General features: G+C 61.1%; 58 protein-coding genes and 1 tRNA gene (2 of these 59 cut by a window edge). 25 read left to right on the top strand and 34 right to left on the bottom strand.

Going from position 1 to position 55,310, the window contains the following annotated elements:
- The 3 genes in view from ACO07C_RS04650 to atzF are tightly spaced (each overlapping or abutting the next) and all read left to right on the top strand, a layout consistent with a single transcriptional unit that may run on beyond the window.
- On the top strand, window positions 1-285 hold the 3' portion of the coding sequence (locus tag ACO07C_RS04650; protein ID WP_421913058.1) for a cysteine hydrolase family protein. Its footprint begins 384 nt before the window's first position; only the last 285 of its 669 coding nucleotides appear in the window; its start codon lies off the left edge, out of view; its stop codon occupies window positions 283-285.
- Window positions 278-628, top strand: a complete 351-nt coding sequence (locus ACO07C_RS04645; RefSeq protein WP_421913057.1) for a cupin domain-containing protein — start codon at window positions 278-280, stop codon at window positions 626-628. Before ACO07C_RS04650 ends, ACO07C_RS04645 begins: the two co-directional genes overlap by 8 nt.
- Window positions 625-2,442: an allophanate hydrolase gene (gene atzF / locus ACO07C_RS04640; protein WP_421913056.1), complete on the top strand. Its 1,818-nt coding sequence runs from the start codon at window positions 625-627 to the stop codon at window positions 2,440-2,442. The genes ACO07C_RS04645 and atzF overlap by 4 nt, the downstream gene beginning before the upstream one ends.
- Window positions 2,443-2,577: 135 nt before the next feature.
- On the opposite strand, the gene ACO07C_RS04635 is transcribed toward atzF, so the two are convergent.
- From ACO07C_RS04635 to ACO07C_RS04620, 4 genes are all read right to left on the bottom strand, one after another.
- Window positions 2,578-4,158 carry a DHA2 family efflux MFS transporter permease subunit gene (locus ACO07C_RS04635; RefSeq protein WP_421913055.1) on the bottom strand — a complete coding sequence of 527 codons (1,581 nt, stop codon included), beginning with the start codon at window positions 4,156-4,158 and terminating at the stop codon, window positions 2,578-2,580.
- Entirely contained in the window at window positions 4,145-5,284 is a 1,140-nt protein-coding gene (locus ACO07C_RS04630) for an HlyD family secretion protein (protein ID WP_421913054.1), read from the bottom strand. Before ACO07C_RS04630 ends, ACO07C_RS04635 begins: the two co-directional genes overlap by 14 nt.
- Before the next feature lie 287 nt (window positions 5,285-5,571).
- Window positions 5,572-6,435: a slipin family protein gene (locus tag ACO07C_RS04625; RefSeq protein WP_421913053.1), complete on the bottom strand. Its 864-nt coding sequence runs from the start codon at window positions 6,433-6,435 to the stop codon at window positions 5,572-5,574.
- A 1,118-nt stretch (window positions 6,436-7,553) separates the two neighbouring features.
- A complete protein-coding gene (locus ACO07C_RS04620) occupies window positions 7,554-8,234 on the bottom strand; it encodes a polysaccharide deacetylase family protein (protein ID WP_421913052.1) in 681 nt (226 codons plus the stop codon).
- 938 nt (window positions 8,235-9,172) lie between these two features.
- On the opposite strand from ACO07C_RS04620, the gene dusA reads away from it, so the two are divergent.
- Entirely contained in the window at window positions 9,173-10,171 is a 999-nt protein-coding gene (dusA, locus tag ACO07C_RS04615; protein WP_421913051.1) for a tRNA dihydrouridine(20/20a) synthase DusA, read from the top strand.
- A gap of 20 nt (window positions 10,172-10,191) precedes the next feature.
- Here the strand turns inward: dusA and ACO07C_RS04610 are convergent, their stop codons facing one another.
- Both ACO07C_RS04610 and ACO07C_RS04605 read right to left on the bottom strand, forming a co-directional pair.
- Window positions 10,192-10,896 (bottom strand): TIGR02281 family clan AA aspartic protease, encoded by a 705-nt coding sequence (locus ACO07C_RS04610; protein WP_421913049.1) that lies wholly within the window; start codon window positions 10,894-10,896, stop codon window positions 10,192-10,194.
- Between the two features lie 13 nt (window positions 10,897-10,909).
- Window positions 10,910-11,143 carry a DUF1289 domain-containing protein gene (locus ACO07C_RS04605; protein ID WP_421913048.1) on the bottom strand — a complete coding sequence of 78 codons (234 nt, stop codon included), beginning with the start codon at window positions 11,141-11,143 and terminating at the stop codon, window positions 10,910-10,912.
- 183 nt (window positions 11,144-11,326) lie between these two features.
- Here ACO07C_RS04605 and ACO07C_RS04600 point away from each other — a divergent pair, with 183 nt between their 5' ends.
- Entirely contained in the window at window positions 11,327-12,325 is a 999-nt protein-coding gene (locus ACO07C_RS04600; protein WP_421917438.1) for a nicotinate-nucleotide--dimethylbenzimidazole phosphoribosyltransferase, read from the top strand.
- A 4-nt stretch (window positions 12,326-12,329) separates the two neighbouring features.
- On the opposite strand, the gene ACO07C_RS04595 is transcribed toward ACO07C_RS04600, so the two are convergent.
- Window positions 12,330-13,853: a sensor histidine kinase gene (locus ACO07C_RS04595; protein WP_421913047.1), complete on the bottom strand. Its 1,524-nt coding sequence runs from the start codon at window positions 13,851-13,853 to the stop codon at window positions 12,330-12,332.
- Window positions 13,854-13,928: 75 nt separating this feature from the next.
- On the opposite strand from ACO07C_RS04595, the gene ACO07C_RS04590 reads away from it, so the two are divergent.
- The 4 genes from ACO07C_RS04590 to ACO07C_RS04575 all read left to right on the top strand — a co-directional run bounded on the left by ACO07C_RS04590 (window position 13,929) and on the right by ACO07C_RS04575 (window position 16,428).
- Window positions 13,929-14,552 (top strand): thermonuclease family protein, encoded by a 624-nt coding sequence (locus ACO07C_RS04590; RefSeq protein ID WP_421913046.1) that lies wholly within the window; start codon window positions 13,929-13,931, stop codon window positions 14,550-14,552.
- A gap of 43 nt (window positions 14,553-14,595) precedes the next feature.
- Window positions 14,596-15,207, top strand: a complete 612-nt coding sequence (locus ACO07C_RS04585; RefSeq protein ID WP_421913045.1) for a glutathione S-transferase — start codon at window positions 14,596-14,598, stop codon at window positions 15,205-15,207.
- A gap of 3 nt (window positions 15,208-15,210) precedes the next feature.
- Window positions 15,211-15,828 (top strand): uracil-DNA glycosylase family protein, encoded by a 618-nt coding sequence (locus ACO07C_RS04580; protein WP_421913044.1) that lies wholly within the window; start codon window positions 15,211-15,213, stop codon window positions 15,826-15,828.
- A gap of 108 nt (window positions 15,829-15,936) precedes the next feature.
- Window positions 15,937-16,428 (top strand): Lrp/AsnC family transcriptional regulator, encoded by a 492-nt coding sequence (locus ACO07C_RS04575; RefSeq protein WP_006333679.1) that lies wholly within the window; start codon window positions 15,937-15,939, stop codon window positions 16,426-16,428.
- Between the two features lie 22 nt (window positions 16,429-16,450).
- On the opposite strand, the gene ACO07C_RS04570 is transcribed toward ACO07C_RS04575, so the two are convergent.
- From ACO07C_RS04570 to moaA, 13 genes are all read right to left on the bottom strand, one after another.
- Window positions 16,451-17,026 carry a DUF3299 domain-containing protein gene (locus ACO07C_RS04570; protein ID WP_421913043.1) on the bottom strand — a complete coding sequence of 192 codons (576 nt, stop codon included), beginning with the start codon at window positions 17,024-17,026 and terminating at the stop codon, window positions 16,451-16,453.
- Between the two features lie 49 nt (window positions 17,027-17,075).
- Window positions 17,076-17,615 carry a GNAT family N-acetyltransferase gene (locus tag ACO07C_RS04565; RefSeq protein WP_421913042.1) on the bottom strand — a complete coding sequence of 180 codons (540 nt, stop codon included), beginning with the start codon at window positions 17,613-17,615 and terminating at the stop codon, window positions 17,076-17,078.
- Window positions 17,612-18,325, bottom strand: coding sequence for a DNA alkylation repair protein (locus ACO07C_RS04560; protein WP_421913041.1), 714 nt, complete (start codon window positions 18,323-18,325; stop codon window positions 17,612-17,614). The genes ACO07C_RS04565 and ACO07C_RS04560 overlap by 4 nt, the downstream gene beginning before the upstream one ends.
- A 9-nt stretch (window positions 18,326-18,334) precedes the next feature.
- A complete protein-coding gene (locus tag ACO07C_RS04555; RefSeq protein WP_421913040.1) occupies window positions 18,335-19,204 on the bottom strand; it encodes an NAD(P)-dependent oxidoreductase in 870 nt (289 codons plus the stop codon).
- 111 nt (window positions 19,205-19,315) lie between these two features.
- On the bottom strand, window positions 19,316-20,137 hold the full coding sequence (locus tag ACO07C_RS04550; protein ID WP_421913039.1) for an ABC transporter permease: 822 nt from the start codon (window positions 20,135-20,137) through the stop codon (window positions 19,316-19,318).
- The gene (locus ACO07C_RS04545; protein ID WP_421913038.1) at window positions 20,134-20,853 is read right to left on the bottom strand and encodes an ABC transporter permease; all 720 of its coding nucleotides are present in this window, start codon (window positions 20,851-20,853) and stop codon (window positions 20,134-20,136) included. Before ACO07C_RS04545 ends, ACO07C_RS04550 begins: the two co-directional genes overlap by 4 nt.
- 81 nt (window positions 20,854-20,934) lie before the next feature.
- Window positions 20,935-21,720: an ABC transporter substrate-binding protein gene (locus tag ACO07C_RS04540; RefSeq protein WP_421913037.1), complete on the bottom strand. Its 786-nt coding sequence runs from the start codon at window positions 21,718-21,720 to the stop codon at window positions 20,935-20,937.
- Between the two features lie 156 nt (window positions 21,721-21,876).
- Window positions 21,877-22,386 (bottom strand): molybdopterin-guanine dinucleotide biosynthesis protein B, encoded by a 510-nt coding sequence (gene mobB / locus ACO07C_RS04535; protein ID WP_421913036.1) that lies wholly within the window; start codon window positions 22,384-22,386, stop codon window positions 21,877-21,879.
- On the bottom strand, window positions 22,383-23,015 hold the full coding sequence (gene mobA / locus ACO07C_RS04530; RefSeq protein WP_421913035.1) for a molybdenum cofactor guanylyltransferase MobA: 633 nt from the start codon (window positions 23,013-23,015) through the stop codon (window positions 22,383-22,385). The genes mobB and mobA overlap by 4 nt, the downstream gene beginning before the upstream one ends.
- A 39-nt stretch (window positions 23,016-23,054) precedes the next feature.
- Window positions 23,055-23,975: a DMT family transporter gene (locus tag ACO07C_RS04525; protein ID WP_421913034.1), complete on the bottom strand. Its 921-nt coding sequence runs from the start codon at window positions 23,973-23,975 to the stop codon at window positions 23,055-23,057.
- Between the two features lie 148 nt (window positions 23,976-24,123).
- A complete protein-coding gene (locus tag ACO07C_RS04520; protein ID WP_421913033.1) occupies window positions 24,124-24,483 on the bottom strand; it encodes a hypothetical protein in 360 nt (119 codons plus the stop codon).
- A 119-nt stretch (window positions 24,484-24,602) separates the two neighbouring features.
- A complete protein-coding gene (locus tag ACO07C_RS04515) occupies window positions 24,603-25,037 on the bottom strand; it encodes a hypothetical protein (RefSeq protein ID WP_421913032.1) in 435 nt (144 codons plus the stop codon).
- 99 nt (window positions 25,038-25,136) lie between these two features.
- The gene (moaA, locus tag ACO07C_RS04510) at window positions 25,137-26,132 is read right to left on the bottom strand and encodes a GTP 3',8-cyclase MoaA (protein ID WP_421913031.1); all 996 of its coding nucleotides are present in this window, start codon (window positions 26,130-26,132) and stop codon (window positions 25,137-25,139) included.
- Window positions 26,133-26,330: 198 nt separating this feature from the next.
- On the opposite strand from moaA, the gene ACO07C_RS04505 reads away from it, so the two are divergent.
- On the top strand, window positions 26,331-26,684 hold the full coding sequence (locus ACO07C_RS04505) for a gamma-butyrobetaine hydroxylase-like domain-containing protein (RefSeq protein WP_421913030.1): 354 nt from the start codon (window positions 26,331-26,333) through the stop codon (window positions 26,682-26,684).
- 125 nt (window positions 26,685-26,809) lie between these two features.
- Window positions 26,810-27,421, top strand: coding sequence for a pyridoxamine 5'-phosphate oxidase family protein (locus tag ACO07C_RS04500; protein ID WP_421913029.1), 612 nt, complete (start codon window positions 26,810-26,812; stop codon window positions 27,419-27,421).
- 18 nt (window positions 27,422-27,439) lie between these two features.
- Here ACO07C_RS04500 and ACO07C_RS04495 read toward each other — a convergent pair whose 3' ends face one another.
- The gene (locus ACO07C_RS04495; RefSeq protein WP_421913028.1) at window positions 27,440-27,895 is read right to left on the bottom strand and encodes a MarR family winged helix-turn-helix transcriptional regulator; all 456 of its coding nucleotides are present in this window, start codon (window positions 27,893-27,895) and stop codon (window positions 27,440-27,442) included.
- Window positions 27,896-27,942: 47 nt separating this feature from the next.
- Between ACO07C_RS04495 and ACO07C_RS04490 the strand changes: the two genes are divergently transcribed.
- Complete coding sequence (locus ACO07C_RS04490; protein WP_421913027.1) at window positions 27,943-28,854, top strand: alpha/beta hydrolase; 912 nt, start codon at window positions 27,943-27,945, stop codon at window positions 28,852-28,854.
- Between the two features lie 15 nt (window positions 28,855-28,869).
- Here ACO07C_RS04490 and ACO07C_RS04485 read toward each other — a convergent pair whose 3' ends face one another.
- Window positions 28,870-29,265 carry a rhodanese-like domain-containing protein gene (locus ACO07C_RS04485; RefSeq protein WP_421913026.1) on the bottom strand — a complete coding sequence of 132 codons (396 nt, stop codon included), beginning with the start codon at window positions 29,263-29,265 and terminating at the stop codon, window positions 28,870-28,872.
- 422 nt (window positions 29,266-29,687) lie between these two features.
- Between ACO07C_RS04485 and ACO07C_RS04480 the strand changes: the two genes are divergently transcribed.
- The gene (locus ACO07C_RS04480; RefSeq protein ID WP_421913025.1) at window positions 29,688-31,574 is read left to right on the top strand and encodes a L,D-transpeptidase family protein; all 1,887 of its coding nucleotides are present in this window, start codon (window positions 29,688-29,690) and stop codon (window positions 31,572-31,574) included.
- A 97-nt stretch (window positions 31,575-31,671) separates the two neighbouring features.
- On the opposite strand, the gene ACO07C_RS04475 is transcribed toward ACO07C_RS04480, so the two are convergent.
- From ACO07C_RS04475 to ACO07C_RS04455, 5 genes are all read right to left on the bottom strand, one after another.
- A complete protein-coding gene (locus tag ACO07C_RS04475) occupies window positions 31,672-32,136 on the bottom strand; it encodes a hypothetical protein (RefSeq protein WP_421913024.1) in 465 nt (154 codons plus the stop codon).
- A gap of 133 nt (window positions 32,137-32,269) precedes the next feature.
- On the bottom strand, window positions 32,270-33,004 hold the full coding sequence (locus ACO07C_RS04470) for a lysozyme inhibitor LprI family protein (protein WP_421913023.1): 735 nt from the start codon (window positions 33,002-33,004) through the stop codon (window positions 32,270-32,272).
- A 91-nt stretch (window positions 33,005-33,095) separates the two neighbouring features.
- Window positions 33,096-33,353 (bottom strand): PepSY domain-containing protein, encoded by a 258-nt coding sequence (locus ACO07C_RS04465; protein ID WP_421913022.1) that lies wholly within the window; start codon window positions 33,351-33,353, stop codon window positions 33,096-33,098.
- 143 nt (window positions 33,354-33,496) lie between these two features.
- A tRNA-Val gene (locus ACO07C_RS04460) sits at window positions 33,497-33,571 on the bottom strand.
- Between the two features lie 126 nt (window positions 33,572-33,697).
- A complete protein-coding gene (locus tag ACO07C_RS04455) occupies window positions 33,698-34,384 on the bottom strand; it encodes a phosphoglycolate phosphatase (protein ID WP_421913021.1) in 687 nt (228 codons plus the stop codon).
- Between the two features lie 152 nt (window positions 34,385-34,536).
- Between ACO07C_RS04455 and rpiA the strand changes: the two genes are divergently transcribed.
- The 3 genes from rpiA (at window position 34,537) to gor (ending at window position 37,381) form a co-directional block, all read left to right on the top strand.
- Window positions 34,537-35,268, top strand: a complete 732-nt coding sequence (rpiA, locus tag ACO07C_RS04450; protein ID WP_421913020.1) for a ribose-5-phosphate isomerase RpiA — start codon at window positions 34,537-34,539, stop codon at window positions 35,266-35,268.
- On the top strand, window positions 35,255-35,866 hold the full coding sequence (locus ACO07C_RS04445) for a DUF2059 domain-containing protein (protein ID WP_421913019.1): 612 nt from the start codon (window positions 35,255-35,257) through the stop codon (window positions 35,864-35,866). The genes rpiA and ACO07C_RS04445 overlap by 14 nt, the downstream gene beginning before the upstream one ends.
- Before the next feature lie 123 nt (window positions 35,867-35,989).
- Window positions 35,990-37,381, top strand: a complete 1,392-nt coding sequence (gene gor, locus ACO07C_RS04440; RefSeq protein ID WP_421913018.1) for a glutathione-disulfide reductase — start codon at window positions 35,990-35,992, stop codon at window positions 37,379-37,381.
- 63 nt (window positions 37,382-37,444) lie between these two features.
- On the opposite strand, the gene mgtE is transcribed toward gor, so the two are convergent.
- The 4 genes from mgtE to ACO07C_RS04420 form a co-directional block, all read right to left on the bottom strand.
- Complete coding sequence (gene mgtE / locus ACO07C_RS04435) at window positions 37,445-38,809, bottom strand: magnesium transporter (protein ID WP_421913017.1); 1,365 nt, start codon at window positions 38,807-38,809, stop codon at window positions 37,445-37,447.
- Window positions 38,810-39,098: 289 nt separating this feature from the next.
- Window positions 39,099-40,991 (bottom strand): ABC transporter ATP-binding protein/permease, encoded by a 1,893-nt coding sequence (locus ACO07C_RS04430; protein WP_421913016.1) that lies wholly within the window; start codon window positions 40,989-40,991, stop codon window positions 39,099-39,101.
- A 565-nt stretch (window positions 40,992-41,556) separates the two neighbouring features.
- Complete coding sequence (locus ACO07C_RS04425; protein WP_421913015.1) at window positions 41,557-42,237, bottom strand: DsbA family oxidoreductase; 681 nt, start codon at window positions 42,235-42,237, stop codon at window positions 41,557-41,559.
- An 84-nt stretch (window positions 42,238-42,321) separates the two neighbouring features.
- The gene (locus ACO07C_RS04420) at window positions 42,322-44,142 is read right to left on the bottom strand and encodes an extracellular solute-binding protein (RefSeq protein WP_421913014.1); all 1,821 of its coding nucleotides are present in this window, start codon (window positions 44,140-44,142) and stop codon (window positions 42,322-42,324) included.
- Between the two features lie 232 nt (window positions 44,143-44,374).
- Between ACO07C_RS04420 and ACO07C_RS04415 the strand changes: the two genes are divergently transcribed.
- Window positions 44,375-45,004, top strand: coding sequence for an invasion associated locus B family protein (locus tag ACO07C_RS04415; protein WP_421913013.1), 630 nt, complete (start codon window positions 44,375-44,377; stop codon window positions 45,002-45,004).
- A 69-nt stretch (window positions 45,005-45,073) separates the two neighbouring features.
- Here ACO07C_RS04415 and hspQ read toward each other — a convergent pair whose 3' ends face one another.
- Entirely contained in the window at window positions 45,074-45,397 is a 324-nt protein-coding gene (gene hspQ, locus ACO07C_RS04410; protein WP_227347437.1) for a heat shock protein HspQ, read from the bottom strand.
- A gap of 153 nt (window positions 45,398-45,550) precedes the next feature.
- Complete coding sequence (locus ACO07C_RS04405; RefSeq protein ID WP_421913012.1) at window positions 45,551-46,762, bottom strand: UbiH/UbiF family hydroxylase; 1,212 nt, start codon at window positions 46,760-46,762, stop codon at window positions 45,551-45,553.
- Between the two features lie 112 nt (window positions 46,763-46,874).
- Between ACO07C_RS04405 and ACO07C_RS04400 the strand changes: the two genes are divergently transcribed.
- From ACO07C_RS04400 to ACO07C_RS04365, 8 genes are all read left to right on the top strand, one after another.
- Complete coding sequence (locus tag ACO07C_RS04400) at window positions 46,875-47,771, top strand: DUF2182 domain-containing protein (protein ID WP_421913011.1); 897 nt, start codon at window positions 46,875-46,877, stop codon at window positions 47,769-47,771.
- A gap of 14 nt (window positions 47,772-47,785) precedes the next feature.
- On the top strand, window positions 47,786-48,400 hold the full coding sequence (locus ACO07C_RS04395) for a DUF1326 domain-containing protein (protein ID WP_421913010.1): 615 nt from the start codon (window positions 47,786-47,788) through the stop codon (window positions 48,398-48,400).
- Entirely contained in the window at window positions 48,397-49,203 is an 807-nt protein-coding gene (pcsA, locus tag ACO07C_RS04390; RefSeq protein WP_421913009.1) for a phosphatidylcholine synthase, read from the top strand. Before ACO07C_RS04395 ends, pcsA begins: the two co-directional genes overlap by 4 nt.
- 16 nt (window positions 49,204-49,219) lie before the next feature.
- Entirely contained in the window at window positions 49,220-50,197 is a 978-nt protein-coding gene (locus ACO07C_RS04385; protein WP_421913008.1) for a quinone oxidoreductase family protein, read from the top strand.
- Window positions 50,198-50,413: 216 nt separating this feature from the next.
- Entirely contained in the window at window positions 50,414-51,991 is a 1,578-nt protein-coding gene (locus ACO07C_RS04380) for an ABC transporter ATP-binding protein (protein WP_421913007.1), read from the top strand.
- Window positions 51,988-53,118: an ABC transporter permease gene (locus ACO07C_RS04375; protein WP_421913006.1), complete on the top strand. Its 1,131-nt coding sequence runs from the start codon at window positions 51,988-51,990 to the stop codon at window positions 53,116-53,118. Before ACO07C_RS04380 ends, ACO07C_RS04375 begins: the two co-directional genes overlap by 4 nt.
- The gene (locus ACO07C_RS04370) at window positions 53,118-54,038 is read left to right on the top strand and encodes an ABC transporter permease (protein ID WP_421913005.1); all 921 of its coding nucleotides are present in this window, start codon (window positions 53,118-53,120) and stop codon (window positions 54,036-54,038) included. Before ACO07C_RS04375 ends, ACO07C_RS04370 begins: the two co-directional genes overlap by 1 nt.
- 50 nt (window positions 54,039-54,088) lie before the next feature.
- On the top strand, window positions 54,089-55,156 hold the full coding sequence (locus ACO07C_RS04365; RefSeq protein WP_421913004.1) for a BMP family ABC transporter substrate-binding protein: 1,068 nt from the start codon (window positions 54,089-54,091) through the stop codon (window positions 55,154-55,156).
- 80 nt (window positions 55,157-55,236) lie between these two features.
- On the opposite strand, the gene rimO is transcribed toward ACO07C_RS04365, so the two are convergent.
- Window positions 55,237-55,310: the 3' end of a 30S ribosomal protein S12 methylthiotransferase RimO gene (gene rimO / locus ACO07C_RS04360; RefSeq protein WP_421913003.1), read on the bottom strand. 1,240 nt of this gene lie beyond the right edge of the window; 74 of the gene's 1,314 nt are visible here — the last part of the coding sequence; its start codon lies beyond the right edge, outside the window; its stop codon occupies window positions 55,237-55,239.

Raw genomic sequence — 55,310 nt, 5'->3', positions numbered from 1 at the left:
AAGCCGGGCAAGGGCGCGTTCTACGCGACGAGCCTCGGTAACGACCTGAAGCGGCTCGGAATCCAGCAACTGGTGTTTGCCGGCGTCACCACGGAGGTCTGCGTGCAGACCACGATGCGCGAGGCCAATGATCGCGGCTATGAATGCCTGCTCGCCGAGGACGCCACGGAAAGCTATTTTCCCGAGTTCAAGGCGGCGGCCATAGCCATGATCCGGGCGCAGGGCGCAATCGTCGGCTGGACGGCGACGACGGACCAGGTGCTGCGGGGGATTGCCAATGGCTAATCTTGCCTTCGGCGGGCTGATCGACGGCGGCTGGCGCGACCTGGCCTTTGAGCCATTTCGCGAGGGCATCACGGTGCACTGGCTGCTGAAGGGCGGACCGGTCGAACCCTCGGTCGCGATCCTCAATTACCAGCCCGGCGCGGGCGTGCCGCGCCATCGCCATGTCGGGCTCGAAACCATCGTCGTGCTGAAGGGCACGCAGAGCGACGAGAATGGCGACTATGCGGCCGGCTGCCTCATCCTCAACCCGGTGGGGACCGAGCATTCGGTGTGGACGAAGGACGGCTGCGTCGTGCTGATCCAGTGGGACCTGCCGGTGATCATCCTGGGGGAGGCGACATGACCATTCGCTTCGATATCGACAGCCTGCATGCCGCCTATGCCGCCGGCGCCACGCTGGCCGACATGATCGAAACCGTCCACGCCCGCATCGAGGCGGCCGACGATCCGGGCATCTTTATCCACCTCGCCGGCAGGGCCGACATGCTGGCGCAGGCGCAACAACTCGGACCGTTCGATCCGGTGGCCAAGCCGTTGTGGGGCGTGCCTTTCGCGGTCAAGGACAATATTGATGTCGCGGGCATGCCGACCACGGCGGCCTGCGCCGAATATGCCTACATGCCCGAGAAGGACGCCACGGTGGTGGCCCGGCTGAAGGCGGCCGGCGCGCTGGTGGTGGGCAAGACCAATCTCGACCAGTTCGCCACCGGTCTCGTCGGCGTGCGCACGCCGTATCCGATCCCGAGAAACGCCATCGATGCCAGCCTGGTGCCCGGTGGCTCCTCGTCGGGGTCGGCGGTGGCAACGGCGCGCGGCATCGTCTCCTTCGCGCTGGGCACGGATACCGCCGGATCGGGCCGCATTCCCGCCGGCCTCAACAACATCGTCGGGCTGAAGCCGACGGTCGGCGCGCTTTCGGCCGCCGGCGTGGTGCCGGCCTGCCGCACGCTCGATTGCATTTCCGTGTTCGCGCTGACGGTCGACGATGCCTATGCGGTGTTCGCCGTCGCGGCGGCAAAGGACCCGGCAGACGCCTATTCGCGGACCGTGAAGGTGCCGGCGCTGGCCGTGCGCCCGCCGGTGCTGAGCGTCGGCGTGCCGGCGAGGGCCGACCTGAAGTTCTTTGACGACGCCGCGATGGAGGCCGGGTTCGAGGCCGCTCTGGCGACGCTGGAGGCGCTTGGCTGCCGGCTGGTGGAGATCCCGTTCGGCGATTTCTACGCCACTGCCAATCTGCTCTACGAAGGCGCCTGGGTGGCCGAACGTTACGCGGCGATCCGCGACTTCATGGACGCCAACGAGTCCGCCCTGCATCCGGTGACGCGTACTATCATCGGCGGCGCGCGCGGCCTGTCGGCGGCCGACGCCTTCAAGGGGCTCTACGCGCTACAGGCCTACAAGGCGAAGCTGGCTTCGGTCATCGGCTCGGTCGATCTGTTCTGCGTGCCCACCGCACCAACGCATTATGCGCTGGAGGCGGTGCTGGCCGACCCGATCACCACCAACAGCCGGCTCGGCACCTACACCAATTTCGTCAATCTGCTCGACATGTGCGGCATCGCCGTGCCGACCGGCACGCGCGGCGACGGCCTGCCGATGAGCGTGACCCTACTGGCCATGGCGGGCAAGGACTGGCTGACATCGGCGCTGGCCCGGGACATCCATGCCGCAAGCGGACTGACGCTTGGCGCGACCGGCTGGACGCAGTCGGGAAGTGTGTTGCCTGGCAACATCGCGCAGGACCAGACGATCGATCTGGTGGTGGTCGGCGCGCATCTCTCGGGGATGCCGCTCAACGGTCAGCTAAGGGATCTAGGCGCCCAATTCTCGAGAGTAACGAAAACCATACCTGCCTACCGGCTCTACGCTCTTGCCGGCCAGTCCGTGCCCAAGCCGGGCCTCGTCCGGGTCTCCAGGGATGGCATGCGAATAGACGTCGAGGTCTGGCGGCTTGCCCCCGACGCCTTCGGACGGTTCGTCGCGGCCATCCCCCCACCGCTGGGCGTAGGAACGATCGAACTCGAGGATGGCAGCGCGGCCAAGGGGTTTCTGGTGGAAACCGCCGGCCTGACTGACGCTTCCGATATCTCCGACTATGGCGGCTGGCGCAGCTTCGTCGGACGCGATCAGGAAAGGGCCAATCTTCTGCCGACCTAGCAGCCTCACCGAAGTCCCCGACGAGGTCTTCTGTGGATGGCTCCCGTCTTGCAAGAGGCGAGACGGGCCTCGAACGTCCAAATCGCCTTCCTGCGGGCAAATAGTCAAAGTTCACTTTCCTTTTTCCGCGTCGTCTCAATGCCCTGCGGTTGATGTGACGGCACGACCGCTGGCGATTCTCAGGAACAGGATCGTGGGGAGAATGGCGATGACGGCCCAGGTCATCACGTGAAACACTTCGATATAGGACAGCATCGCTGCCTGCTGTTGGACCTGACCATAGATGACCCCCAGCGCGGTCTGCTTCGAGCCGTTGAACGACGTCGTTAGTTTGGCGAGATCCTGCCGGAAGACGGGGTTCAGTCCGTTGAGACCCTCTGTAATACGGGACTGGTGGAACTGCTCGCGGCGTGCCAGCAGCGTTTGTGACAGCGAAATGCCAAAAGCACCGCCCAGATTGCGGAAGAAGTTGAGCATCGAGGAGGCCTTGTCGGACTCACCCGGCTTCAGTCCGACATAGGCCACTGTCGAGATTGGTATGAACAGGAAGGGCAGCGCGATCGAGGACAGGAATCGTCCCCATGCGGCCGCCGCGAACGTGCTTTGCAGGTCAAACCCACCGAACCACCAGAACGACACTCCCTGCATGGCGAAGGCAGGGAACAACAGGAAGCGCGTGTCGATCCTGCCGGTGACCATGCCGGCGATCGGCATCGTCGCAAGGGTGATCGCGCCGCCATAGGTGAGCGCCAGTCCCGCGCTGTAGGCGTCATAAGCGAACACCTGTTGTAGCATCTGCGGGATGATCTGGATCGTTCCGAAGACCAGGAGGCCGAGCACCGTCATAAGCATGGTACAGATCGCGAAGTTCCGGTTCGCCATAATTGAGATCGGCACGATCGGGTCGTCGTGATTGAGTTCCCAGGCGACCATGCCGCCCAGGCCCACCACCGCCAGGATCGCCATGGTTACGATGAGATTGCTTGAGAACCAGTCTTCCGTCTGGCCCCGGTCAAGCATGATCAGGAGGCCGCCAAGCCCGACGGCAAGCAGCAGGAAACCTTGCCAGTCGAAGCGGATGCCGCGCTCACGCAACTCTCGCGTTTCTTTCACCAGGGCGTCGGGTTCGCCCACGACCGTGATGACCGCCACCAGCGCCAGTATGCCGACCGGCACGTTGATGAAGAAGATCCAGTGCCATGAAATGACGTCGGTGATGTAGCCGCCGATCGTCGGTCCGATGATCGGCCCGAAGATCACGACCATGCCGAAGGCGGCGAAAGCCTGTCCCCGTTTCTCCTGCGGAAAGGAGTCGGCGATCATGGACTGCTCCACCGGCGCAAGCCCGCCGCCGCCTATGCCCTGGAACACGCGCGCGACGATAAGCATGGTCAGGCTTGTGGAGATCGCGCAGATGAAGGACGAGATGGTGAAAAGCGCGATGGAAATAACGAAATAGCGTTTGCGGCCGATTACTCGCGACAGAAATCCGGAGATCGGGATGATGATGGCGTTGGCGACGAGATAGCTGGTCACGATCCACGTGCCCTGGTCGATGGACACGCCAAGATTGCCGGAAATGTTGTCCAGGGCGACATTGGCGATGGACGTGTCGAGCACCTCCATGAAGGTGGCGATCGAGACGACCGCCGTCATCAGCCAGGGGCCACCCAGCCCCGCCGCCGAGCGTGCCTGAGTATTGTCAGAACCAGCCATCGTACCAATGCTTGCCGGTGTCCAGAATGATGCTCGGCACCACCGACATGCCTGGCCCGATCGGATATTTGTCGGCGAGCTGGCTGTCGATCGAGATGCGGACAGGCACTCTCTGCACGACTTTCACGAAGTTTCCGGTCGCGTTCTGCGCCGGCAGCAACTGGAACGCCTGACCGGCGCCGCGTTGAATGGACTGGACCGTCCCATTGAATTTCACGTCCGGATAGGCGTCGACTGTCAGATCGACCTTCGCCCCGATCCTCACCTGGTCGAGTTGCGTCTCCTTGTAGTTGGCGGTGACATACAGCTCGTCCGGCACGATGGCCATGATCTGCATTCCAGGCTGCACATAGCTGCCAAGGTTGACATTGAGCTGCACCACATGGCCATCGATGGGCGCGGCGATTGTCAGCCGGTCGACGGTCACCTGGGCGATCGCCACGTTGGCCGCCATCGCCTTGACCTGTGCTTGGGCCGATGTCAGCGCGGAGCGGGCGACCATCACGCCGCTCCGGGCGCTGTTGACCTCGGTTAGGGCGGAGTCCGCCGCGGCCTTGTTCTCCGCCGCTGCGGCAACCGCGTCGTCGAGCGTCTGCGTGGAGATGACACCGACATCCGTCCGCTTCGTCAGCGCCTGGTATCGGTCAGCCAGCTTGGCCGACTCGGCGGCCGTCACATCGGCTTGGGTTTTCTTGCTCTTAGCGCCTTCGAAGGCCGCCTGTGCCTGGCCCAGTTGCGCCTCGGCCTGCGCTGCGCCGGCAACCGCTTGCTGCAACTGCGCCTGCGCCAGCGCAAGGCTGGCCATGGGCCCCGCCGCATCGATCTTCACGAGAACCTCGCCCGCCTTGACCCGGGCGTTGTTCTGGACTGGAACCGCGACCAGCGTTCCGGCCTCCTGCGGCGCGACCAGCACGAGCTGGGCGTCGATAAAGGCGTCGTCGGTTGTCACGAACTGACTGGAATAGAGGTAATAGCCAAATCCGCCGACCACGGCCAAAATGACCAGAACCGCGACGACGGCGATCGTTATCCGCCTCCGGCCCTTTGGCTTAGGCGCCGGTCGGGGCTCTACCTTCTGGTCGGGAGCGCTGTCTTGTCCGCGCTCGCCCTTCTCCTCATAGTCCATACCGGCTCCTGCGCTGACGAAATCGCCTTGCGCTTGGTCCCTGTGGATTTCCCCCAGACCACAAGCTGCAACTCAGTAAAACACCTGTGGGCGTTTTGGGTTCCGGCACGATGTGAGTGATCCCGGACCGCGCGCGGTGGCATGGCTGTTGCAGGGGCAGAGCAAGACGGTCGGGGCGGCAAGCGTTCTCTGCCCGTGCCATGAATATCTCACATGCCGAAGATGCCACGCAGTATCGGCGCGACCGCTCCAACCATGGCATCGCGATAGATCCGGGTTGGCGGCGATCATGTGGCCAATGACGGATCCTTGCCAGGTTTGGCGCGGCCGGAACCGTTCGTAGCCACCGGCTTGGCAGCCTGATCCATAATTTCAAGAAACGGCTTGATGATGTCGATCGGCATCGGAAAGACGACAGTGGAGTTCTGCTCGGCCCCGATTTCGGTCAATGTCTGCAGGTAGCGCAGTTGCATGGCTGCAGGGACGCTTCCAAGGATCTGGGCGGCATTGACAAGGGTCTGCGAAGCTTGGAATTCAGCTTCCGCATGGATGATCTTGGCGCGCCTGTCGCGTTCGGCCTCCGCCTGCTTGGCAATCGCGCGGACCATGTTTTCGGTCAGTTCAACGGTCCTGATCTCGACGTTGCTCACCTTGATGCCCCACGTTTCGGTCTGGGCATCCAGGATGCTCTGAACGTCGACGCTGAGTTTCTTTCTCTCGGAGAGCATCTCGTCGAGTTTATGTTGACCCAGAACAGCGCGCAGCGTGGTCTGCGCCAGCATGTTGGTGGCGGGAAGGTAGTTCTGCACCTGGATGACGGCCCGCTCCGGATCGACAACCTTGAAGTACAGCACTGCGTCAACCTTCATCGAGACATTGTCGCGCGAGATCACATCCTGGCTTGGTATTTCGATGACCTGTATGCGCAGATCAACTCGCACGATCTGCTGAATATAGGGAATGAGAAGGACAAGCCCGGGTCCCTTGACCCTGTCGAAGCGCCCTAGCGTAAAGACGACTGCTCGCTCGTATTCACGCAATATCCTGACGCTCGCGCTCACCAGCGCCAGCGCGGCAAGCAAGATGAATGGAAAGATATACAGGGATATGGAAAACACGTCATGATCCTTCGCGGCGAGGGCAGAAGCCATGCTTTCGTGGCGGGCTGTAGGGTTCGCAATTCGGTCCAACGTCCGATCGCAATACCGGTTGAACCGAATTCAGGAACCAAGGTTGCGATCACGCTACAGCGCGTGCAGGCTGCGCTTACAGCCTCGGAAACTACCTATGGCGCGGCGGCGCTGTCGGGACTCGCGCCGAAAATAGTGATCTTTCTCACCGGTCCAAATTGAGTTCAGCGTCAGTCTGCGCCGAATGTGATCGCACCGGTCGAGGAACTGGCACTCTTCCAACCCCTTGCCTGCCAGTTGATCATGTCAATTCCCTGGCATCCGCTGCGGACGCCGTTGTCACCGCTGGCTGCCGTTACGGATCGCGGCTTGGGTAGATTCCGAGCCTGTTCCGCGCTTGGGTAACGGCTATCGTTGCTTTGTAGCGAAATCAGTTCCCCGTCATTGCCCCAATGGCCGTTAAACCTCTCCATCCTTTAGTTCTTTTGTGGAGGGAGGTTCTGATCTTTTGTGAGGGAGGTTCTGACCGCAGGCCGGGCGGTAAGCCGAGATCACGGCCTCTCTGCGATACTAGTGGCGATCTTTTCCAAGGGCCGACTACCGAATCCTCTATCGCATCGCCGGCTGCGGGATCGAAATGGAGGCCATCGGAAGTATGGCATTACGAAACCGGGCTCTGTCACGATGGAGAGCCGATCACACGAACCGCCTTTGCAAAGCAGGAAAACGTCCGATGGAGGCAGTGGAACCTCTCTGCGACTTGAAGATGATAAAGGCAGCCGTTGGCGGCGATCATGAAATCTCGGGTGATCAGGGCGAGGCTGATCGGTGAAGAGTCGAGCTGACCTCAACGGATTGGTCATGGGTTTTGGGACCATTGCAACGATTCCGTTTAAGCGTCAGACGTGTCGATCCGTATTTCTTGCGCCTCATACTTGCTTGCGGCCGATAGCGTTCAGCCAACTGCCACAACCAAGGCGTGCGGGTTCGTCGGAATGGCCCCGGATCCAGGTGTTTGCTTGCCTGACCTGCGACAGCCGGACCGAGGTCCAGTCTTAGCTGCAACGGCAATGGACAGCACGGAAGAAACACCGCGGCTTTCATACATTGGTGCTTTCGGCGCTCCTATCAGCGAGCGGTCATTCCCGGCGGGCCCGGCGCGCTACGCTGATGGCCGGTACAAGATGCACGATCGTGAAGCCCTTCCGCTTTAAATCCGCCAGCAAACCCGGGAGCATCGCGACCGTGCGCGCGTGAATGTCATGGAGCAGCACGATGCCTGACCCGCGGCGCACAATACGCCTTATCGCCTGATTATAAAGGCGTTGTGGCGACAACGTCGGATCGCTGTCGCCGACGGTGACGTCTGCAGTCAGCACTACAATTCGCCTTTTGCCAAGTTCGTTGCATAACTGTCTGGTCCCCAGAAGGAAGGGAAAGCGGAAGAAGGGAGCGATGCGGAACGGCGACGACTGCAGCGGAGCAGCGACGTTCTTTATGCCTGCCTCGATTTCAGCCCTTGCGCTTGCTGGGTCGAGCTCCTTCAAATTTAAATGATGGTTGGTGTGACTTCCAACCGTATGGCCGCGCTCGGCGACAAGCCGCACAAGTTGTGGATTGCGCTGGGCCTGCGCCCCGATCATCAAGAAAGTCGCCTTTACGCCCGCATCATCCAAGATACGCAGCACCGCTTCCGTATGTTCCGGTACCGGCCCATCGTCAAATGTTAGCACCAACTCACGGTGCTTCAACTTGATGTCGGCAGTTGAGATAATCGGAAGCGTGCGGCCCGCGAAGCTTGGCGCCGGGCGAGGAGCCATGAAAAGATCTAAAACATACCAAAAACATTTATTAGAACATAAAAACATAATAGGATACTGCCGGCCGGGAACAAATTACATTATTCGGAGCGATTATATTGGGTTTTGGATGACGGCAAGCATAGAGCAGCAGGCGGAGTGGTTTCGCCTAGACTGGACCTACAAATAGTAGAGGCATGGACTTATTCTAAGCGGCTTGGCAGGAGCTATGACCGTCAATCACCGTTACACGAAAGCCTCACCATCGGCCCGGCGCGTCAAACAGAACCAATGCGGGTCCTGCCTTGGTTGTGAGAACCCTAACCGCCGATATTGCCGCGGACAGCGTGCTCGCAGAAATGACCAAGGATAGCGATGCGGTCACGCCCAACGGGCGTCATGCCTTCGGCAATTCTGGCCGGCTCATCGCTTATAACGGGTTGAGCGGGCCAATCAGGCCAGCGTGGTGTTGGGCTGCTTGTTGATTTAGCACCCTGGGTGGCGCGATAGCGACCAAAGCTGATGAGCCGTTAGCGATGAAGGGCCGCGATGCTGCACTTTCCAAGATGTCTTTGCGGCATATCGAGGGCTGCGGCCTTGGACCTGAGAGGGGGCTTGCCTACATCGCGCATGTCGTCGATATGAAGGTCGATCAGTTGGCCGAAGTCTTCAGTCGCGCTGCGCGGGATTTGCTCGGCGTCTCGTCAAGATCGATTTGGCGCTCGGCACAGGTTGCCCAACGCCGTGCGTCGCCCCGGCGCAGGAAGGTCTCGCTGACGTAGCGGCCCTTGCTACGGACATGGAGACGCCAGGAAGCGGATGAGAGTTTTGTGTAGGTGGCCAATTGTCGTGTGCGCTCCAGTGTGCACTGAGAGATCGAAACTTGGCGAAAAGCGTCGTATTCTTGAGTGGATTTGTGTGGGCGTGGCAATGGCTAACGATTTGATGCTAAAGAAAAAATGCTGAAATATCAAGCCCATAGACTATCCGTGGCGCCTATGATGGACTGGACTGACCGGCATTGCCGGTTTTTCCATCGCCAGCTGACCAGTCGTGCGCGGCTCTACACCGAGATGGTGGTAGCCGACGCTGTGATCCACGGAGCGAGGGATAGGCTGCTGGGTTTCGATGATGCCGAGCATCCGGTTGCGCTGCAGCTCGGTGGCTCCGATCCGGGCAAGCTTGCCGAGGCGGCGCGCATCGGTGAGGCGTTCGGCTACGACGAGATCAACCTCAACGTCGGCTGCCCGTCCGACCGTGTCCAGTCAGGCACGTTCGGTGCCTGCCTGATGAGGGTGCCGGTTCTCGTCGCCGACTGCGTCGCGGCGATGAAGCTTGCCGTGAGTATTCCCGTTACGGTCAAATGCCGTATCGGTGTCGACGAGCAGGACCCGGAGCCCGCGCTCGATGCGTTGGCCGATGGCGTATTTGCCGCTGGCGCCGATGCGCTCTGGGTGCATGCGCGCAAGGCGTGGCTGGAGGGGCTAAGTCCCAAGGAAAATCGCGACATCCCGCCGCTCGATTACAAGCGCGTCTATCGCCTGAAATCCAGAAAGCCAAACGAATTCATCGGCATCAATGGCGGCATTCAATCCCTCGAGGAGGCTCGCCAGCACCTTGACGATGTCGATGGCGTCATGCTTGGCCGCGCCGCCTATCACACGCCTGGCATCCTGGCGGCGGCCGACGCGGCGATCTATGGCGAAGAAGCTGTGGCATTCGATTTTGCCGGTTTGATCGACACCATGGCAGGCTATGCAGCCCGCCATGTCGAGCAAGGCGGCCGGCTCGGTCATGTCACCCGCCATATGGTTGGACTGTTCCATGGTTTGCCGGGTGCCCGGCGCTACCGCCAGATCCTGTCGACCGACGCGACAAAGCCGGGCGCGGGACCCGCGGTCTTGAAAGAGGCGTTCGCGGCTGTCGGTTTCAGTGGCGCGGCGGCCGAAGCCGCCTGACCGTCAATCTCGTCCGACCGTTAATCCCTGAGGATCATCCGGTCCCCGCGCACGTCGAAGCCCGACAAAGAGCCAATGAAATTCATGCCGAGCAGGCTTTGGCCGAGAGCGCCGGGTGCGGCGACCATGATCGACATGTTCTTGCGCACGATGCCGCCAATCGCCAACTCGTCGGTTTTTACCGCCGCGGCGCGCGCCATGCCATTCGCGGTCGAAACCGGGATGGTGAAGTTGAGTTTGTCCGGGTCAAACCCGGCTGCGCGGGCGTCCCCGGCGGTCAGCACCGTGCTGGTCGCACCAGTGTCGACCAAGGCCCGGATAGGCGTGCCGTTGACCATGATGCGTGCTTCGAAATGGCCATTGTCGGCCTTGTCCAGGGACACGGTGGCACGGCCATCTTCCAGGCCCAGCGCCAGCGGGCTGCCTGGGACCAGAGCGGCGGTGACCCGGCTGGCGACATCCTGCAATTCGTATCGATATTGATAGCCCGCAATCAGCACCAGCACGATTGCCGCCCATGCGGCGAGGTTTCTCATCATGTCGCCAATCGGCCTGCCTGACCGGAGCAAACCCGAGCCGATAAGCGCGGCAAAGGCACCAAGCCAGATCAGCCGCCCGAAATCGTAATTCTCGACACCCATCGTGCTGCCGGCGGAATCATTGAACATGAGCAGGGCCGCGCCCACTCCGATCACGGCCATCAGGATCCAGAAAATGCGGTTCACGGGCGTGGCCTGTTCACGGGAGGCTGTCGCGTTCGCGCGCCATGCGCGTGCGCCGCGTTTCCCGGCGCGGACGACGCTCTACCGTCTCCAGGCGTGCGGGCAGCTCGGACATGACGCTTCGCCGTGTTTCCGCCGTCATGCCCATCCACGCGCCGATCTCCTCGCGTGTGCGACCGCAACCGAAGCAGAAGCCGGTTTTCATGTCGATCGAGCAGACCAGGATGCACGGGGATTCGATGGCCGTCATGACTTTCTCTTGAGGACCTCCATCCGGAAGCCCTTGTCCATCTCCACATGGTGCAACGAATGGGCCAATGCAAGCCCTTCGGAATCCGTCGCCGACAAGCGCTTTCGCGCCAATGCGTGGAGGTTGTGCAGACCGAATAACGCGGCTATGCCGCTGGCGATTCCAGGGATGATCAGGAACGACATGACCAACACGCTGCCTCTCGATGATTTTCGCAATCTGCTGGCGAACTTGCCAGCCGCCGACATGGCGGCGGTGGAACGGGTGCGCATGCTGTTTTCGAAGGCGGACAAGCCACGGGCTTCGCTTGGCCGAATCGAGGATATCGCCACGTGGCTTGCAGCTTGGAGCGGTCGTGCGCCGCCTGCCGTGAACCGGCCGCTGGTGGCGGTGTTTGCCGGCAATCACGGCGTGACCCGGCACGGCATTTCGCCGCGGCCGGTGGCCGCGACGGCGAATGCGGTCGAGCTGTGCGCGGCTGGCGGGGCGGCGATCAACCAGGTCTGTATCGCCAATGACCTCGGGCTGAAGGTGTTCGATCTCGCGCTGCACATTCCGACAGCTGACATCACGCAGGATGCGGCTCTCGACGAGCGGGGATCCGCCGCCACCATGGCTTTCGGCATGGAGGCCATCGCCGGGGGAACCGACCTGCTTTGCCTTGGCGATCTTGGCGTCGGCAATTCCACCGTCGCGGCCGCACTGTTTGCGGCGTTGTTCGGTGGCAAGGGCTCTGACTGGGCAGGTCCAGGGTCGGGCGCGGATGCGGCAATGCAGCGGCGCAAGGCGGAGGTGGTCGACGCCGCGCTTGCCTTCCATGGCGCCAATCTGCGTGACCCGCTGGAAGCACTGCGCCGTGTCGGCGGCCGCGAGTTCGCGGCGATCGCCGGCGCCATCCTTGCCGCGCGCATGCAGAAGATCCCGGTGCTGCTCGACGGGTTCGCGGCGACCGCTGCCGCTGCCGTGCTGTATGCGGCCAATCCGGGCGCCCTGGATCACTGCCTGCTTGCCAGCCTCTCGACCGAGCCCGCACATGTCCGGGCGGCCGAACGGCTTGGGCTTCGTCCGATTTTCGACCTTGGAATGAGCCATGGTGAAGGGGTAGGGGCCGGTCTTGCCGCGGGGCTCGTGAAGGCCGCGGCGCTGACCAGCTCAGGCATGGCCGCCGCGGTTCGCGGCTAGATATTCAGCGCCGGCGCGCCGCCGCGACCGCCTTGGTCGGCAGCGCCGGCAGTTCCTCCATGACCCGGCTCAGCGGGAAGATGGCGATCGCCTCGGTGCCTTCGCGCAGCTTTGAATGGAGTTCGAACTCGCCGCCATGCATGGCGAGCAGTCCCTGCACGATCGGCAGGCCAAGTCCTGTGCCTTGCTCGGCGCTCTTGATGGCGATCGATCCCTGTCCAAAGGCGGAAAGCACTATCGGAATCTCGTCTGCCGGTATGCCCGGTCCGTTGTCCTTGACCGAAATGTACTGTCCGCCGCCGGCTGTCCAGCCGACGCGCACGCGGATTTCGCCGCCCGTCGCGGTGAATTTGATGGCGTTGGAGAGAAGGTTGAGCGTGATCTGCCGCACGGCCCGTTCGTCGGCGAACAGACGCGGCAGGATACTCTCGAAATCCTGGACGATGCGGATGTCCTTGTTGCGTGCCTTCAGCTCCATCATGTGGCAGCAATCCTCGACGATGGTGAGCAGCATCACCGGCTCTTCGTTGAGCTGGTAGCGCCCCGCCTCGATGCGCGACAGGTCGAGGATCTCATTGATCAGGTCGAGCAGGTGCTGTCCCGATTCATGGACATCGTGGGCGTAGTCGCGATAGGTGGGATTGTTCATCGGCCCCAGCACCTCGTTCGACATCACCTCCGAGAAGCCGAGAATGGCGTTGAGCGGCGTGCGCAGTTCGTGGCTCATCGATGCCAGGAAGCGCGACTTGGCCAGATTGGCGTCTTCCGCACGCCGCCGCGCCTCGTCCGACATGGATTTCGCCGTTTCCAGTTCGGCGACAAGCGCATCCTTCTCGGACCGGAACGACAGCAGCATCAAGGACGACCGGTGAAGCTGGCGCGCCACATAGGCAAAGAAGGGCAGGGACATGACCAGCAGGCCGACCATGATTACCTCGATCGGCATCCACAGGCGCGCACCAGCATAGGCATACACCGCCACGGGAACGGCAAAGGTCGCCAGAAGCGCTCCGCGCAACGACGACGCCATGACGGCGCTGACGGCCATCGCGAGCAAAAGCACCACCACCTTGACCATCTGGAACTGGTCGGTCTGGCATGTGCTGCAGCCAATCCAGGCGAACCATGCCCAACCAAGGCCGCAAAGAAAATGGCCAATCAGGAAATCCCGGCGCGTTTGAGACGGGTTCAGTTCGGAACTTTCGGTACGTTCGACACGCCGCGCCATGAAGGCGACGATGGCGTAGCAGATGAATGTGAACAGTGCCCAGACGCCAATCTCCCGGTTCATGCCCGCAAGCAGTCCAGCCGCAGCTATGGCCAGAACGATCAGCGGAAGGGCTATGGCGCCGTTGACCATGGAACGGGCATGAAGTTTCAGCAACTCGCGGTCGAAGTCTGGGTTGCCGGCCTGCTGCGAAAGACGGTCGCGAGTCTTGCGCACCGCGCGCGCGACATCGCTGTTGCGATGGCGTTTCCTGCGGTCCACGATAAACTTGTCCGCTGTGTTCGAGCGTTGCAAGGGCATGGAAACTTCAATTCATGCGGGCAGCGGTTTCAGAGTGTTAAGCTACGGTCGAATGATTAACCAACGGTTTGCCATATGAGCCGTTCTTGGTACGGAAGGTCGCGTCGGCGAACTATTCCGTCAGCTCCGCGAAGCCTGCGGCGCAAGATGACCGACCATGGCCTCGCCGTCATCTTGCTCGGCCTGCTGATCCTGCTGGCGGCACGTATTGACCGGATGGAGACGAGAAATACGCAAGGCGCCGCTATCGTCGCGGACGGCGATTCCATCACCCTCGGCGGCGAGCGCATCAGGCTGCGTGGCATCGATGCGCCCGAGTATTCGCAGACCTGTCGCAAGGAAGGCGCCGACTACCCTTGCGGAAAGCTTGCCCGCCAGTCGCTGGTGCGGTTGATAGCCGGAGGCCCCGTTTCCTGCTCCGGCTGGCAACGCGATCGCTATGGCCGGCTGCTGGGCGACTGCAAGGCAGGCGGCGTGGACCTCAATCGTTCGCAGGTGACCACGGGATGGGCGGTCGCCTATGGCGATTTCGAGGCCGAGGAAGCGGCGGCGCGGGCCAACAAGGTTGGCATCTGGGCTGGTACCTTCGATCAGCCGCAAAACTGGCGCGCAAGCCACAACGGCCAGCTGGCTGAGAGAAAACACGGTACGCTGGCTTCGGTCGGCGATGCCTTGCGAGAAATCTTTCGCTTCTGGTGACCGGCACCCTATAATTTGCCGTGATAGTGACAGGGAGGTCTTGATGAAGCTTTTCGACGGCGGGCGCGCGCCCAACCCACGGCGAGTCCGCGTCTTCCTGGCCGAAAAGCACCTTGAGGTCCCACTGGTGCCCGTCGACATGGGAGAACTGGAGCACAGGCAGGAGCCTGTCAGCTCGCGCAATCCGCTGCGGCGGCTGCCCGTACTCGAACTTGACGACGGCACTGTCATTACCGAATCGGTGGCCATCTGCCGCTATTTCGAAGAGCTGCATCCGGAGCCGGCACTGTTTGGACACGGCGCGCTTGGCAAGGCGCAGGTGGAGATGTGGCAGAGGCGCATGGAGTTCAATCTTCTCTCCTGTGTCGCGCAAGCGTTTCGTCACATCCATCCGGCGATGAAGGAATGGGAAATTCCACAGATTCCCGAATGGGGAGAGGCCAACAAGCCGAAAGCCATCGAATTCCTGAAGCTTCTCGATATCGAACTGGCAGACCGCCAATTCGTGGCGGGCGACGCCTACTCGATTGCCGATATAACCGGTCTCATCGCCATCGACTTCATGAAGCCGGCACGCATCAAGGTGCCTGACGAATGCAGCAATGTGCTGCGCTGGTACCGCGCCGTTTCGAGCCGGCCGAGCGCCGCCGCCTGAGCCATGAGTGACGAGCTTGAAAGTTTGGCGGCGACAGTTCGCGCCTGCCGCATCTTCGTCGAAAATCCGATCGGCCGGCCGTTGCCGCATGAACCGCGCCCGGTGCTGCGCCCGTCTTCGACCGCCCGCATCCTGATCGCCAGCCAGGCGCCAGGCACGAAGGTGCACATTACAGGCATGCCGTTCACGGATGCCTCTGGTGACCGGCTTCGGAACTGGCTGGGTGTCAGCAGTGAAGAGTTCTATGACATTGAAAAATTCGCCATCGTGCCGATGGGCTTTTGCTTCCCCGGCCAGGATGCGAAGGGCGGTGATCTGCCGCCGCGGCGTGAATGCGCCCCGGCCTGGCGTGTTCCCTTGATGACCCTGATGCCGCAAATCGACCTTGTGCTGACGATCGGCATCTATGCGCAATCCTGGCATATGGGCGCAGCGCGGCGTCCCTCGTTGACCGAGACCGTGATGGACTGGCGTGCCATCTGGGATGCGCCCAGTAGCCCAAAAGTGCTGCCGCTGCCGCATCCATCCTGGCGCAACAGCGGCTGGCTGAAACAGAATCCATGGTTTGAAATGGATTTGCTGCCATTTTTGAGAATGGAAATCCGCTATCGCCTTGGCTGAGCTTTCAGGACGAAATCACTCGCTTTTTCAGCAATCGGCAGAATTTCTTTCTTGTGAAAGGACGAAGTAAGTCGGATCATAAGCAATCTATTCCCCCGGGAGCACCCAATGGACCGCCTTGATAGAAAAATTCTCCGCCTCTTGCAGGAGGACGCGACGCTCGCGGTCGCCGATGTGGCCAAGAAGGTGGGCCTTTCAACAACGCCGTGCTGGCGCCGCATCCAGAAGCTCGAGGAAGAGGGCGTCATCAAGCGGCGCGTCGCCATCCTCGATCACGAGAAGGTCAATGTGCGCGTTACGGTGTTCGTATCGATCCGCACCAATTCGCACAGCCATGAATGGTTGCGGCGCTTCTCGGAGGTCATCCAGGAATTTCCTGAAGTGGTCGAATTCTATCGCATGAGCGGCGACGTCGATTATCTGCTGCGCGTGGTGGTGCCAGACATTGCCGCCTATGACGCGTTCTACAAGCGGCTGATCGCCAAGATCGAAATCCGTGACGTCTCGTCCTCCTTCGCCATGGAGCAGATCAAGTACACAACCGAGATGCCGCTGGATTACATGGTTTTGGACAAGGAATCGGGTGCGAACGCGGCCTGACAAACATCGGGCGCTTGGAGGCTCAGTTCTTCTTGTTTTTGAGCAGGAGAGTCCAAGGCGAGTTCACAGGCAGGATGATGGTGTCCGGGACGCTGTCGACGCTGACCACATCGGCCTTGCGAACGGTGTAGCCCGACTGGATGATGCTGACGCCGTCGAGGATGAAGAGCTGGCTCTTCTCCATGCCGGGCTTCAGGGCGCCGGTAATGGAAACCGGCTCGTAGGCTTGTGACATTCTGTAGGGTTGGGCCGGAGTGACGAGAACTATCTGGTTGGGCGGAGGTGTCGGCATGTGGCTGCAGGCACCCGTCCACGGCACCAGCAGGAACTGATAGACGAGGTCGCCGTCGCGATCGACCGGCAGTGCATAGCCGGCTAATTGTATGGTCTTGTCCTGCAGGCCGAGTGACAGTGTCTCGCCATGGTCGGGCATCCTGGCCGCGATCATCGGCAATCCCGCACTTTCCGCGGCAGATTGCGTGGCCGGGCGCAAATCCCTCCAGAAGATGTGGGTGGCCTCTGCCGAGGCATTGGCTGAAGGTATGGCCATGAGTATCATTGCCGTAAGGCTCGCCATCGATTTGAGACGCATGCTCATCGATCGCACTCCTCTGCTTGGATGAGGTAACGCGAAGCGTCAGATGGCGTCAACCGTCGAGCCGCATCACATTTCGCCGGGAACCGGCCATGCCGGTCGCGCGAAAGCCGCGTGTGTCAAACATGGGCTTGAATCCCATGAATCGGAAACTGGGCGATCGCGGATCGACCGGGTAGGCCTCGATAGCGGACGCGCCACTCTTGAAAGCGTGATCGATGGCCGCGTCGAGCAATGCGGCGCCGATACCGCTATTGCGGCGAGAACGGACTACGAAGAAGCATACGATCGACCAGATGCCTTTCTCGATATCGTCCTGGTCAGCCGACAGCTTCCGAAATGACTCGCGCGGCGCCACCGAGCACCAGCCAACCACTTCGGAGCCTGAACGCGCGATGATCCCCACCGGCGTGCCGGCCGCGACGATCGCGGCCATCGCCTTCTTCTTGTCGGCGCTGCCGGCCGACTGTCGGTCGGGAAGGTCTCGCCAGCTCATGCACCAGCAGAAATTCGGACTGCCTGGCCGCTCGAACAGGGTTTCGAAATCCGGCCAGGTCTTGCTGGTAACGGGGACGAATTCCAGTCTGGTCATGTCAGGGGCTTTGTCTTTGCCGCCAGTCGCCCGAGTGTCTTTTCGGAGGCCAGTTCGCGTACGGCGTCCTTGCCGATCCAACGCTCGCTCTTGCCATTCGCGGCAGCAAGTTTTCGCGCCAGGCCAAGGGCAGGTGCGTGCAATGCCATGGAGCGCTTGCCGATCTGCCTGAGCGCCCAGTTGACCGCCTTCCTGACGAAATTTCGGTCGTCGACGGCATGCCGTTCGATCAGAGGCAGATAGGATGAGAACGTCGCGTCCGGCTCCTTCTTCAGGTGCACAGCTGCGTATGCCAGCGTGGCAAAGGCGGCACGCCGGACGAATTCGCGCTTATCTTCGGCGAATTCCTCCACGCGGTCGCGCCAGAATGGTGTCATGGCGAACAGGTGGGAAACCGTGTCCACAACCTCCCAGGAATCCAGGTCGTCAGCCCAGAGGCTGCATTGTACGATGGTGACTTTACGAGGCTCATCCGTGAAAGCGGCCAGCAGCCGCGCCTCGCGAATGTCGCTCTGCCATAGTTTCAGGGCGCGTTCGTGGTTCCGCTTGACCCTTCGGGCAATAGGATCCAGGACCGCATTGCTGATGCCGAGTGCCGTTCTGGTGTTGATGCCAAACCGCGCCATGCCGGCGAAATTTTGTTCCGAGCCGATCGCGCGCAGATGAGAGACAATCTCCTCCGCGCTGGATTGGGGTGAGAGCGAGGCCACCACAAAAGCCTATTTTTCCAGGCGCGCCAGCAGCGAAGAGGTGTCCCAGCGCTTGCCGCCCATCGCCTGTACATCCTTGTAGAACTGGTCGACAAGGGCAGTGACCGGCAGCTTGGCGCCGTTGCGATCGGCCTCCGCCAGACAGATGCCAAGATCCTTGCGCATCCAGTCGACGGCGAAGCCGAAATCATATTTCCCGGCATTCATCGTCTTGTGCCGGTTTTCCATCTGCCAGGAGCCCGCCGCGCCCTTGGAGATCACCTCGATGACCTTCTCGATGTCCAGTCCGGCCTTCTTGCCGAAATGGATGCCCTCGGACAAGCCTTGCACCAGTCCGGCAATGCAAATCTGGTTGATCATCTTCGTGAGTTGGCCGGCGCCCGCCGACCCCATCAGCCCGACCATGCGTGCGAAGGCGTCGATGACAGGTCTGGCCTTGTCGAATGCTTCCTGCTCGCCACCGACCATCACCGTCAGCACGCCGTTCTCAGCACCCGCCTGACCACCCGAGACAGGCGCATCAAGGAAGGAAAAACCGCGCGCGGTTGCCTCTGCCGCCAGTTCGCGGGCGACCTCCGCCGAGGCCGTGGTGTTGTCGATGAAGACCGAGCCTTTCTTCATGGACTGGAACGCGCCTCCGGATCCAATCGTCACGGAGCGCAGATCATCGTCATTGCCGACGCAGGAAAAGACAAAATCCTTGTCCTTGGCTGCTTCCGCCGGCGTCATGGCAAAGGTGCCGCCGTGCTGGCCGACCCATTGCTCCGCCCTGGCTTTGGTGCGGTTGTAGACGGTGACATCGTGGCCACCCTTGTTTTTCAGGTGTCCGGCCATCGGATAGCCCATGACGCCCAGACCCAGAAATGCCACAGATGCCATGCGCTTGCCCTTCAGAATGAAAATGGAATTTGCTGGGAAAGCTCTAGGCCCTGCGTTCAATTCGTCAAGACGCGCGCCAGCTGATCGACTGGCACAGCGGGGATGAGCAGGTCAGCGTTTCAGGTGAATGGTGATCCGGCGCTCGATCCATTCGACCCCATGGCGCAGCAACTCGACCATGACGAGATACACCAAGGCGACCCAGATATAGGCCTGGATGTCGAAGCTGTTGGCGAAGGCGAGTTTCGCGTTGCCCATGAGATCGTAGACGGTGATGATCGCGACGATGGCCGAGGCCTTGATCATCAGGATCAACTCGTTGCCATAGGGCCGCAATGCAACGATCAATGCCTGCGGCAGGATGATCTTGCGCAGCGTCTGCAGCTTGTGAAGGCCGAGCGAGGCCGCGCCTTCCCATTGCCCCCTCGGAACGCTTTCGATGGCGCCGCGTAGAATCTCGGCCTGGTAAGCGGCGGTGTTCAGCGCAAAAGCAAAGACGCCGCAATTGAAGGCGTCTTTGAAGAAGTCCCAAAGGCCGATCGTCTGCAGTTCCGGCCTGAACGAACCCAAGCCATAGTACACCAGGAAGGTCTGGACCAGCAGGGGCGTGCCGCGGAAGAAATAGACGTAACAATAGGCGACGCCAGACAGGATCCGGTTCCGGGACATACGCCCATAAGCGACCGGCAAGGAAAGGATGGCGCCGAGCACCATTGAGATGGAAACGAGTGCCAGCGTGACGCCCAGGCCCTGCAGGTAGGCCGGCGCGTATTTTGCGAAGAAGGCGGCGTTCCAGGCAAAGAAGAGGTAGCTGACGATGCCCAGGCCAAAGGCTATCCACACGCCGACCAGCGCATAGCCGATAATGCGCCTGCGTGGCCAGCCACGGGCCTCAGGCGGCGGCCGTTCGACCATTGTCGCCGTGGCGCTCATCGTTGCGCCTCCCGCCGGCCCAGGGAGCGCAAGATTGCGCTGGTGGCGAAGGACGACAGGATCGCCAATCCAAGAAAGACCAGGGCGGCCAAGCCATAAAACAGGAACGAATGCTTGGTGACGCGAGCGGCCACGCCGGCGTTGCGCAAAGTCTCGGCGAGGCCAACCACCGACACCAGCGAAGTGTCCTTAAGCAGGCTCAGCCAGCAGTTTTCCAGGCCAGGGAAGGCAATGCGCAGAAGCTGCGGCAAGATCACCTTGCGCATGGTCAGCCAGTTCGAAAGGCCGATGGCGTAGCCACCCTCATATTGGCCTTTCGGTATGGCACGAAAGGCCGAAAGGAAAACCTCGCTGGCATAGGACGAGAAGATCAGCGACAGCACGATCATGCCGGCGACGAAGCTGTTGACGTCGACCGTCGCCTCGGGGCGAAAAAATCTGATGAGATGCTGCAGCAAAATCGGCATGCCGAAGAAGAACAGGAACAGCGTCACCAGTTCCGGCAGGCCACGGAAGACCGTTGTGTAGATGTTGGCTGCAAGGCGCAGCGACGGTTCTTCGGATTGCTTTCCCAGTGCGATGAAGAAACCCAGCGTCAGGCCGATTGGAAGAGTTGCCAGCGCCAATGCAACGGTGACCATCGCACCATAGGCGATATCGTCCGACCAGCCATCAGGTCCCCAGCTGAGAAGCGTCCATATGGTCGGCCCTTGCATCGACGAAATCTATCTCCCCGGCATTCCTGAAACGAAGGGAAGGCGGCAGGGAATGCCCCTGCCGCCTTCATCGGCTGACTATCAGGTCGCGCTACCGAAGACGTCGAACTTGAAGTACTTGTCGTTGATTTCCTTGTATTTTCCATTGGCGCGAATGGCGTCGATGGCTGCGTTGAGCTTGTTGACGAGATCCGTCTCACCCTTGCGCACGGCGATGCCCGCGCCGGGGCCGAAGATTTCAACAGGCTGCGGTGAAGGTGTGCCGAGGATCTTGCAGCAGGCGCCATCCGGCGTGGCCAGCCACTGGCTCAGCACGACGATATCGTCTTCGATGGCGTCGAGGCGCCCATTGGCGAGATCGGCCTGTTCTTCTGGGCTGCTCGGGTAACCCTTGACGGTGCTGTCGGTAAAGGTCTTCGAGGCATAGTTGAAATGCGTCGTGGTGGTGGCGACGCCGATGGTCTTGCCGGCCAGATCCGCCTTGGTCACCCCCTTGAGAGTGCTATCCTTCGGCACGGCGATCGCTGACGGGGTGTTGTAGTATTTGTTCGAGAAGTCGACCTTCTCCTTGCGCTCGGGCGTGATCGACATCGACGCGACGATGGCGTCGAACTTGCCAGCCTGCAGAGCAGGAATGATGCCGTCCCAATCCTGGGCGACAAAGGTGCACTTCACCTTCATTTCATCGCAGAGCGCCTTGGCGATGTCGATGTCGAAGCCCACGAGCTGGCCATCAGCCGTAAGGTTGTTGAACGGAGGATAAGCGCCTTCGGTGCCGATTCTGAGGGTTTTTTCCTGAGCCTGGGCTACGCCGAGCGTCAGCAGCGCCGCCGATGCGGCGAGCGCGATACGCAGTGCAATACGCATAATTGTCCTCTCTTTAGGTCCCGGCCGTCGTTCCTAACGGCTCTGTGGGGCGGTGCTTTTGACCGCCCGCTGATTGGATACTCCCACTCTTTCCAAGAAAAAAGCAACTGCAAAACCATCAAAAACCGCGACGCTATTCTGCCGTTACGTCATCGCTCAAGCAACGAGACCGGTCGTGCGCTCGATAAAGTCGGCTATCGATTTGGCATCATCGAGGGCGAACACAGGCAGGCCGTCGCTCTCGGCGGCGAAATCGGAAGCGATGGCGACGATGTTTGGATCGCTTGCCGAAAGCGGCGTGCGATCCTTGGCTTCCATCCGCCGCGTTTCGATTTTGCGATGCGCTTCACGCTTGTAGCCTTCGACCAGGACAATATCAGACGGGGCAAGCCGCGACAGGATGGCCTCGAGCGACGGTTCGGTTTCGCCGCGCAATTCGTGCATCAATGCCCAGCGCCTGCCGGATACGATGGCGACCTCCGTAGCGCCGGCCTGCCGGTGTCTGAAGGAGTCGGCGCCCGGCTTGTCGATGTCGAACTCATGATGGGCGTGCTTGATCGTCGATACTTTCCAACCGCGCCGGACAAGCTCCGCGACCAGCTTTTCAGTCAGTGTGGTCTTTCCGGAATTCTTCCATCCGGTAATGCCGAAGACACGTCTGTTCATGATCTCATGCTCTGCAGCAGGTGCTCGGCGTGCGCGAGGTCACCGGGCATGTTGATGTTGAAGAAGGGGTCGATCGATTGTCCGTCCGATTTCGTGACCGGAAACTCGACGTCGGCTGAGCCATGGCGGTCAATGAATGCGGAGACCCGGCGGTTGTCTTCCTCAACCAGGAAATGCCGCAGGGCATCACGGCATCCTATCGGCCAAAGCGCGAATGTCGGGTGCCGCTTGCCGTTGGAACAGGCGACGGCGATCGAGCCAGGGTGGGCGGCCTCGGCGGCCCCCAGCTTTTCCGCCAGATCGTCCGGGAGGAATGGTGTGTCGCCAGCCGCGGTAACGAGGACATCGCAATCGGTGTTTTCGGAAACCCATTCGAGGCCGGCCAGGATTCCGGCCAGAGGTCCGGCAAAGCCTCCCACGGTATCCGCGAGGACCGGGAGCGAAATGCCGGTGAACCGGGCCGGATCGCCGTTGGCGCTGAGCGCCAATGGTCCCACCTGCGGGGCGAACCGCGAGATGACGCGATCCAACAGGCGAGTGTTGCCAAGCGCAAGTAGGCTCTTGTCGCCGCCGCCCATCCGTCGTGACTGACCACCGGCCAGGATAATCCCTGCAACCTCTTTCATCATAAGGCCGTCAGGCCAATCCTCCAGGTGATGGGTAGAGGCCTATATGCCGTCGGGCGCCATGGAGGGTCCAGTGCTTTCAGCGACGATTCTGCGCCGTCCGACGACCCTTTCGCGATAGAGCGCGTACAGGCCGGATCCAATGATGATCGTGGCACCGGTGATCATGAGGAGGTCGGGCATATCACCAAAGATGATCAGTCCGAGCACGATCGACCACAGCAGGGAGGTATAGCGAAACGGTGCGATGAACGAAATTTCACCGGCCCGCATGGCCATGATGATGAACTGGTAGCCGATGAGCACGAGCACGGCGGCTAGTGCCAGCAACGCCGTTGCGTGTCCCGAGAGCGGCGTCCAACCGCCCATCGGCGTCAGCAGTATCGCACCGACGATTGTCATGGCGACCGCCGTTGCCGTCGAGACCAGCAAGGACGGGATGTCCGAGGGGATCCGCCTTGTGGCTAGGTCGCGCACCGTGCAGCACGCGACGGAAGCCAGCGCCACAAGGGAAAACACGCTGAACCCCTCGAAGCCGGGGCGTACGATGATGAGCACGCCGGTAAATCCAACGGCAATCGCCAACCAGCGCCGCCAGCCAACGCCCTCGTTGAAGACAAGTGCGGCGCCCATCGTCACGGCCAGTGGCAGCGCCTGCAGCACGGACGACACATTGGCAATCGGCAAATGGGCGAGCGCGATCAGGAAGGTCACCGTTCCGCCGGCTTCCCCCATCACGCGTATCGCCACCAGGGGCTGCAGCATGGAACCCAACTGCGCCAGCGCGCCGTTGCGCCATGCCAGCAGACCGACGAACAGCGAGGCGAAGGCGCCCCTGACCAGCATGACCTGCGCCATGTTCATCGATTCGGACGAGTATTTCGTGATCGCGTCGTTGAACGTGAAGCCGGCCATGGCCACCAGCATGAACAAGGCGCTGCGAATATTGGGAGAAAGGGCCAAGGCGACTACCGTTATGCTTTTCCCAAAGCCTGTAGCAGCCGGTCGCAGGACAGCAACGTCAAAGGGCTGGGCCACGCCGCGTTGCGGCGCGGTCCGAGCAATGTCATTGCCACCGATGTTGGGGCGGCTTCAGGAGAAGCGGCGAAACTTACTTCTTTGGCGTCAGCACCTCGGTGCCGTTGCCTTCCTTACCGGCAATCGTCCACAGGCCGTGCAGCGAGCCGTCTTCCTCAACCTTGTAGACGACCAGGCCGATATCCTTGCCCATGACGTAGCCGGCGGAAAAGGCATCATCATTGCGCATGCAGATGCCGTCGGACGTCGAACCGCCCGTCGCCCAGTGGATCGCGCAGGTGGTTTCACTGGTCAATGTAATGGTGGCTTCGCCGTCATATTTCGATCCGTCGAAATTGGTGCCGGCGACGGTATAGGTGCCGCCAATCGACTGAGCCGCCGCGGGCAGGGCCGAAAGGCCCAGCAGTGCAAGAGAAAGAATGAATTTGCGCATATAGTGTTGTCTCCCGCCGAGCGAAAATCGCTGCCAGTGCAAGCTAGGCTTTGAGAGGTCGGCGGTAAATGCGCGTGTGCTTAAGTGTAACAATATTATCGTGGTGTGGCAGGAAATGCTCAACCTGCCTTGAGGCTCGCGGCGATGGGACCGACAAGCGCGTCATACTTCGCTTTCAGGGCAGGCGGGTATTCGATCCAGACGGTGCGGATGACACCGTCGCCGCCGAAGAGCCGGCGCTCGTAGAAGATCTTGCCGTCCTTGATGCCCGAGAGCGTCGCCAAGTCCTTGCCGGTCTTGCTATAAGTGATCTTGTAAGCCGGCCCGTTGTCGGCTTTCTCGGCCGTGACGAACCCCTTCGGCGTGTCGTTGTCGATGTTCAGGATGCCCGAGCATATAAGGCTGGCACCGTCCGCGCTCAGCCATTCCTGCCCATCACCATTCTCCGGCTCAGGCTGGCGGTCGGTGAAAACGTCATCAGGAAACGTACAGGTCGTGCCGAAACGCGCGTTCACATAGGTGAAGGAAGTAGCCTGGGCCGACGCCGCCAGCATGGCCACTGCAAGTTGGAACGCTGGGATTGAGAACGTCCGCCGCATGGATAGGCCCATCTCCGAGGACTGGAAAGGAACATCGCACGAACCGGCTGAAAATTAGCCGCCGGTGACGCTCATATGCCGCGAAACCGAGGGGCGACTGGTGCGGCGGTCGATGATGAAGTCATGGCCTTTCGGCTTGCGGCCGATGGCTTCGTCGATGGCGGCGGCGACCAGTTCGTTGCCTTCCGATGCGCGCAACGGCGCGCGCAGATCGGCGGCGTCCTCCTGGCCCAGGCACATGTAGAGGGTGCCGGTGCAGGTCAGCCGGACACGGTTGCAGCTTTCGCAGAAATTGTGCGTCATCGGTGTGATGAAGCCGAGCCGGCCGCCGGTTTCCGCGACATGAACGTAGCGCGCGGGGCCGCCGGTCTTGTAGGGAATGTCGGAAAGCGAGAACTGGCGCTCAAGCGAAGCGCGCAACAGCGACAGCGGCAGGTACTGGTCGGTTCGGTCAGCGTCGATCTCACCCATCGGCATGGTTTCGATGACGGTCAGATCCATGCCGCGGCCATGCGCCCAGCGCATCATCTCCGGCAATTCGGCATCGTTGAAATCCTTCAGGGCCACCGCGTTGAGCTTGACATGGAGCCCTGCCGCCAGCGCGGCGTCGATACCCTCCATGACCTTGCCGAAGTGACCCCAGCGCGTGATGGCGTGAAACTTGTCGGCATCGAGTGTATCGAGCGAGACGTTGATGCGCTTGACCCCGCGGTCGGCTAGTTCGGCGGCGAAGCGTGCAAGCTGCGATCCATTGGTGGTCAGTGTCAGTTCTTCCAGCGCCCCGCTTTCAAGGTGGCGCGATATCTGGCGTACCAGATGCATGATGTTCTTGCGCACAAGTGGCTCGCCGCCGGTAAGACGCAGTTTCCGCACACCCTTTTCGATGAACACGGTGCAGAGCCGGTCGAGCTCTTCCAGCGAAAGCAGGTCCTTCTTGGGCAGGAAGGCCATGTCTTCGGCCATGCAATAGGTGCAGCGGAAATCGCAGCGGTCGGTGACCGACACGCGCAGATAGCTGATCGTGCGTCCGAATGGGTCGATCATATCCATGTTTAAGCTTTTCCCGGGGCCGCGAACGGCTTCGTTATATACTGCTATGTGATACGATACGGCCCGCCATTCAAGATAGCTGGCCTTGATCTTTGGTAACATTCCCTGGCCGACATTGCGTGTCGGCCAGCGTCAAATGCCCTTTTCCATGTTTGCGAAGCAGCGTAGGGACGGGGAGACACAGCGGGATATCTCACAATGACAGCGCCGAAGGAACTCAGGGTCTCGAAGGACCGCAAGCTGCTCTCCGTCACCTTTCCCGGCCACCAGCCATTCGAACTGCCGGCGGAACTGCTGCGTGTCGCCTCGCCGTCGGCGGAAGTGCAGGGACATTCGCCGGAGCAGCGCGTCACCGTCCCGGGCAAGCGCAATGTTACCATTCTCAAGATCGAGCCGGTCGGCAATTATGCCGTGCGCATCACCTTCGACGATTCCCACGACACCGGCATCTTCACCTGGAACTACCTGCACACGCTCGGCCATGAGAAGGATGCCCGCTGGGCCGCCTATCTCGCGGAGCTTGCGGAAAAAGGCCTGAGCCGTGATCGCTAGTGTTTCTTGGTTGAGCATGGTCTTTCCCGAAAACTGGCCTCCACTTTTCAGGATCATGCTCGACAGACGTCGTGAAGACGTCACAGATCTGGGGTAGCGCCGGCAAAAATTCGGAGACGAAGACGATGTCCCTCATCACCACGGTTGAACAGCTCGAAGCACTCTATGGCGTTCCGGGCGAGGCCTCATTGGTCAAGGAACTCGACCACGTCATCCCGGAATACGCCGCGTTCATCGAAGCCTCGCCTTTCGTCGCCCTGGCGACCAGCGGCCCGGAGGGGCTGGATTGCTCGCCGCGCGGCGATCTCGCCGGTTTCGTGAGAATACATGATCCGAAAACCCTGATGATGCCGGACCGTCGCGGCAACAACCGCGCCGATTCGCTGAGGAACATCATCCGCGATCCGCGCGTCGGCCTGTTGTTCCTCGTGCCCGGCTCCGGCACGACGTTGCGAGTCAACGGCCGCGCTCATATCACCACTGACGCGGCGCTGTGCGCGTCTTTCGTCGTGGACGGCAAGGCGGCACGCTCTGTGACCGTCGTCGATGTCGATTCGGTCTATTTCCAATGCGCCCGCGCCATCGTCCGTTCGGATCTTTGGAACCCGGCAAGGCATGTAGACCCGAAGTCGCTGCCGACGCCCGGGCAGATCCTGGAAAAGACCAGCCGCAAGAATATCGACGGCGAGGCCTACGACAAGGAATGGCCGGAACGGGCAAAAAAGACGATGTGGTAGCCAAAAGGGAGGCGGCAGTCACGCTTCCTTCAGCACGTCATAGATCTTGCGCATCTGCTCGCCGATCATGTCGCATTGTTCCGCCGTTGACTGGCTCATCGCCTTCTCGATCAACGCCATGTGGACTTTCAGCGCCTGCATCAGCAAGGCCTCGCCCGCCTCGGTCAACGTCAGCCGCAGGACGCGCTTATCTTTCTCATCGCCTTCGCGGCGTAGCAATCCGCGCGTTTCGAGCTGCGGCAGCAGCATGGTGATGTTGGAACGGCCGACCAGAAGCCGCCTGGCGAGGTCATGCTGCGACATGCCGGGGTGGCGATAAAGGTTCATCAGCACGTCGAGCTGCGCCGGCTTCAGGTCGAGCGGCGCGAGCTTAACTGCCAAGGCTCTCTCGATCACATGGCAGGCGCGCGCCACCGCGACCCAATTGCGAAAACGTGGGTTATCCCAGGGGAGGAGGTCTTGTTTAATGTTCATCTTTGAACTATTATGTTCATGCTTGAACGAATGGATGGATCGCCACTATGGCATCATTTGGTCTGAAGGTCATCCGGGGGGTGTTCGCTGCCGCGGAACATATTGCACCACGTCTGACCGGGCGGGCGGCGTTCGAATTGTTCTGCCGCACCCCTAACCCCAAGGGCTTGACGGATGGAGAGCGACGCGCCATCGACCGCTCCATCGCATTCATGGCCGAAGCGCGCCACCACCGGCTGAAGACGACGACGGGCTGCGTGGCGGTGCATGAATTCCGCCCTGAGCCGGGCAGGGAGGTTATTGGCACTGTGCTGGTAATCCATGGCTGGCGTTCACGCACCGAATATATGCGCGCGCTGATCGAAGGCTATCGCGATGCGGGCTTCAAGGTTGTTTCCCTGGACCTGCCTGGCCACGGCCAGTCGCTTGGCCGCCGGCTAAACATGGTCAGCGCGGTCGATGCGGCACGCGTGGCCGGCGAATGGTTCGGCCCATTCGAGGCCGTCATCGGACATTCCTTCGGTGGCGCCGTAGCAGCCAATGCCATTGTCGGTTCGGTCAAGAATATCCCACCGGTAGCCGCCTCTAGGTTGGTGCTGATCGCGGCGCCGAGCTCGCTGCCAGCAATCTTCGCCGATTTCAGCCGCATGCTCAATGTCGGCCCTCGCTCGCAGGCAGCGATGGCTGATCGGGTCGAGCATCTTGCGGGCCGGCCGCTTCACGAATTTGTCGGCGACCGCCAGCTCGCTGGCGCGCCGCTGCCGACACTGGTGATTCACGCACCCGACGACCGCGAGGTCTCCGCCGATCACGCCAGGCTCTACGCTGGCGCAGGCGATCATGTGCAGCTGTACTGGGCTGACGGACTCGGCCACCGACGCATTCTGGCCGACAAGGGCGTGGTCCGTCAGGCTGTCAGTTTCGTGGCTGGCCGTCCGGAGTTGGCGCGGCTGCACTGAACGCCGACCAGCCGCCTATTTCTTCTTGCTGCCGGGCTCGACCGGCAGTCCGGCCGCCTTCCACGCGGTGAAGCCGCCAAGAATGTGCTTCACCGGAGAAAGGCCCATGTCCTGCGCTGTCTTGGTGCCCAGCGCCGAGCGCCAGCCGCCGGCGCAAAAGAAGACGAAGCTCTTTCCCGAAGCGAAGAATGGCTTGTGATAGGGGCTCTCCGGATCGATCCAGAATTCGAGCATGCCGCGGGTGACATGCTGGGCGCCGGGTATCTTGCCGTCACGCTCCAGTTCGCGCGGGTCGCGCAAATCCACGAAGATGGTGCCTTCGTCGTCGAGCAGTCCCGCCGCTTCCTCGGGCGATACCACTTCGATCTCGGCATTCGCCTCGTCCAGCAGCTCGCGATATCCCTTTTTCACAGGCTTCTCCTCCCGACCGCGCATTTGTGGCTGGCTATTTGAATTTCCAGCATAACTGTCGGGGTTTGTCACGCCGTGTCCGTTCCGGCCATCGTCTTCCATGCAGCCATCGCGCCAGAGACGGTCGCCAGGAGGGCAGGTCCGGAAATCCACTTTGTCACTGGAGCGGCATTGACCATCAATGGCGGCGCGAACGCCTGAGGCCACTGGCACCACCGGCATATTGTCTGACCGGAGTGGAAAAAAGCCGCTCGTGCCCGTCACGATGTTGTGAAACCGTTCTGCAACAGCGCCTCTGAAATTAATGAAAGCTTAACGAAATCGGTATGAATCGGTATAGTCGCGCCTTACATCCGCCATGCGGTGGGCGAGACCTTCTAACGGTGCGGAACGGGAACCGGTGCTACCGGAGCGGGTGATTTATGAAATTTCTTGGAAACAGATCAACCGTGATGCCGCTCGCCGCGATCGCGGCGACATTGGCTCTCGGCGCACCGCAGGCGAGCGCGCAGGGTCTCTTTGACATGCTTTTTGGCGGCGGCATCAGGCATCAGCCACAGGGCGAATTCCCGCCTCCGCCACCGGTGCACAAGCCAAGGCCCAAGGGTTCGGAGAGCGGTGGCGCGGTCAAGATCAGCAGCCCGACCTACAACACATACAAGGCGGACAAGCTGGTTCGCGTCGACTTCACGGCGCTGGCCGCCGCGCCGCAATCGTCAACCCTGCAGAATGCTGCCTTCGTGCCCTCGGCCACAAGCGCGGCCTTCCACGACGCCGTTGCGGGACTGGGCGACTATGAACTCTATGCCGAGCCCGACATCGCCAAGGCGCTGATCGCCTATTACACGGCCAATCCCGATTTTATCTGGGTGACCGGAACGAGCATCAACGGCCGCGCGCAGGATGCCGTGCGCGTGCTTGGCGAGGCTTCGAGCTATGGCCTCACGCCGGCGGACTATACGGTCGAGGTGCCGGCCGCCAGTGGATCGGCGAGCGATGCCTCAGCGCAAATGAAAGCACTTGTCCGCTTCGAGATGGCGCTGTCGGCACGCGTGCTGCGCTATGCCCATGATGCCCAGAACGGCCGCGTCGATCCCAACCGCATGACCGCCTATTATGATTTTCCGGCCAAGCCGATCGATATGGAAGGCGTATTGAAAACGCTGGCGCACACCCAGGAAGTGCGCACCTATCTCGAATCCCGGCATCCGCAGAACGCGGAATACCAAGCCCTGCGCGTCGAACTGGAATCGCTGCAGGCAAGTGCCGAGAACGAGATCGTCGTCGATCCCAAATTGCTGTTGAAGCCGGGAGAGACCAGCCCCGAACTGCCGAAGCTGCTGACCCTCATCGCACGCAATCTCGATGACGACATGGGCGGCTCCTATGGCGAAATCCTATCCAGGCTCGTCAACAGCGAAGTCTATGTTCCGGAACTGGTGCCCGTGATCGAGGCGGTGCAAAAAAGAGCCGGAATGAAAGGTGACGGTGTCATCGGACCGCGCACGGTCGCATCTCTTGCCGGAACGTCCAAGGCCGACAGGCTCCAGAAGGTCCAGGTCGCGCTGGAAGAGTTGCGCTGGCTGCCTTCCGATCTCGGCAGCCCCCGCGTTTTCATCAACCAGCCGGCTTTCACCGCAAGCTATATCGACAATGGCGAGGAGAAGCTGAAGACTCGCGCGGTCATCGGCAGGACCACCAACCAGACCGCGTTCTTCTACGACCATATCAAGCAGGTCGACTTCCATCCCTACTGGGGCGTGCCGCAGTCGATCATCGTCAATGAGATGCTGCCGCGCCTGCGCAGCGATCCCGGCTATCTCGACAGGTCCGGCTATGAGGTGACCGATACGCGTGGCAAACGCATCCCTTCATCATCGATCAATTGGGGCTCCTATGGCGCGAACATTCCCTACAATGTGCGCCAGCAGCCAAGCGAGGCGAACGCGTTGGGGGAGCTGAAGATCCTGTTCCCCAACAAGCACGCCATATACATGCATGACACGCCGCAGAAATCCTTCTTCAAGCAGGACATGCGCGCCCTGAGCCATGGTTGCGTTCGCCTGCAGGACCCGCGCGGCATGGCCGCCGCGGTACTCGACACATCGGTTGACGATATCGCCGAGACGCTCAAGCACGGACATTCGACCCAGAACGTCACGCGCTCGATACCTGTCTATGTCGCCTATTTCACCGCCTGGCCGGACATGTCAGGCAAGGTGGAGTACTTCAACGACATCTACGACCGCGACACCAAGCTGATGCAGGCGCTGGATGCCACGGAAGCGGTGCGCTCGCCGGCGAGCTGAACGTTAGGCCTGGTCCATGCCGATAGAATCGGAATAGCCATCTCTCGGCTTGAGAGGGTCCTTTCCCGAAAGCTGGTTCCACTTTCTGGATCATGCCCTACCTGCCAAACAGTGGACGCCGAAAGCCGGCGTCCCGTCCGGCGATCAGCCAATAGACCAGCCCCGCGATGAGGCCTGCCGCGGCAATGATGCCCAGGTCGGGCCAACGTTCGGGATTGATGTCCGCGTCCGGCCAGATGAGTGCGAATCCAACCGCCGCGGACGCAGCGCCAAAGACCATGTGCAGCGCGAAATTCCGCAAGGAGAACAACTCGGCGACCAGCGCGAACAGCAGCGTCTGCATGCCGGTGAGTATGATCGTCAGGAAGTAGATGAACATGCCAAGCGGCGGCACGGCCAGCGCCGCGATGGGCGTGACGCCCATGACATCGAAATATTCCGGCGCGTTCGGCAGCGAGCTAAGCACGGCGTAAAGTACAGCCACGGCAAGAAGCCCGACCAGTACCGCCACCAGATAGCCTGCAAGCATCATCAGGATGCGCTTCAGCACGTGCCCCGCCATGCCCACCCCCTCCCGTGTGGTGCAGTGTCGATCCACAGTCAGCCATCAAAGACTTGCCTGCGCAAGGGTGCGTGCATATCCGGTGCTTGAAGCAGGCGACCGGATGGCGCCGGCTGTTCGGTTGGCGCTCCGGTCAGGCGCCGCCGCACATATGCTGTGAGTCAGGCAGAGCCCATGTGCCCTTGGCCACGAGATCGACAGCGAAGTAGACCCTACCGCGATCGTCATCCTTCGGGCAGTCCCTTGGGATCGAAATCAGGCACATGATGACGGGATCGCCAACCTTCGAACTGACAAGGCCCGGCTCCCGGTCATAGGAAACAACCGAGCCACCATTGGTAAAGCTGGCGGCACTACCGGCCTCCGGGCTCGCGGTTTCGAGAGGATCGTCACCGAGGCGCGTGCCCAGCGTCTTGATGTGCGTGGGGGTACATTGGCCGATAGCGGAGGGCAGCGGCTGATCGGCAACCTCCTGGCGGTTCGCTGCAATGTCGAGCGCCTTCTTGCCGATCAATGCGAGATTGTAGTCCTGAACCCAAGACGGGGCCTGGCCATATGTCTGGAGCGCATTGTTCTGCGCGCTGACAATGCAGGCGGCATCGCTCCCGCACGCGTTCCTGTCGGTGACAAGTGCGCGGGCGATCTTGCGCTTGTCACCGCCGAAAGAAGGCGAGAAATCCTTGAATGCCGTGGCGATCAACGCATCAATCGCAGACAGTTGCGGGTCGGCGCATACAGCTTTTTCAGCCGGCAGGGCAGCCTTCCGGCAGTCGAAAGATGGGCCTTCGGCTTTGGCAGGGCCTGAGCCGGAAACGACGCTGACCAGAAGGAGGGCTAGCCAGACTGCACTGAGGCTGGAAGAGCGCATGGTTGCCCCTTGGCAAGAGGTATACGACACGCATCTTAGGGAAAAAATGGTCCGTAAGGAATTGCCGAAAGGATGAAGACGCGCCGCGCGATCACTTCGGTTCGGCGGTCACGGGATCATAGGTTATTTCAACCTTCGCCTTGTCCGAAGTGTAATAAGTCACGGTATAGGCGCCGTTATCCCAGTCGACCTCCTTCACGTAGCGAAAGCCGGCACGCTGCTCCACCTTGGTTATGATCTCGGAGAGTTTCTTGGCATCGGGAGGTGGCAAGGGTTTGTCATCGGCCGCATGGGCGGCCCCGCCGGCAAGCAGAAGGGCGACGCTCGTCGCCAAGGCAAGTTTATGCATGTGGGATCCCTCAGACTTCGTCGTGCAGAAACTCGTCTGGATGCCGATTGGTTCCAATGATCGAACAATGACCATGCGCTGGCCAATCGCTAATTGCCGCGATGCATAGATCAACAAGGATCGCGCGATTCTGGAAAGGGAGATGGTGGGCGATGCAGGGATTGAACCTGCGACCCCACCCGTGTGAAGGGTGTGCTCTCCCGCTGAGCTAATCGCCCGCTCCTTGCCCGAAGGCCAAGCGAGCCGCGATATAAGGGAGGCAGGGTTGCGAAGTCAAGGCGGTGTCCAGCATTCTGAAGAGGTATCGGGCGAGGCCCTGACGACTGCGGGTAGTGACCGTGTCTTCAGCGCCCGGAGGCGGCTTTGATTAATCTTTCCGAGAGGTTCAGGGTCAACTCGTCGAAATGCGAGATCACCGCCGAAGGCTCGAATTCGCGCACATGGCGGTCAGTGTAACCGAAATCGACGGCCACGACGGGAATGCCGGCAGCCTTGGCGGTGTCGATGTCCGTTTGCGAATCGCCAACCATCAGTGCGCGATTCGGGTCGCCGTCGGCCCGAGCGATGGTTTCGGTGAGATGGCGCGGATCGGGTTTGCGGAACGCGAACGTGTCCTGGCCGCAGATCGCGGCGAAATGCCTGGTCAGGCCGAGCGCCTCTATCAGCGCCAGCGAGTTGGCTTCATACTTGTTGGTGCAGATGGCCAGCAGATAGCCGGCGTCCTCGAACCTTGCGATCGCCTCGGTGACACCGGGGTAGGGGCGCGATTTCCCGGGAATATTGTCGGTGTAGTGGTCTAGGAAAAGCTTCAGCAACCGGTCATGCTCCTCGACGGCCAGCGATCTCTGTTGCGCGGCGTGGGCACGCTCGATCATGACCCGTCCGCCATGACCGACGAAGCGCCTGAAACCCGTTTCATCGACCGCCGCGAGCTCGCTGGCGGCGAGGCTGTGGTTGAGGCTATCGAGCAGGTCCGGCGCTGTGTCGATCAGCGTACCGTCGAGGTCGAACACGATGATCGGGCGGGGCATGGCCAGTCCTGTGACGATTGCGTTACCGGCAGGCGATAGCCGCTGTGGCCCTTTCAGGCAAGAAGGCTTGGCAAGGTCAGCCCAAAGGCTTTGACCGGGCGGGCAAAAATGCTAGGAGCGCCAGTCAGGCGGTCCCCAGGGCAAAATACGTTATGGATGCAAGACAACTGAAGGTCGAGGCCGCACGGGCAGCCCTTGCCTACGTGACGGACGGCATGCGACTCGGCATTGGCACCGGCACCACGGCTGAAGAGTTCGTAAGGCTGCTGGCCGAGAAGGTCGCCACCGGCTTGACTGTCATCGGCGTTCCGACGTCCGAGCGGACAGCCGCGCTTTGCCGCGAACTTGGGGTGCCGCTGTCGACACTCGAGGAAACGCCTGAGCTTGACCTTACCGTCGACGGCGCCGACGAGGTCGATCCGGCGCTCACCCTGATCAAGGGCGGCGGCGGGGCGCTGCTGCGCGAAAAGATCGTCGCGGCCGCTTCGGCCCGCATGATCGTCATCGCCGATCGCTCAAAGATGGTCGAAACGCTCGGCCGTTTTCCGCTCCCTGTCGAGGTCAACAAATTCGGCCTGCGCGCCACCGAGATCGCCATTGGCGCGGCGGCGAAAAGCCTCGGCCTTGCCGGTCCCGTTACATTGAGGATGACGGGGAGCCAGCCATTTGTTACAGACGGCGGCCATTTTATCCTTGATGCATCTTTTGGCCGCATTCCGGATACAAGAGCGCTTTCGAATGCTCTACACGCCATTCCTGGCGTGGTAGAGCACGGTCTTTTCATCGGGCTGGCGTCAGCGGCAATCGTAGCCGGCGGCGACGGTATCCAAACCGTCCATGCCGCCCGAAAACCAGGGAGTTCTACCGATCATGATGTTGCATAGCCGGGTTCGCCGCTTTTCCGCCATTGTGGCTGCTTCAGCGGTCTTAGCGTTTTCCTCGCCGGCGTTTTCGCAGGATGTCACTGAGTCGCACTTGAAGGCCGCCCGTGCCGCGATCCAGGCGATTCATGCGACGGACACGTTCGACAACATCCTGCCGAATGCGGCTGTGGCACTCGAGTCGCAGCTCATCCAGAAGAACCCGGACATGCAGGAATTGATCGGCAAGACCGTCGCCGAGAAGGCCATGGGCCTGGCATCACGTCGCGCCGACCTCGAAAAGGAAGCGGCGCTTGCGTATGCAAAGATCTTTTCCGAGAAGGAACTGAATGACATCGCCGCGTTCTACGCCTCCGACGCCGGCAAGAAGTTGCTGGATAACGGGCCGAATGTGACCCGTGAATTGGTGAAGGCGGCTGACATCTGGCGGAACGGCGTCGGTCGTGATCTCGCCCAGCAGGTTGGAGAGACGCTGGCGGCCGCGGCCAAGGCCAAAGCGCCGGCTGCACCGGCGGCTGATGCAACGGCTCCCGCGGATGGTGCGGCCGCTCCCGCCGCTCCTGCCGATGGCTCGGCTCCTGCGGACGATTCGCAGAACTGATTCTGAGTTTCCAGGCGGCGAAGCTGCCATTCTTCCAGAAAAGCCCGGCCTCGCCCGGGCTTTTCTTTTGGCGGTTTGCGGCCTACCTGTGGCACCAACTGTTTTCTCTCCAGGAGCTTCGTTATGGCCGGTTACGACTACGATCTTTTCGTCATCGGCGGCGGCTCGGGTGGGGTGAGGGCGGCGCGCGTGGCGGCCGCGCTCGGCAAGCGGGTGGGCATCGCCGAAGAGTACCGCTATGGCGGCACCTGCGTCATCCGCGGCTGCGTGCCGAAGAAACTTTATGTCTATGCTTCGCAATTTCCAGAGCACTTCGCCGATGCCGCTGGTTATGGCTGGACAGTGCCCGAAGCCAGTTTCGACTGGCCGACGCTGGTCGCCAACAAGGATCGCGAGATCAGCCGGCTGGAGGCCATCTACAAGAAGAATGTGCAGGGTGCCGGCGGCGAGACCTTCCACTCACGCGCCATGATCGTCGACCCGCATGTCGTGCATCTGCTGGGTGAGGATCGCACCGTCACCGCCGACCAGATACTGATCGCCACTGGCGGCCGGCCGGCGGCGCATCCGGCTCTGCCCGGCCACGAGCATTGCATCTTCTCCAACGAGGCTTTCGACCTCAAGCAACTGCCGAAGGCGATCATGATCGAGGGCGGCGGCTACATTGCCGTGGAGTTCGCCAACATCTTCCACGGCCTTGGCGTCGAAACCACTCTGGTCTATCGCGGCAAGGAGATTCTCAGCCGTTTCGACATGGACCTGCGGCGCATGCTGCACGAAACCATGGAAAAGAAGGGGATAAAGATCCTCTGTCACGCAGTATCCGAAGAGGTCAGGAAGCGGCCGGATGGTCGGCTCGACGCGCTCGTCAGCGGTGGCAAGGTGCTGACCGTCGATCAGGTCATGCTCGCCATCGGCCGCGTCCCCAATACTGAGAATATGGGGCTGGAAGGCGCCGGCATCGAGATGACCGGTGGAGGCGCCATCAAGGTCGATGAGTATTCCCGCACCAATATCGAGAACGTCTGGGCGATCGGTGACGTCACCAACCGGGTGCAATTGACGCCGGTGGCCATCCACGAGGCCATGTGCTTCATCGAGACGGCCTTCAAGGGCAATCCGACCGCCCCGGATCACGAGACCATTGCAACAGCCGTCTTTTCGCAACCCGAGATCGGCACGGTTGGCCTGTCGGAGGACGATGCGGTCAAGCGTTTCCCCGACATCGAGATCTACCGCGCGACATTCCGGCCCATGCGGCACACGCTGTCCGGCCGCGACGAAAAGATGCTGATGAAACTGGTGGTCGACGGTGCCTCGAAGAAGGTGCTCGGCGCGCATATCCTTGGTCCGGACGCCGGCGAGATGGCGCAGCTTCTTGGTATTCCGCTGAAAGCGGGGCTGACCAAGGATGACTTCGATCGCACCATGGCCGTGCACCCCACGGCCGCCGAGGAGCTCGTGACCATGTACAAGCCGACCTACAGGGTAAAGGACGGCCAGCGCGTGGATTGAAATATGCGTTCCAAGAAGACCATCGCGGCACCGGAGTGCCGCGACAGGAATATCCGAGGCCTGCTACAGCAGCGTCCCGCGCAGGATGATCAGCGCCACCGAAAAATAGATCACCAGTCCGGTGACGTCGACCAATGTGGCGACGAATGGCGCTGATGCGCTGGCGGGATCAAACCCGATCCGTTTCAGGGCAAACGGCAGCATCGACCCTGACAGCGAGCCGAAGGTAACGATGCCGACAAGTGCCGCGCCAACCGTTACCGCGATCAGCATCCAGTGCGGACCGTAGTCGTAGAAGCCCATATACTGCCAGAGCGCGATCCGGCAGATTCCAACCACGCCGAGCATTGATCCAAGCACGAGGCCCGTCGGTAGTTCGCGCAGCGCCACCCGCCACCAGTCACCAAGACCGATTTCGCGCAAGGCCAGTGCCCGGATGACGAGCGATGTCGCCTGCGAGCCGGAATTGCCGCCGGAACTCATGATCAAGGGAATGAACAGGGTCAGCACAATGGCCTTTTCCAGTTCGCTTTCGTAGGCCTGCATCGCATTGGCGGTCAGCATCTCGCTGATGAAGAGCGCGCAGAGCCAGCCGCCACGCTTCTGGATCATGGCGAGAAAACTCATTTTCATGTAGGGCTCGTCCAGAGCCTCCATGCCGCCGAAACGATGCACGTCCTCCGTGGTCTCCTCGATCATGGTGTCGATGATGTCGTCGACGGTGACGATGCCGAGGATCTTGCCGCCTTCCACGACGGGGACGGCCAGAAGGTCATATTTGGAGATGAGTTGGGCCACCTTTTCGCTGTCGGCCAGCGGCGAAACAGTCACCGGCGTGCGGTCAGGAGCGACCGTCGTTATCAAGTCGTCCGGCTCGCCCGTGATCAGCCGGCGCAGGCCGGTCGAGCGCAGCAGGACATGCGTCTCGGGATCAGTGATGTAGATCGCGTAGACGGTCTCGCGCGTCCGCTCCACCTTGCGGATATAGTCCAGCGTCCGACCCACCGTCCAATCCGCCGGTACGCTGACGAACTCGGTGGTCATCAATGACGCGGCACTGCCTTCAGGATAACCGAGAATGGCGAGCAGCGTGGCGCGAAGCGGCGGCGCAAGACCGCTGACAAGTTCGGAACGGGCCGGCTCCTCGAGCTCGCGCAGTATGTCGGCGGCACGGTCGACCGACATGGCGGCAAGCAGCTTGCCGGCCTTGGCGCGAGGCAGCGCCTCGATGAGTTCAGGCGCTCCGTCCAGCTCTGGCTGGTCGAATATCTCGACCGCACGCTCGAACGGCACTTCGCGCAGCAGCTCCGATGCCGTTTCGTGCGGCTCCCGGTTCAGGGCCTCGACGACATCGGCGACGTGGTCATTTGCAAGGATGCGGGCGATTGCCACGGCATCGTCGTCCGCTACGGGGGAAAATTCATTCATGGGCTCACTCCTTGCCGTCCGGCAGGACGTGAACCGATCAGGTCACGTCTAGGCGGACGGCGATTGCGTTCGACTGTGACTGTCGCCAGGCATGGCGCGGGAACCTTTCCGCTCGCGGGTTCTGGGTGAATTCTGCAAGCCGGCGCAACATAGAAGCGCGCCTTGTCGTGTCAATCGCAATGAGGGCGGAATGCGGCGGCGGACAAGGAAAATCGCGTGACTGTGATGACCGTCGGCGATGCGGCACGATACCAGCCAGCGTCGAAGCCGGGTCCTCATCGCATTGCCGTTATTTCTGCTTCATCCGGCGAGAGAATTTCAGCCATCTTTCCTCAGCGGGCTTTGGATGCGCGAGGATTGTTGTGAGTTCCGCGGGCAGATTCGGAACCAGCTGCCTCTTGGTCGCGATCCCGTCCGCGATGGCGACCACGCTGTGATAGAACTCGGCGCCTGCAAGCGACCGCGGCGCGACGGCTTCATGCATGACGCTGATCACCGTAACGTCCGGGCAGTTGTCCTTGATCGCCTGATGGAAGGCAATCTTGCCTTCGGGATCCAGCGCCCCGGTTGCCTCGTCGAGGAACAACAGACCCGGCTGCTGCAGGATTATGCGGGCCACGACCAGCTTCTGTTTTTGGCCACCCGACAGAACCTGATCCCAGCTCTTGCCGTCGCGGCTTTCGTCGGCCATGTGGGAGATGAAGTCACCAAGCCCTCCCTTGTGCAATGCCGACGCGACCTGTGTGTCAGAATAGTCGTGTTCGGAGCCAGGCAGACAGACCAGTTGCTTCAGCGAAACCTGCTGCAGTTTCACTTCCTGGGCGGCGTAAAAGCGTCGAGCACCATCTGGGAAGACGATAGTGCCTCGGCCATAGGGCCAAAGGCCATTGATCGCCTTGATCAGCGAAGTCTTGCCGCAGCCCGATTCGCCTTTCAGGAACGTCCATTCCCCGCGACGGAAGCGCAGGTTCGCAGCGGTCAGGAACGGCGTCGCATCTTCGCCCTGATGCGTCAATTCCAGTTTCTGAATGGTCAGGCCGAAAACCGGATTCTGATGGTCGTAGCGGAAGTCCGACCGGCCGGTCTGGCTGTAGAACTCCTGCGGATGTTGGACACTCTCGATCGCATTGGCCAGCTCGGTGACCCGCTGGCTGTTGGCGCGCAGCGTGGCGATGGCCGGCATGACGTGAATGAACCACGAGCATTGGCTGATGAGCTGGGCGACCATCTCGGAGCCGGTTATGTAGCCTTTATAGTCCAATCGGCTATGGATGAACGGCACGAGTCCCGGAGCATACGCTACGATACGAGCGCCGATGAAGTTGTAGATCAGCTCGAACGACATATAGCCGGTGTTGACGACATTCAGCCGGCCCCAAGTGCGATCGATGTCGACATAGAGCCGGTCGTGCATCATTTTCTGGACACTCTCGCCATGTGATGCCGCGACATGGAAGCTGCGGCGCAGGAACGTCGTCAGTTCGCCGCGGTAGCTGCCCTCGGCCTTCTGCATGCGAATGTTGAGACGTTCCAGCAAGCTGCCAAGCTTGACGGCGATCCAGGTGTTGAGCGGCACGTAAATGGCAACAGCCAGAAAGGCGAGGACGGCGCTGCCATAGCTCCCCAGAAACTCCAGACCTTTGACCTCCACTGATGATTGCAGCAGGTTCTGGCCGATAAAGTAGAGCGAGGTCGCTAGGCCAAGCACACCCATGGCGAGGCCGATAGCACCGCCGGTCATGTCCTTGATCGATTCCTGGATACGCTGGTCGATGTTGTCGGGCGCGATCATGCCGCCGGCCACGGAACCATGTTGGGCGTGGAAATGGGTGTGGTTGCCGTCAAGCAAGGCTTGGTTGAATTGGCTGTTCAGCCAGCCACGCCATTTTCGATGCAAGGTTGCCGAAACGAGATTGCGTATACCGGTGAACCCGGCGTCCTTGAGCAGGACCAGCAACACCAGTATGCCGGCATTGGTCAGGATCGTTCGTAGCGGGCTGGTGTTGGCTGCATCGTGGAGAAAGGCGATGGAATTCACCAATTCGCCGGAAGCCATGGCGAACCAGACGCTGGCCTTGCTGGACAGAGCCGTGAGCAACGCGATGACCAGCGTCAGCGTCCAGGCTTCCTTCCAGCGCTCGGAAAGCCAATAGGCTTTCATCAGGCCCCAGAAGCTGCGCATTGACGACACCGGGGTCAGGGGCGACGGCCTTTCGGCATCGCGAGGTATTCCTTCAGTTACTGAGTGTCGCGGTGGTCTGACGACCCGAATCACAATCCCGCCCAAACCTTTTTTGCTTTGTTACGGAGGGTAACACCAATTGATCATTTTCTATTAATTTTATCCCGCCGACTATGAAACGACCCACTCCAGCCGTTGCCGCGAGGCAACAGATCGAACGGACGCCAGGCCAGTGGGGAGGCCCTTAAAGCCTGGCTATTCTTAATTATTTCAATGGCTTGTTTGTCAACGCCGCCCGCAGGCCACAGCTTCCCTTGGGGAAGGCCATCACACGGTTTCGTGAATGCTTTCAGCGAGCTTTTTGACGATTTTTCTAGCCGCGAACCAACTCAAACGCGTGAGAACACTCGTATCGACTGCGTTGTTTGGCCCGCCCGCGTCGGTTCCAGAGCCTGCTAATCGGTCCAACCAAGCCCCTCAAGCGGAGCGTCTGACTCGCCGCCATCGCTGCTTTCGTGGGCGCGAGGCATCCCTGTCACGGCTGCAGCGATGCACCGCCTCGTGTTCAGTCGGCGCGCTCCAATTCGCCGTTTGCCTTGGCCTTGGCGACCTGGCGGATGGCATCCGTCAGCGTATCGGCGTCCTGTGCGCCCATGACGGCGTATTTGCCTTCGAGCAGAAAGCAGGGAACGCCGGTGATGCCCATGCGTGAGGCCGTGGCGATTTCGGTGCGAACCGATTCGACGTCGGCGTCCGTCGGCAAAAGTGTCTCCACCACCGATGCATCCATGCCGGCGTCGCGGGCGGCCTCGGTCAGCACCCCATGGTCGCCAATGTTGGCACCTTCCTCGAAATTCAGTTGTAACAGCCGCCGCACCAGCTTGTTCTGCACATCCTCGCCGACAGCCCCGGCCCAGCGGATTAGGCGATGCGCGTCCAGCGTGTTGGGAGCGACCTTGATGGCGTCGAAGGCGAAGGAAATGCCCTCGGCTTCGCCCAGCGGTTCGATTCGGGCATGGATCTCCCGAATGCGCTGCTCGCTGCCGAACTTGGCCAACATGTACTGACGCCGGTCCTGTCCTTCGGGCGGGATGGTAGGGTCGAGCTGGAACGGCCGCCAGCGTATATGGACGTCCACATCGCCGGCCGAGGCGATCGCCTTGTCCAGCCGCTTCTGGCCGATGAAGCACCAGGGGCAGACCACATCGGACACCACATCCACGGTGATGGAGTTCGGCGCGCTCATTCTTGATCTCCTGTCCGGCAAGAACCTATTTCCTTGTACATTGCACGACCCGAAACAAGACCGATCCTGTTTCTCGGACAAGGTTCAGTCGGGCTTGCGCCACCAGGTCGGCAATTGATAGCCGTATATGGGCGTCTTTCGCGGATGTTCCAGATAGTTCCAGTACGCGATCCATTGCTGCGTGTTGTATTGCATTGGCACCATGTAGTTGCCTGAGATCAACAAGCGGTCGAGAACACGGACGGCAGCGACATAGTCCGCTTTCTCGCGGGCAGAGAGCATCGCTTCGATCGCTGCGTCCACGGCCGGATCGGCGACACCGGCCAGGTTGAACGAACCTTCCGCCCTGGCCGCCGAGGACCCCCAGCGTCCGATCTGCTCGATACCTGGCGACAGCGAATTGTTGAACCCGCTCGCGCCAATCAGGACCTCGAAATCGAAGCGCTGCTTGCGGGATTGTATCTGGTCTCCGTCCAGACCGCGGATGGTGACGTTGATACCGATCTTCTCCAGGGTGCGCTGATAGATACCCGCCAGGCGTTCCTCATCCTGCGACGAGGTCATGATCTCGAATCCGAACGGCTGTCCCTTGGGGTCCAGCATCACGCCGTTCTCAACCCTGTAGCCGACACTCTTCAGCAGATCGAAGGCGGCCTTCAAGACCTTGCGGTCCTGGCCCGACCCGTCGGTGACCGGCGGACGGTATGTACCATCCATGACATCGGGCGGCACACGGCCGGGATAGGGCGCCAGCAGCGCTTTTTCCCGCTCGTCGGCCGGATGGCCAAGCGCCGAGAGCTCGGAGTTCTGCCAATAGCTCATCGTGCGCGTGTATTTGCCGCCGAACAGGTTTTTGTTCGCCCATTCGAAATCGTAGAGCATGCCAAGCGCGCGCCGAACGACGGGATCGGAGAATTTCTGCAGCCTTGTGTTGAACAGGAAGCCGGTGACCACTGGCGGAATGCCGGTGTCGAAGGTTTCGGCTATCACCTCGCCCTTGTGAAAAGCCGGGAAGTCGAGATCGCGCTCGCGTTTGACCGGATCGCTGTCGTCATTGATCGCGCATATGCCCTTCTTGAACGCCTCGAGCTTGGCATTGGCGTTGAGAAAATACTCGATGGTGATCTGATCGTAATTGTCGAAGCCGCGCTTGGAGGGGATATCCTTGCCCCAATAATCGGGGTTGCGCTTGAACACGATGCGTTGGCCGGGGGACACCTGGGAGATCGTATAGGGTCCACTGCCGGTCAGCGGCTTCAGCGTCGTCTTGTCGAATGTATCCTTGTCGAAGGCATGCTTGGGAATGATCGGCGTCAGCGCGATGATCAGCGGGAATTCGCGATCGGCCTTGTCGTTGAAGGTGAAGCGCACGCTGTGATCGCCGGTCTTTTCCAGCTTGGCGACCCTGGCCATGCGTTCGCTATAGGGCGGGCGCCCTTTCTCCGTATAGACCTCGTAAGTGAACAGCACATCCTCCGGCGTGACCGGTTCGCCGTCCGACCACTTCGCCTTCGGATCGAGATGGAATTCGATCGTCTTGCGCTCCGGGTCCATGTCGGCCGTATCGGCGAGCAGACCATAGAGGCTGAACGGCTCGTCGGCATTGCGTTGCATCAGCGGTTCGAAGACGAGGTTGCCGAAAATCGTGTCCATCATGCCGCGCGCGGTGGTGCGCAGGCTCTTGAGGATAAACGGGTTGAGATTGTCGAAGCTGCCGACCACGCAATAGGTGATGTTGCCGCCTTTCGGCGCCTCGGGATTGACGTAGTCGAAATGCTGATAGTCGGCCGGTAGCGCCGGATCGCCCTGCATCGCGATGGCATGCTTCGGTTCCGAGGCGGCCGGGTGTAGCGAGAGGACGACAAACGATATCGCGGTGATCAGCCAGACAAGAACGCGGCCCATGACCGTCTCCTTTATGGGTCGGCTTGATGATTCGAAGCGCACACTACCACGAGGCGGCGGCAGGCCGACCAATCGCGCTTTCAAGATTTACAAGTATCGGGCTGGATTCGGCACCGCTGGCAGTGTAACACGCCGACCGAAGTCATTCTGTTGCCTCATTTCGGCAACAGGTAGCTGGACACCACGGCATGAAAAAGCCGGTCCCGGGATCATTTGAGAGGAAATGCACGACATGACGAGCCTGAAGAGCAACGCATACCGCCTTTCGGTCATGGCCGCTGGCGTGGTCGGCTTTCTGGGCGCCGAACTTCCCGCTGCCTCCGCACAGGAGCAGCAGCAGATTCCGCAGGGTTGGTTCAAGGCCTGCACCAAGCAGGAAGACGTCGATATCTGCAACGTCCAGAACATCGTGACCGCCGGCAATGGCCAGCTCGTCACAGGCGTCAGCCTGATCGAACTCAAGGGCAAGGTTAACCGCAAGGTGTTCCAGGTCACGGTCCCGACCGGCCGCCTGGTCACCCCCGGCGTTGGCCTCCAGATCGATGCCGGCAAGACCCAGACGCTCAGCTATGTGGTGTGCTTCCCGGATCGTTGCGTGGCGGAAGTTCCCTTGACCGACCAGCTCATCGCGTCGTTCAAGAAGGGACAGGCGATCACAGTGGCCTCGATCAACTTCCAGAACCAGCCGAACCCGGTCAAGATTGCCTTGCAGGGCTTCAGCGGCGCCTATGACGGCCCTCCGCTGCAGCAGTCGGACATCGAAGACCGGCAGAAGAAGCTGCAGGATTTCGTGGCCAAGAACAATCAGGACTTCGCCAAGAAGCTCAAGGACGAGCAGGACAAGGCCAAGACCGCCAACTGATCGGTCGACCGAGTCGAAGCCAATGAAAGAAGCGGGGCCCGGCCCCGCTTTTTTGCTTCCGAATGATGCTCAGTGCCTGGACTGACGTTTCGGCTCGTAGTGCCCGTCGGCCATCTTGTCGAACATCTCGCCGATCTGCGGATGGCGGACCGGTTCGCCCGACTGGTCCTCAAGAAGATTCTGCTCCGAGACATAGGCGATGTATTCTGTCTCGGAATTCTCGGCCAGCAGATGGTAGAAGGGCTGATCCTTGCGCGGACGGACATCCGCCGGTATCGCCTCGTACCATTCGTCGGTGTTGGCGAATTCAGGGTCGACATCGAAAATGATGCCGCGAAATGGAAACAGCCGGTGGCGAACCACCTGTCCGATCGAGAATTTGGCTGTTTTCATCGTACTCACCACTGAAATCCTTGGCTTTATTTGGCGCAGACGCCGCATCAATTCAATCCCGAAGTGCCCGGCGCGCCCTCAAGCTACGCACCAACCCTCCATAAGGGTTTCGATTCGGTGCAAAAATGTCGTCCGATTGCCAGGCGTCAGGCGTTATCGCCTGACCTGCTTCCCCAGGGCTCCGGCGAGCGCTGCAAATCCGCTGCCGGGCCGCAAGCCCTCGCGCATGAAGAAGGCGCGAAGCGGTGAAAAGCCGCCGAGCACACCAAGCCCGGCGCTGCGCGCCAGCTGAGCCGGCAACATGTCGGAGAGCAGGGACATATTGAGCAGGTTGACGGCGCTGCTGCGTGCCAGAATGTCGGGTCGGCGCTTGAAATCATAGCTTGCCAGGGCCTTGGCTGCTCCCGGATCAGCTCGATTTTCGCAAGCAATGCCAATGAGGTCGTCGACATCCCTGATGCCGAGATTAAGGCCTTGCGCACCGATCGGTGGGAATACGTGGGCGGCTTCGCCAACCAACGCAACCCGATCCTGCGCAAAGCGCCGGGGCGTCACCGCCGACAGGGGATAGATCTGCCTGACGGGCTCGACCGATACGCGCCCAAGCATTGACTGCATGCGCTGTTCGACCCGCGTCGACAGTGACACGTCATCCAGCGCCAAGAGTTCCCTGGCGGTTTCCGGTCGCACGACCCAGACGAGGCTCGAGCGCTTGCCAGGCAGGGGAACTTGCGTGAACGGACCGGTCTCGGTGTGGAACTCGGTCGACGTGAAGGCGTGATCGGCCCGGTGTTCGAAATTGAGGACCAGGGCTGCCTGCGGATAGGATCGAGCAGAGGTCGAAATGCCGGCGGCCTCACGGGCAGGCGACATGCGCCCATCGGCGGCAACCGCCAGCAATGCCGTCACCTCGCTTCCGTCAGACAGTGTCGCATGGACGTGTCCGGCGTCGAGATGCCAGGTCTCCACCATCGATTTCCGCCATTCTATCCCGGAATGCGCGGCGACAGCCTTTGCAAGCGCGGGATAGAGCGCGCTGTTGGGCAAGTTCAGCCCGAACTGGTCCTCGTCGATTTCGCTGGCGCGAAACGTGACCACCGGACTGCGGATCAAACGGTCGGTGGCGTCGACAATGCGCATGACCTTGAGCGGTGCGGCCATGGGCCTTAACCCGTCAAGAACACCCAGCCGTTCGAGCACCTTCAGCGCAGGGTTCATCAGGGCGGTGGTGCGGCTATCCGGGCCGCTCGCTTCCGTTCCAACAAGGGTCACGGAAAACCCGGCGTCCGCAAATCCGAGCGCCGCGATGAGCCCGGCGGGCCCTGTGCCCGCCACCAATATCCGCCCTGTGTTCTGATGCTCCAAGATCGGCTTCCGGATTTTCGAGAAGGGTGGTCCGTCCGACCATCCCGTTGATAAACATATAGGTCACATCAAGCAGCTTGATCAACGCGGCGATTCGGCCCATTCGATTGCCATGAGCGGTCCGTCAGACGATTTCAGCCACCTCGACCGCGCCGGCCGGGCCACGGCAAACGTCGCCGGCAATCCGCGCACAACCGTGAACGTCACCATTGGGGCGGGCATCGCGCTGGCCTGGCTGGTTCTAGGCGCGATGGCGATCCGCGGTGCGCAGAGCAGGGCGCCGGGCGTCGATTCTCCCGGGGACTCAGCACTCAGATATCTTCCGCGCTTGCCGCTGCCGGACGCCGTCGACAGGTTCTTTGGCCTCTGCCTTGCGCCCTTGCCGGTTGGCGCGAATGCCGGTCAACAAACAGTCGCGCTGGTTTTGATGTGGTTCCTCATGGCGTTAGCCACGATGCTGCCGTCGGCGGCACCGATGATTCGAACCTATTGCGAGATCGCCGACACGGCCCGGATCAAGGGGGAGCCGGTCGTTCATCCGCTGGTGCTGGTCGCGGGATATCTGAGCGTCTGGTTGGTGGCTTCCGTGGCGTTCGCGGTCTTGACGCTCATGGTCCATGCATTCGCCTCACCGGGACAGATTCTCGACCCGGTCGTCGGTATTGCCGGTGCGCTCGCCTTACTGTTTGCCGGCCTTTACCAGTTCAGCGGCTTCAAGGAGGTTTGCCTGACCAAGTGCAAAAACCCGTTCTCGATTCTATTCGCGAACTGGAGCGCAAGACCTCTCGGCATTTTTCGTCTTGGCATCAGGCAAGGCATATGGTGCCTCGGCTGTTGCTGGGCGCTGATGCTGGTCATGTTCGCCGTCGGGGTGATGAACATATTCTGGATGGCGGTCATCGGGCTGTTCACCTTGATCGAAAAACAAACCGCAAGCAGGCTTCCAACGCGGTTGGCCGGTGCGATACTGCTTGTCTGGGCAGCCGCGCTGCTAGTAATCTCGGCTTGACTAGGGGGAATTCGATGGCAGACCAGAGCTGGGCAATGAAAGGGGAGCTCGTACTCTCCTGCAATTGCACGGTTTTTTGTCCTTGCGTGCTTTCGCTTGGCAACCATCCGCCGACAGAAGGCTATTGCCAGACCTGGGCGGGTTTCCGCATCGATGCCGGTCATTTTGGCGAAGTCGATCTCTCCGGCCTCAATCTTGGGCTGGTGATGGAAATCCCAGGTTACATGAGCCGTGGCAACTGGACCGCTGGGCTGTTCATCGACAAACGCGCCTCGGTCTATGCCGTGAAGGCGCTGACCAAGATCTTTACCGGCAAGGCCGGTGGAACCACGTCACTGCTCTCCATCCTGGTCGGAAAATTCCTCGGCGTCGAACAGGTCCCGATCACTTACGAGACGCGAGACAAGACGCGGATCTTCCAGATACCGAAGATCATCGACGGTGCGGTAACGCCGATCGCCGGCAAGGATCGCGACAAGGATACCGTGATCAGCAATTCGGAATACTGGATCGCGCCGGAAATCATCGTCGCCCGGTCCGACAAGAGCAAGATGCGGGCTTTCGGCCGCAACTGGAATTTTGCCGGCCGCTCGGCCGAAATCTGCAAATTGGACTGGCGGGGCCCGTGAAAAAGAAAACGACGGCCAAGAAAATCTCCGACCGCATCCCAAGGCCGAAGAAGAAAGTGACATGGCCGCAGGCGCGGGCGTTTTCCGTTCATCTGCTGACGGCGTCGGGATCGTTCCTCGCGTTCCTGTCGCTTGTGGCGGCCAGCGAACAGCGCTGGACGGCCATGTTCTGGTGGCTCGGACTGGCGCTTTTCGTCGACGGGATCGACGGGCCGATCGCCAGGAAGCTTGAGGTCAAGGAAATACTGCCGACATGGTCGGGGGAGCTCCTCGACAACATCATCGACTATGTGACCTATGTCCTCATTCCGGCTTTTGCGCTGTATCAGCGCGGTTTCATGGGCGAAGGCCTGTCGTTCCTGTCGGCTGCGATCATCGTCGTTTCCAGCGCGATCTACTATGCCGACACCGGCATGAAGACGAAGGAGAATTTCTTCAAGGGATTTCCGGTGGTCTGGAACATGGTGGTGTTCACGCTGTTCGTCATCGAGCCGGGCCAATGGGTATCGTTCGGCGTGGTCGTGGCGGCCGGCATCCTGACGTTCCTGCCGATAAACTTCATCCATCCGGTGCGCGTCGTGCGGCTGCGGCGGATAAACCTTTCCATGACGCTGCTGTGGTGCGCCTTTGGCGCGCTCGCGCTGGCCCAGGCCGCTCTCGCCGCTTTCTATGACCAGATCGGTGTTCTGGGCGAGCAGGTGAGTGACTTCACCAAGATCGGCATCACGGTGACCGGGCTTTACCTTGCCTGCATCGGTGGCATCATGCAGTTGTTCCCAAATCTCGGCGCCAAGAAAACCTGAACCCAAGAGAGCCTTGATGTCCAAAGCGATCCGCATCCACGCCAATGGCGGTCCGGAAGTTCTCAAATATGAGGATGTTCAAACCGGCCAGCCGGGCGTGGGTCAAATCCTGGTCCGGCATACCGCAATCGGCCTCAACTTCATCGACGTTTACTACCGCTCCGGTCTTTACCCGCCGCCAGGTGGGTTTCCGCTTGTTCCTGGCAGCGAAGCGGCCGGCGTCGTGCTTGAGGTGGGGCAAGGTGTCGACTGGCTTAGGCCGGGCGACCGCGTCGCCTATGCCACGACGATTGGCGCCTATGCCGAGCAACGTGTGGTCGATGCCAAGCATATAGTGAAGGTGCCAGACGGCATCAGTGACGAACAGGCGGCAGCCATGATGCTCAAGGGCATGACGGCGGAATACCTGCTGCGCCGCACATTCAAGGTGAAGGCGGGGGACACGATCCTGTATCACGCCGCTGCCGGCGGGGTAGGGCTGATCCTCGGGCAATGGGCAAAACACCTGGGCGCGACGGTCATCGGCACGGCCAGCTCGGTCGACAAGATCGAACTCGCCAAGGCGCATGGCTTCGACCACGTCATCAACTACAAGGAGCAGGATTTCGTCGCTGGTGTCCTTGCAATCACCGGTGGCAACAAATGCGACGTCGTCTACGATTCCATTGGTAACGACACCTTCCCGGCCTCGCTCGACTGCTTGAAGCCGCTGGGCATGTTCGTCAGTTTCGGTCAGTCTTCGGGGCCGATCCCACCGTTCTCGATGTCGCTGCTGGCACAGAAGGGCTCCTTGTTCGCCACGCGGCCGACGCTGTTCGTCTACAATGCCACGCGAGAAGCTCTCGATGCGTCCGCCGCCGCGCTGTTCGACGTGGTGCTCAGTGGCGCGGTGGAGATCAAGATCAACCAGCGCTATGCGCTCAAGGATGCCGGCAAGGCGCATTCCGATCTTGAGGGGCGCCGCACGACCGGCACGACCATCCTCATTCCCTGATGGAAGTTTGCCTGTATTTTCAGCGTCCTGCCTGAGTGGCGGACAGAACTTGCACGAAAAGCCTGCTAGAGTCTGTCGGGTACGGCGAGCGCCTATCTTTACCCTTGAGTTTCCGCTGAAATTCTTGAAGCTCTTTCAAGTTGGGTGCTGCTTTCCGATGAGAGCGGGCCGCGCATACGATGCTTGCGGGAACACAGAACATATCCGGGAACCCGGATGGGAGGCACTGTGAGTGCAAATGACAATGGGGCGAACCTGCTTGAGGTTCGCGGCCTGACCAAGATATTCGGCACACTGACGGCGTGCGATCATATCGATCTCAACATCGCAAAAGGTGAAATCCACGCTTTGCTCGGTGAGAACGGCGCTGGCAAGTCAACGCTGGTCAAGATGCTGTTCGGCTCGCTGGAGCCCAATTCCGGTGAGATTTTCTGGAATGGCCAGACGGTCCGCATCACCAGTCCCGGCGTCGCGAAAAAGCTCGGCATCGGCATGGTGTTCCAGCATTTCTCGCTGTTCGAGGCGTTGACGGCGGCCGAGAATATCGCGCTGTCGCTGGACGACGGCTCGCCGATCAGCAGCATCGCGGCGAAGGCGAGGGCGCTTTCCTTCAGCTATGGCCTGCCGCTCGACCCGGAATCGCTGGTCGGCGACCTTTCGGTGGGCGAGCGTCAGCGTATCGAGATCATCCGCTGCCTGCTGCAGACGCCGCAGCTCATCATCCTGGACGAACCGACTTCGGTGCTGACCCCGCAGGAAGCCGACAAGCTGTTCGAGACGTTGGAGCGGCTTCGGTCTGAAGGAAAATCGATCCTCTACATCTCTCACCGGCTTGAAGAGGTCAAACGCATCTGCGACCGGGCCACTGTGCTGCGTCACGGGAAGGTGGTCGGCCACTGCAATCCACGCGAGGAAACCGCTTCGTCCCTGGCTCGCATGATGGTCGGCAACGAGGTTAAGGCGGTGGTGCGTGCGCCGGTCGACGGGATCGAAACCGCGCAGCGGCTGCTCGAGATCCGCGGCCTCAGCCGCAAGCCGGCAACCCCGTTCTCGATCCCGCTTAAAAACATCAACCTGAATGTCCGCGCCGGCGAGGTGATCGGCATCGCGGGCGTCGCAGGCAATGGTCAGGGCGAATTCTTCGAATCCATCTCCGGCGAGGTGTCGCAGCAGGATGCGGCTTCCGTGCGTATTCGCGGCAAGGATGCGGGTGGGCTCACAATCACCGGACGACGCTTGCTTGGCGCGGCCTTCGTGCCGGAGGAGCGTCTCGGCCACGGTGCCGCGCCCCGCATGAAGCTCTCGGAAAACCTGCTGCTGTCACGCCACGCTACCGACGGCAAGGCGTTTGTCGGCAGCGGCGGCATGGTGAAGAGTGGCGCGATCTATGCCGCGGCTCAGCGTATCATTGAAACCATGGATGTGCGCAAGAGCGCGCCGGACCCTGAAGCTGCGGCGCTGTCAGGCGGCAATCTGCAGAAATTCATCGTTGGTCGCGAGCTTGACCGCCGGCCGAGCGTCATGGTGGTCAACCAGCCGACCTGGGGGGTCGATGCAGGAGCCGCCGCCCATATTCGACAGGCGCTGATCGAACTCTCGCGCAGCGGATCAGCGGTGCTGGTGATCAGCCAGGATCTCGATGAGCTGTTCGAGATATCGGATGCGATCGCGGTCATGCATAATGGCGAGTTGTCCAGGCCGATGCCTATCGCGGAGGCGACCTTCGAGAAGGTTGGGTTGTTGATGGGCGGCGCCGAACCGGGCCACGCCGAACACACGATGGAGACCGCATGATGCGCCTCGAACTCGTCAAACGCCCGCAACGCTCCGTGCTGTTCTCGGCACTGTCGCCCTTCATTGCTTTCGCGCTCACGATTATCGCCGGCGCCATCATGTTCGCGCTGCTCGGCGTCAATCCGTTGACCGCCTTCCATATCTATTTCATCGAGCCGATCAGCCAGGTCTGGCAGTTGCACGAGCTGGCCATCAAGGCAGCACCGCTCATCCTGATCGCTGTCGGCCTGTCGGTCTGCTACAAGGCCAACATCTGGAATATCGGCGCCGAAGGCCAATTCGTCCTTGGCGCGATTTTCGGCTCGGCCATTCCGGTGCTGTTTCCGCAGTTCGAGGGCCCGTTGGTGCTGCCGCTGATGCTTCTGCTCGGCATGGTCGGCGGCGCCGCCTATGCGGCGATCCCCGCCTTTCTGAAAACCCGCTTCGGCACCAACGAGATCCTGACGAGCCTGATGCTGGTCTATGTCGCGCAGCTCTTCCTCGACTGGCTGGTGCGTGGTCCATGGCGCGATCCACAGGGCCACGGCTTCCCGCAGACGATCCAGTTCAGCGACTCGGCCACGTTGCCGCAATTGATGCCCGACGCCGGCCGGGCCAACTGGGGGTTCATCTTCGCGCTGGTCGCCGCCGTGGTGATCTGGTTCCTGATGGGGCGCATGCTGAAGGGTTTTGAAGTGCGCGTTCTCGGCTCGAGCCCGCGGGCGGGACGCTTCGCGGGCTTCGGCCTCAATCGCATGGTCTTTTTCGCCTTTCTGCTTTCAGGCGCGCTGGCCGGGCTTGCCGGCATATCGGAAGTCTCCGGAGCGATCGGCCAGTTGCAACCGGTGATCTCGCCCGGCTACGGCTTCACCGCCATCATCGTGGCGTTTCTCGGCCGGCTCAACCCGCTTGGCATCATCGCGGCCGGCCTCGTGCTGGCGCTGACCTATCTCGGTGGCGAAGCGGTGCAAAGCGCGCTCGGCATCTCCGACAAGGTGGCGCGCGTGTTCCAGGGCATGCTGCTGTTCTTCGTGCTCGGCTGCGACACGCTCATCCACTACCGCATTCGTGTGATCGGCCTGGCGCTGACCAAACCGCAGGGGGCGGCGAAGCTCGAAGCCGCGCCCAAGTTGAAGGAAGCCCGCTGATGGACATCACCGTCAACATCCTCCTGACCATCGCCACTGCGGCGACGCCGCTGTTGATCGCGGCGATCGGCGAACTCGTGGTCGAACGCTCCGGCGTGCTCAATCTCGGCGTCGAGGGCATGATGATCATGGGCGCGGTCGGCGGCTTCGGCGCCGGTTATCTGACCGGTTCGCCCTGGCTCGGCCTTCTGGCGGCAATCGTTATGGGAGCTCTGTTCTCGCTGCTGTTTGCCGTCATGACGCTGTCGCTGGCCACCAACCAGGTGGCGACAGGCCTGTCGCTGACGCTGCTCGGTCTTGGGCTTTCCGGCATGATGGGGACCAGCTTCGTCGGCCAGCCAGGCCAAAGGCTGCCCAATCTCTACATCCCCGTCCTGACCGACATCCCGGTGGTCGGCAGGCTGCTGTTTGGCCAGGATCCGATCTTCTACATCTCGATCGCGCTTACCGCCGCCGTCATGTGGTTCCTGTTCAGGACGCGGACTGGATTGACGCTGCGCTCGATCGGTGACAGCCATACGTCCGCCCATGCACTGGGCATCCAGGTTATCCGCTATCGCTATCTTGCCGTGATCTTCGGCGGCGCCTGTGCCGGTCTCGCGGGAGGCCATCTGTCGCTGGTCTATACGCCGCAATGGGTGGAGAACATGACGGCCGGGCGCGGCTGGATCGCGTTGGCACTCGTGGTCTTCGCCTCGTGGCGGCCGTGGCGGGTGCTGGCCGGCGCCTACATCTTTGGCGCGGTCTGGATCGGACAGCTTCATGCACAGGCTTTTGGCATTCCGGTGCCGTCACAGATGCTTTCTTCACTGCCCTATCTGGCAACCGTCGTCGTTCTCGTTCTAATCTCGCGCAACAAGCGTCTTACGATGATGAACACGCCGGCTTCCTTGGGGCAGCCATTCGTTCCGGATCGTTGACAACAAAAACAAACGGGAAGCTCCAAGGCTCAACACAGAGAGGTAACACGATGAAAAAACTGCTTATTGCGCTGATGACCACGACCGCGGCACTCTCGCTGGCGGCGACCGCGCAGGCCGCTGACAAACTGAAGGCGTGCTGGGTCTATACTGGCCCGATCGGCGATTTCGGCTATTCCTACCAGCACGACCAGGGCCGCCTCGAGGTCGAGAAGGCGCTGGGCGACAAGGTCGAAACTGCCTATCTGGAGAATGTCTCCGAAGGCCCCGATGCCGATCGTGCCTTCGAGCGCCTGGCTCGCGAAGGCTGCAAGATCATCTTCGGCACGTCGTTCGGCTTCATGGACGCCGAGGTGAAGGTCGCCAAGAAGTTTCCCAAGATAATGTTCGAGCACGCGACCGGCTACAAGACGGGCGACAATCTCGGTATCTACAATGCACGTTTCTATGAAGGCCGCTACGTACTGGGCCAGATCGCCGCCAAGGAATCGAAGGCCGGCGTCGCCGGTTACATCGTTTCCTTCCCGATTCCGGAAGTGGTGATGGGCATCAACTCCTTCATGCTCGGGGCACAGTCGATCAATCCGAACTTCAAGGCCAAGATCGTCTGGGTCAACTCGTGGTTCGATCCCGGCAAGGAAGCCGACGCCGCCAAGGCGTTGTTCGACCAGGGCGCCGATATCATCGTCCAGCACACCGATTCGACCGCTGCCCTGCAGGTTGCCGAGGAGCGCAAGTTGCACGGCTTTGGCCAGTCTTCGGATATGATCAAGTTCGCACCGAAGGCGCAACTGACCTCGCTGACCGACGAATGGGGTCCCTACTATATCAGCCGGGTCCAGGCAGCTATTGACGGCACATGGAAGCCGGACAATGTCTGGCTCGGCATCAAGGACGGCGCGGTCAAGCTCGCGCCCTACACCAACATGCCCGACGATGTGAAGGCGATGGCGGAAGCGACCGAAAAGAAGATCGCCGGCGGCTGGAATCCCTTCACCGGACCGATCGCCAAGCAGGACGGCACGCCATGGCTGAAGGACGGCGAAGTCGCCGATGACGGCACGCTGCTCGGCATGAACTTCTACGTCAAGGGCGTCGACGACAAGCTGCCGCAGTAGGCAGTACAGAAGTACCAACAGGAAAGGGCGCCGTGGGGCGCCCTTTTTTGTTTGTGGCTAATTTGGAAAAGGAGAAAGGCTCAGACGGCCGAACCGTAGAGGTCATAAGCGTCCGCGCGGTCGATCTTGACGGTGACGATATCGCCGGCGCGCA

This window comes from Mesorhizobium sp. (assembly GCF_965229135.1).
Taxonomy (GTDB): Bacteria; Pseudomonadota; Alphaproteobacteria; order Rhizobiales; family Rhizobiaceae; genus Mesorhizobium.
This window is presented reverse-complemented; position numbering and strand designations above follow the sequence as displayed.

Excerpts from the sequence above, each read along its gene's own strand:
- ACO07C_RS04645 (WP_421913057.1), top strand. The coding sequence starts at position 278 with ATGGCTAATCTTGCCTTCGGCGGGCTGATCGACGGCGGCTGGCGCGAC.
- atzF (WP_421913056.1), top strand. The coding sequence starts at position 625 with ATGACCATTCGCTTCGATATCGACAGCCTGCATGCCGCCTATGCCGCC.
- ACO07C_RS04635 (WP_421913055.1), bottom strand. The coding sequence starts at position 4,158 with ATGGCTGGTTCTGACAATACTCAGGCACGCTCGGCGGCGGGGCTGGGT.
- ACO07C_RS04630 (WP_421913054.1), bottom strand. The coding sequence starts at position 5,284 with ATGGACTATGAGGAGAAGGGCGAGCGCGGACAAGACAGCGCTCCCGAC.
- ACO07C_RS04625 (WP_421913053.1), bottom strand. The coding sequence starts at position 6,435 with ATGGCTTCTGCCCTCGCCGCGAAGGATCATGACGTGTTTTCCATATCC.
- ACO07C_RS04620 (WP_421913052.1), bottom strand. The coding sequence starts at position 8,234 with ATGGCTCCTCGCCCGGCGCCAAGCTTCGCGGGCCGCACGCTTCCGATT.
- dusA (WP_421913051.1), top strand. The coding sequence starts at position 9,173 with ATGCTGAAATATCAAGCCCATAGACTATCCGTGGCGCCTATGATGGAC.
- ACO07C_RS04605 (WP_421913048.1), bottom strand. The coding sequence starts at position 11,143 with ATGACGGCCATCGAATCCCCGTGCATCCTGGTCTGCTCGATCGACATG.
- ACO07C_RS04600 (WP_421917438.1), top strand. The coding sequence starts at position 11,327 with ATGACCAACACGCTGCCTCTCGATGATTTTCGCAATCTGCTGGCGAAC.
- ACO07C_RS04595 (WP_421913047.1), bottom strand. The coding sequence starts at position 13,853 with ATGCCCTTGCAACGCTCGAACACAGCGGACAAGTTTATCGTGGACCGC.
- ACO07C_RS04590 (WP_421913046.1), top strand. The coding sequence starts at position 13,929 with ATGAGCCGTTCTTGGTACGGAAGGTCGCGTCGGCGAACTATTCCGTCA.
- ACO07C_RS04585 (WP_421913045.1), top strand. The coding sequence starts at position 14,596 with ATGAAGCTTTTCGACGGCGGGCGCGCGCCCAACCCACGGCGAGTCCGC.
- ACO07C_RS04580 (WP_421913044.1), top strand. The coding sequence starts at position 15,211 with ATGAGTGACGAGCTTGAAAGTTTGGCGGCGACAGTTCGCGCCTGCCGC.
- ACO07C_RS04575 (WP_006333679.1), top strand. The coding sequence starts at position 15,937 with ATGGACCGCCTTGATAGAAAAATTCTCCGCCTCTTGCAGGAGGACGCG.
- ACO07C_RS04570 (WP_421913043.1), bottom strand. The coding sequence starts at position 17,026 with ATGAGCATGCGTCTCAAATCGATGGCGAGCCTTACGGCAATGATACTC.
- ACO07C_RS04565 (WP_421913042.1), bottom strand. The coding sequence starts at position 17,615 with ATGACCAGACTGGAATTCGTCCCCGTTACCAGCAAGACCTGGCCGGAT.
- ACO07C_RS04555 (WP_421913040.1), bottom strand. The coding sequence starts at position 19,204 with ATGGCATCTGTGGCATTTCTGGGTCTGGGCGTCATGGGCTATCCGATG.
- ACO07C_RS04550 (WP_421913039.1), bottom strand. The coding sequence starts at position 20,137 with ATGAGCGCCACGGCGACAATGGTCGAACGGCCGCCGCCTGAGGCCCGT.
- ACO07C_RS04545 (WP_421913038.1), bottom strand. The coding sequence starts at position 20,853 with ATGCAAGGGCCGACCATATGGACGCTTCTCAGCTGGGGACCTGATGGC.
- ACO07C_RS04540 (WP_421913037.1), bottom strand. The coding sequence starts at position 21,720 with ATGCGTATTGCACTGCGTATCGCGCTCGCCGCATCGGCGGCGCTGCTG.
- mobB (WP_421913036.1), bottom strand. The coding sequence starts at position 22,386 with ATGAACAGACGTGTCTTCGGCATTACCGGATGGAAGAATTCCGGAAAG.
- mobA (WP_421913035.1), bottom strand. The coding sequence starts at position 23,015 with ATGATGAAAGAGGTTGCAGGGATTATCCTGGCCGGTGGTCAGTCACGA.
- ACO07C_RS04520 (WP_421913033.1), bottom strand. The coding sequence starts at position 24,483 with ATGCGCAAATTCATTCTTTCTCTTGCACTGCTGGGCCTTTCGGCCCTG.
- ACO07C_RS04515 (WP_421913032.1), bottom strand. The coding sequence starts at position 25,037 with ATGCTGGCGGCGTCGGCCCAGGCTACTTCCTTCACCTATGTGAACGCG.
- moaA (WP_421913031.1), bottom strand. The coding sequence starts at position 26,132 with ATGGATATGATCGACCCATTCGGACGCACGATCAGCTATCTGCGCGTG.
- ACO07C_RS04505 (WP_421913030.1), top strand. The coding sequence starts at position 26,331 with ATGACAGCGCCGAAGGAACTCAGGGTCTCGAAGGACCGCAAGCTGCTC.
- ACO07C_RS04500 (WP_421913029.1), top strand. The coding sequence starts at position 26,810 with ATGTCCCTCATCACCACGGTTGAACAGCTCGAAGCACTCTATGGCGTT.
- ACO07C_RS04495 (WP_421913028.1), bottom strand. The coding sequence starts at position 27,895 with ATGAACATTAAACAAGACCTCCTCCCCTGGGATAACCCACGTTTTCGC.
- ACO07C_RS04490 (WP_421913027.1), top strand. The coding sequence starts at position 27,943 with ATGGCATCATTTGGTCTGAAGGTCATCCGGGGGGTGTTCGCTGCCGCG.
- ACO07C_RS04480 (WP_421913025.1), top strand. The coding sequence starts at position 29,688 with ATGAAATTTCTTGGAAACAGATCAACCGTGATGCCGCTCGCCGCGATC.
- ACO07C_RS04475 (WP_421913024.1), bottom strand. The coding sequence starts at position 32,136 with ATGGCGGGGCACGTGCTGAAGCGCATCCTGATGATGCTTGCAGGCTAT.
- ACO07C_RS04470 (WP_421913023.1), bottom strand. The coding sequence starts at position 33,004 with ATGCGCTCTTCCAGCCTCAGTGCAGTCTGGCTAGCCCTCCTTCTGGTC.
- ACO07C_RS04465 (WP_421913022.1), bottom strand. The coding sequence starts at position 33,353 with ATGCATAAACTTGCCTTGGCGACGAGCGTCGCCCTTCTGCTTGCCGGC.
- ACO07C_RS04455 (WP_421913021.1), bottom strand. The coding sequence starts at position 34,384 with ATGCCCCGCCCGATCATCGTGTTCGACCTCGACGGTACGCTGATCGAC.
- rpiA (WP_421913020.1), top strand. The coding sequence starts at position 34,537 with ATGGATGCAAGACAACTGAAGGTCGAGGCCGCACGGGCAGCCCTTGCC.
- ACO07C_RS04445 (WP_421913019.1), top strand. The coding sequence starts at position 35,255 with ATGATGTTGCATAGCCGGGTTCGCCGCTTTTCCGCCATTGTGGCTGCT.
- gor (WP_421913018.1), top strand. The coding sequence starts at position 35,990 with ATGGCCGGTTACGACTACGATCTTTTCGTCATCGGCGGCGGCTCGGGT.
- mgtE (WP_421913017.1), bottom strand. The coding sequence starts at position 38,809 with ATGAATGAATTTTCCCCCGTAGCGGACGACGATGCCGTGGCAATCGCC.
- ACO07C_RS04430 (WP_421913016.1), bottom strand. The coding sequence starts at position 40,991 with ATGCGCAGCTTCTGGGGCCTGATGAAAGCCTATTGGCTTTCCGAGCGC.
- ACO07C_RS04425 (WP_421913015.1), bottom strand. The coding sequence starts at position 42,237 with ATGAGCGCGCCGAACTCCATCACCGTGGATGTGGTGTCCGATGTGGTC.
- ACO07C_RS04420 (WP_421913014.1), bottom strand. The coding sequence starts at position 44,142 with ATGGGCCGCGTTCTTGTCTGGCTGATCACCGCGATATCGTTTGTCGTC.
- ACO07C_RS04415 (WP_421913013.1), top strand. The coding sequence starts at position 44,375 with ATGACGAGCCTGAAGAGCAACGCATACCGCCTTTCGGTCATGGCCGCT.
- hspQ (WP_227347437.1), bottom strand. The coding sequence starts at position 45,397 with ATGAAAACAGCCAAATTCTCGATCGGACAGGTGGTTCGCCACCGGCTG.
- ACO07C_RS04400 (WP_421913011.1), top strand. The coding sequence starts at position 46,875 with ATGAGCGGTCCGTCAGACGATTTCAGCCACCTCGACCGCGCCGGCCGG.
- ACO07C_RS04395 (WP_421913010.1), top strand. The coding sequence starts at position 47,786 with ATGGCAGACCAGAGCTGGGCAATGAAAGGGGAGCTCGTACTCTCCTGC.
- ACO07C_RS04385 (WP_421913008.1), top strand. The coding sequence starts at position 49,220 with ATGTCCAAAGCGATCCGCATCCACGCCAATGGCGGTCCGGAAGTTCTC.
- ACO07C_RS04380 (WP_421913007.1), top strand. The coding sequence starts at position 50,414 with ATGGGAGGCACTGTGAGTGCAAATGACAATGGGGCGAACCTGCTTGAG.
- ACO07C_RS04375 (WP_421913006.1), top strand. The coding sequence starts at position 51,988 with ATGATGCGCCTCGAACTCGTCAAACGCCCGCAACGCTCCGTGCTGTTC.
- ACO07C_RS04370 (WP_421913005.1), top strand. The coding sequence starts at position 53,118 with ATGGACATCACCGTCAACATCCTCCTGACCATCGCCACTGCGGCGACG.
- ACO07C_RS04365 (WP_421913004.1), top strand. The coding sequence starts at position 54,089 with ATGAAAAAACTGCTTATTGCGCTGATGACCACGACCGCGGCACTCTCG.